At 41.4% G+C, this 57,671-nt stretch carries 58 protein-coding genes and 1 tRNA gene (2 of these 59 only partly in view); 36 read left to right on the top strand and 23 right to left on the bottom strand.

The annotated features are described in order from the left end of the window. The 3 genes from ubiD to NYF15_RS11775 all read left to right on the top strand — a co-directional run. Positions 1-1,154, top strand: partial view of a 4-hydroxy-3-polyprenylbenzoate decarboxylase gene (gene ubiD, locus NYF15_RS11785; RefSeq protein WP_130150343.1) — the 3' portion only. The gene continues 313 nt to the left of window position 1, outside the view; only the last 1,154 of its 1,467 coding nucleotides appear in the window; its start codon lies off the left edge, out of view; the stop codon is at positions 1,152-1,154. An 86-nt stretch (positions 1,155-1,240) separates the two neighbouring features. Continuing rightward, positions 1,241-1,954 (top strand): NAD(P)H-flavin reductase, encoded by a 714-nt coding sequence (gene fre / locus NYF15_RS11780; RefSeq protein ID WP_130150342.1) that lies wholly within the window; start codon positions 1,241-1,243, stop codon positions 1,952-1,954. A 167-nt stretch (positions 1,955-2,121) separates the two neighbouring features. Then, the gene (locus tag NYF15_RS11775; protein ID WP_130150340.1) at positions 2,122-2,538 is read left to right on the top strand and encodes a CBS domain-containing protein; all 417 of its coding nucleotides are present in this window, start codon (positions 2,122-2,124) and stop codon (positions 2,536-2,538) included. An 11-nt stretch (positions 2,539-2,549) separates the two neighbouring features. Here the strand turns inward: NYF15_RS11775 and add are convergent, their stop codons facing one another. From add to cyaY, 8 genes are all read right to left on the bottom strand, one after another. Further along, complete coding sequence (gene add / locus NYF15_RS11770; protein WP_371353663.1) at positions 2,550-3,551, bottom strand: adenosine deaminase; 1,002 nt, start codon at positions 3,549-3,551, stop codon at positions 2,550-2,552. Between the two features lie 111 nt (positions 3,552-3,662). Continuing rightward, entirely contained in the window at positions 3,663-6,353 is a 2,691-nt protein-coding gene (locus tag NYF15_RS11765; protein WP_237120440.1) for a CHASE domain-containing protein, read from the bottom strand. 33 nt (positions 6,354-6,386) lie between these two features. Then, positions 6,387-7,496 carry a heme biosynthesis HemY N-terminal domain-containing protein gene (locus NYF15_RS11760; RefSeq protein ID WP_130150334.1) on the bottom strand — a complete coding sequence of 370 codons (1,110 nt, stop codon included), beginning with the start codon at positions 7,494-7,496 and terminating at the stop codon, positions 6,387-6,389. Then, entirely contained in the window at positions 7,493-9,310 is a 1,818-nt protein-coding gene (locus NYF15_RS11755; RefSeq protein WP_371353662.1) for a uroporphyrinogen-III C-methyltransferase, read from the bottom strand. Before NYF15_RS11755 ends, NYF15_RS11760 begins: the two co-directional genes overlap by 4 nt. 1 nt (position 9,311) lies before the next feature. Continuing rightward, positions 9,312-10,250, bottom strand: a complete 939-nt coding sequence (gene hemC, locus NYF15_RS11750) for a hydroxymethylbilane synthase (protein ID WP_371353661.1) — start codon at positions 10,248-10,250, stop codon at positions 9,312-9,314. 29 nt (positions 10,251-10,279) lie between these two features. Continuing rightward, entirely contained in the window at positions 10,280-11,170 is an 891-nt protein-coding gene (locus NYF15_RS11745) for a DUF2914 domain-containing protein (RefSeq protein ID WP_371353660.1), read from the bottom strand. Between the two features lie 22 nt (positions 11,171-11,192). Continuing rightward, complete coding sequence (locus NYF15_RS11740; RefSeq protein ID WP_237120431.1) at positions 11,193-11,849, bottom strand: dienelactone hydrolase family protein; 657 nt, start codon at positions 11,847-11,849, stop codon at positions 11,193-11,195. Beyond that, a complete protein-coding gene (gene cyaY, locus NYF15_RS11735) occupies positions 11,846-12,169 on the bottom strand; it encodes an iron donor protein CyaY (RefSeq protein WP_062569480.1) in 324 nt (107 codons plus the stop codon). Before cyaY ends, NYF15_RS11740 begins: the two co-directional genes overlap by 4 nt. Before the next feature lie 149 nt (positions 12,170-12,318). Here cyaY and NYF15_RS11730 point away from each other — a divergent pair, with 149 nt between their 5' ends. The 8 genes from NYF15_RS11730 to NYF15_RS11695 all read left to right on the top strand — a co-directional run bounded on the left by NYF15_RS11730 (position 12,319) and on the right by NYF15_RS11695 (position 18,485). Beyond that, positions 12,319-12,492, top strand: coding sequence for a lipoprotein (locus NYF15_RS11730; RefSeq protein WP_371353659.1), 174 nt, complete (start codon positions 12,319-12,321; stop codon positions 12,490-12,492). 3 nt (positions 12,493-12,495) lie between these two features. Further along, a complete protein-coding gene (lysA, locus tag NYF15_RS11725) occupies positions 12,496-13,749 on the top strand; it encodes a diaminopimelate decarboxylase (RefSeq protein ID WP_371353658.1) in 1,254 nt (417 codons plus the stop codon). A 64-nt stretch (positions 13,750-13,813) separates the two neighbouring features. Continuing rightward, a complete protein-coding gene (dapF, locus tag NYF15_RS11720; protein ID WP_371353657.1) occupies positions 13,814-14,644 on the top strand; it encodes a diaminopimelate epimerase in 831 nt (276 codons plus the stop codon). Beyond that, positions 14,641-15,252 (top strand): DUF484 family protein, encoded by a 612-nt coding sequence (locus tag NYF15_RS11715; protein ID WP_371353656.1) that lies wholly within the window; start codon positions 14,641-14,643, stop codon positions 15,250-15,252. The genes dapF and NYF15_RS11715 overlap by 4 nt, the downstream gene beginning before the upstream one ends. Then, positions 15,249-16,202: a tyrosine recombinase XerC gene (locus tag NYF15_RS11710; RefSeq protein WP_371353655.1), complete on the top strand. Its 954-nt coding sequence runs from the start codon at positions 15,249-15,251 to the stop codon at positions 16,200-16,202. Before NYF15_RS11715 ends, NYF15_RS11710 begins: the two co-directional genes overlap by 4 nt. Positions 16,203-16,214: 12 nt before the next feature. Next, on the top strand, positions 16,215-16,925 hold the full coding sequence (locus NYF15_RS11705; protein ID WP_371353654.1) for an HAD-IA family hydrolase: 711 nt from the start codon (positions 16,215-16,217) through the stop codon (positions 16,923-16,925). A gap of 69 nt (positions 16,926-16,994) precedes the next feature. Next, a complete protein-coding gene (locus tag NYF15_RS11700) occupies positions 16,995-18,107 on the top strand; it encodes a retroviral-like aspartic protease family protein (RefSeq protein WP_371353653.1) in 1,113 nt (370 codons plus the stop codon). Between the two features lie 9 nt (positions 18,108-18,116). Beyond that, positions 18,117-18,485: a HopJ type III effector protein gene (locus tag NYF15_RS11695; protein ID WP_130150312.1), complete on the top strand. Its 369-nt coding sequence runs from the start codon at positions 18,117-18,119 to the stop codon at positions 18,483-18,485. Here NYF15_RS11695 and NYF15_RS11690 read toward each other — a convergent pair. Together NYF15_RS11690 and NYF15_RS11685 are read right to left on the bottom strand one after the other, a co-directional pair. Further along, positions 18,480-18,887: a GNAT family N-acetyltransferase gene (locus NYF15_RS11690; RefSeq protein WP_371353652.1), complete on the bottom strand. Its 408-nt coding sequence runs from the start codon at positions 18,885-18,887 to the stop codon at positions 18,480-18,482. The two genes, NYF15_RS11695 and NYF15_RS11690, sit on opposite strands and share 6 nt — an antisense overlap. Positions 18,888-18,933: 46 nt before the next feature. Continuing rightward, positions 18,934-19,239: a DUF6482 family protein gene (locus NYF15_RS11685; protein ID WP_063700650.1), complete on the bottom strand. Its 306-nt coding sequence runs from the start codon at positions 19,237-19,239 to the stop codon at positions 18,934-18,936. A 73-nt stretch (positions 19,240-19,312) separates the two neighbouring features. Between NYF15_RS11685 and NYF15_RS11680 the strand changes: the two genes are divergently transcribed. The 3 genes from NYF15_RS11680 to NYF15_RS11670 all read left to right on the top strand — a co-directional run bounded on the left by NYF15_RS11680 (position 19,313) and on the right by NYF15_RS11670 (position 21,657). Next, positions 19,313-19,999 (top strand): pseudouridine synthase, encoded by a 687-nt coding sequence (locus NYF15_RS11680; protein WP_371353669.1) that lies wholly within the window; start codon positions 19,313-19,315, stop codon positions 19,997-19,999. A 68-nt stretch (positions 20,000-20,067) separates the two neighbouring features. Next, on the top strand, positions 20,068-20,442 hold the full coding sequence (locus tag NYF15_RS11675) for a BlaI/MecI/CopY family transcriptional regulator (protein ID WP_130150308.1): 375 nt from the start codon (positions 20,068-20,070) through the stop codon (positions 20,440-20,442). A 9-nt stretch (positions 20,443-20,451) separates the two neighbouring features. Beyond that, positions 20,452-21,657 (top strand): TonB family protein, encoded by a 1,206-nt coding sequence (locus NYF15_RS11670; protein ID WP_371353651.1) that lies wholly within the window; start codon positions 20,452-20,454, stop codon positions 21,655-21,657. A 63-nt stretch (positions 21,658-21,720) separates the two neighbouring features. Here NYF15_RS11670 and NYF15_RS11665 read toward each other — a convergent pair whose 3' ends face one another. Then, positions 21,721-22,104, bottom strand: coding sequence for an MAPEG family protein (locus tag NYF15_RS11665; RefSeq protein ID WP_371353650.1), 384 nt, complete (start codon positions 22,102-22,104; stop codon positions 21,721-21,723). A 233-nt stretch (positions 22,105-22,337) separates the two neighbouring features. Here NYF15_RS11665 and NYF15_RS11660 point away from each other — a divergent pair, with 233 nt between their 5' ends. Further along, positions 22,338-23,216 carry a multidrug transporter gene (locus tag NYF15_RS11660; protein ID WP_371353649.1) on the top strand — a complete coding sequence of 293 codons (879 nt, stop codon included), beginning with the start codon at positions 22,338-22,340 and terminating at the stop codon, positions 23,214-23,216. A 40-nt stretch (positions 23,217-23,256) separates the two neighbouring features. On the opposite strand, the gene NYF15_RS11655 is transcribed toward NYF15_RS11660, so the two are convergent. Both NYF15_RS11655 and NYF15_RS11650 read right to left on the bottom strand, forming a co-directional pair. Then, positions 23,257-23,574: a multidrug efflux SMR transporter gene (locus NYF15_RS11655; RefSeq protein ID WP_371353648.1), complete on the bottom strand. Its 318-nt coding sequence runs from the start codon at positions 23,572-23,574 to the stop codon at positions 23,257-23,259. After that, complete coding sequence (locus NYF15_RS11650; protein ID WP_237120422.1) at positions 23,574-25,106, bottom strand: carbon-nitrogen hydrolase family protein; 1,533 nt, start codon at positions 25,104-25,106, stop codon at positions 23,574-23,576. Before NYF15_RS11650 ends, NYF15_RS11655 begins: the two co-directional genes overlap by 1 nt. Positions 25,107-25,361: 255 nt before the next feature. Here NYF15_RS11650 and NYF15_RS11645 point away from each other — a divergent pair, with 255 nt between their 5' ends. After that, a complete protein-coding gene (locus tag NYF15_RS11645; protein ID WP_371353647.1) occupies positions 25,362-26,462 on the top strand; it encodes a GGDEF domain-containing protein in 1,101 nt (366 codons plus the stop codon). Here the strand turns inward: NYF15_RS11645 and NYF15_RS11640 are convergent. Then, on the bottom strand, positions 26,455-28,737 hold the full coding sequence (locus NYF15_RS11640) for a penicillin acylase family protein (RefSeq protein WP_371353646.1): 2,283 nt from the start codon (positions 28,735-28,737) through the stop codon (positions 26,455-26,457). The two genes, NYF15_RS11645 and NYF15_RS11640, sit on opposite strands and share 8 nt — an antisense overlap. A 168-nt stretch (positions 28,738-28,905) precedes the next feature. Between NYF15_RS11640 and NYF15_RS11635 the strand changes: the two genes are divergently transcribed. The 6 genes from NYF15_RS11635 (at position 28,906) to folX (ending at position 35,730) form a co-directional block, all read left to right on the top strand. After that, positions 28,906-32,280 carry a response regulator gene (locus tag NYF15_RS11635; RefSeq protein WP_371353645.1) on the top strand — a complete coding sequence of 1,125 codons (3,375 nt, stop codon included), beginning with the start codon at positions 28,906-28,908 and terminating at the stop codon, positions 32,278-32,280. Between the two features lie 4 nt (positions 32,281-32,284). Further along, positions 32,285-32,911 (top strand): YceH family protein, encoded by a 627-nt coding sequence (locus tag NYF15_RS11630; protein WP_371353644.1) that lies wholly within the window; start codon positions 32,285-32,287, stop codon positions 32,909-32,911. Between the two features lie 67 nt (positions 32,912-32,978). After that, on the top strand, positions 32,979-33,815 hold the full coding sequence (gene nadE / locus NYF15_RS11625) for an ammonia-dependent NAD(+) synthetase (protein ID WP_371353643.1): 837 nt from the start codon (positions 32,979-32,981) through the stop codon (positions 33,813-33,815). Between the two features lie 260 nt (positions 33,816-34,075). Further along, on the top strand, positions 34,076-34,795 hold the full coding sequence (gene folM / locus NYF15_RS11620; protein ID WP_130150288.1) for a dihydromonapterin reductase: 720 nt from the start codon (positions 34,076-34,078) through the stop codon (positions 34,793-34,795). An 18-nt stretch (positions 34,796-34,813) separates the two neighbouring features. Further along, positions 34,814-35,368, top strand: coding sequence for a GTP cyclohydrolase I FolE (gene folE / locus NYF15_RS11615; RefSeq protein ID WP_062569460.1), 555 nt, complete (start codon positions 34,814-34,816; stop codon positions 35,366-35,368). A 2-nt stretch (positions 35,369-35,370) separates the two neighbouring features. After that, a complete protein-coding gene (folX, locus tag NYF15_RS11610) occupies positions 35,371-35,730 on the top strand; it encodes a dihydroneopterin triphosphate 2'-epimerase (protein WP_062569459.1) in 360 nt (119 codons plus the stop codon). On the opposite strand, the gene NYF15_RS11605 is transcribed toward folX, so the two are convergent. Together NYF15_RS11605 and NYF15_RS11600 are read right to left on the bottom strand one after the other, a co-directional pair. After that, positions 35,727-36,161 carry a YqaA family protein gene (locus tag NYF15_RS11605; protein WP_130150286.1) on the bottom strand — a complete coding sequence of 145 codons (435 nt, stop codon included), beginning with the start codon at positions 36,159-36,161 and terminating at the stop codon, positions 35,727-35,729. The two genes, folX and NYF15_RS11605, sit on opposite strands and share 4 nt — an antisense overlap. A gap of 67 nt (positions 36,162-36,228) precedes the next feature. Continuing rightward, complete coding sequence (locus NYF15_RS11600) at positions 36,229-36,600, bottom strand: DUF4870 domain-containing protein (RefSeq protein ID WP_062569457.1); 372 nt, start codon at positions 36,598-36,600, stop codon at positions 36,229-36,231. A 190-nt stretch (positions 36,601-36,790) separates the two neighbouring features. Here NYF15_RS11600 and NYF15_RS11595 point away from each other — a divergent pair, with 190 nt between their 5' ends. The 4 genes from NYF15_RS11595 to NYF15_RS11580 are packed head-to-tail and all read left to right on the top strand — an operon-like array spanning position 36,791 to position 40,490. After that, on the top strand, positions 36,791-37,492 hold the full coding sequence (locus NYF15_RS11595) for a spondin domain-containing protein (protein ID WP_371353642.1): 702 nt from the start codon (positions 36,791-36,793) through the stop codon (positions 37,490-37,492). A gap of 10 nt (positions 37,493-37,502) precedes the next feature. Beyond that, positions 37,503-38,228 carry a spondin domain-containing protein gene (locus NYF15_RS11590; RefSeq protein ID WP_130150283.1) on the top strand — a complete coding sequence of 242 codons (726 nt, stop codon included), beginning with the start codon at positions 37,503-37,505 and terminating at the stop codon, positions 38,226-38,228. A 58-nt stretch (positions 38,229-38,286) separates the two neighbouring features. Further along, positions 38,287-39,015: a response regulator transcription factor gene (locus NYF15_RS11585; protein ID WP_130150281.1), complete on the top strand. Its 729-nt coding sequence runs from the start codon at positions 38,287-38,289 to the stop codon at positions 39,013-39,015. 8 nt (positions 39,016-39,023) lie between these two features. After that, positions 39,024-40,490 (top strand): sensor histidine kinase, encoded by a 1,467-nt coding sequence (locus tag NYF15_RS11580; protein WP_371353641.1) that lies wholly within the window; start codon positions 39,024-39,026, stop codon positions 40,488-40,490. A 30-nt stretch (positions 40,491-40,520) separates the two neighbouring features. On the opposite strand, the gene NYF15_RS11575 is transcribed toward NYF15_RS11580, so the two are convergent. Together NYF15_RS11575 and NYF15_RS11570 are read right to left on the bottom strand one after the other, a co-directional pair. Then, positions 40,521-42,695 carry a S9 family peptidase gene (locus tag NYF15_RS11575; protein ID WP_371353640.1) on the bottom strand — a complete coding sequence of 725 codons (2,175 nt, stop codon included), beginning with the start codon at positions 42,693-42,695 and terminating at the stop codon, positions 40,521-40,523. 126 nt (positions 42,696-42,821) lie between these two features. Then, a complete protein-coding gene (locus NYF15_RS11570; protein WP_371353639.1) occupies positions 42,822-46,247 on the bottom strand; it encodes a S8 family serine peptidase in 3,426 nt (1,141 codons plus the stop codon). Positions 46,248-46,486: 239 nt separating this feature from the next. Here NYF15_RS11570 and NYF15_RS11565 point away from each other — a divergent pair, with 239 nt between their 5' ends. Together NYF15_RS11565 and NYF15_RS11560 are read left to right on the top strand one after the other, a co-directional pair. After that, positions 46,487-46,957: a DUF2721 domain-containing protein gene (locus tag NYF15_RS11565; protein WP_062569451.1), complete on the top strand. Its 471-nt coding sequence runs from the start codon at positions 46,487-46,489 to the stop codon at positions 46,955-46,957. Positions 46,958-47,060: 103 nt separating this feature from the next. After that, positions 47,061-47,513: a cytochrome c gene (locus NYF15_RS11560; RefSeq protein WP_062569450.1), complete on the top strand. Its 453-nt coding sequence runs from the start codon at positions 47,061-47,063 to the stop codon at positions 47,511-47,513. A gap of 59 nt (positions 47,514-47,572) precedes the next feature. Here the strand turns inward: NYF15_RS11560 and NYF15_RS11555 are convergent, their stop codons facing one another. Next, positions 47,573-48,223 carry a cytochrome b/b6 domain-containing protein gene (locus NYF15_RS11555; RefSeq protein WP_371353638.1) on the bottom strand — a complete coding sequence of 217 codons (651 nt, stop codon included), beginning with the start codon at positions 48,221-48,223 and terminating at the stop codon, positions 47,573-47,575. A gap of 107 nt (positions 48,224-48,330) precedes the next feature. Here NYF15_RS11555 and NYF15_RS11550 point away from each other — a divergent pair, with 107 nt between their 5' ends. Then, positions 48,331-49,038, top strand: coding sequence for an AzlC family ABC transporter permease (locus NYF15_RS11550; protein WP_237120402.1), 708 nt, complete (start codon positions 48,331-48,333; stop codon positions 49,036-49,038). Beyond that, a complete protein-coding gene (locus NYF15_RS11545; protein ID WP_063700605.1) occupies positions 49,035-49,334 on the top strand; it encodes an AzlD domain-containing protein in 300 nt (99 codons plus the stop codon). Before NYF15_RS11550 ends, NYF15_RS11545 begins: the two co-directional genes overlap by 4 nt. On the opposite strand, the gene NYF15_RS11540 is transcribed toward NYF15_RS11545, so the two are convergent. After that, a complete protein-coding gene (locus NYF15_RS11540) occupies positions 49,331-50,485 on the bottom strand; it encodes an iron-containing alcohol dehydrogenase (protein ID WP_237120401.1) in 1,155 nt (384 codons plus the stop codon). The two genes, NYF15_RS11545 and NYF15_RS11540, sit on opposite strands and share 4 nt — an antisense overlap. Before the next feature lie 160 nt (positions 50,486-50,645). Between NYF15_RS11540 and NYF15_RS11535 the strand changes: the two genes are divergently transcribed. Both NYF15_RS11535 and NYF15_RS11530 read left to right on the top strand, forming a co-directional pair. Next, positions 50,646-51,512 carry a LysR family transcriptional regulator gene (locus NYF15_RS11535; protein ID WP_371353637.1) on the top strand — a complete coding sequence of 289 codons (867 nt, stop codon included), beginning with the start codon at positions 50,646-50,648 and terminating at the stop codon, positions 51,510-51,512. 67 nt (positions 51,513-51,579) lie between these two features. Next, the gene (locus tag NYF15_RS11530; protein WP_130150266.1) at positions 51,580-52,062 is read left to right on the top strand and encodes a glutathione peroxidase; all 483 of its coding nucleotides are present in this window, start codon (positions 51,580-51,582) and stop codon (positions 52,060-52,062) included. A gap of 55 nt (positions 52,063-52,117) precedes the next feature. On the opposite strand, the gene NYF15_RS11525 is transcribed toward NYF15_RS11530, so the two are convergent. Continuing rightward, positions 52,118-52,306: a PA3496 family putative envelope integrity protein gene (locus NYF15_RS11525; protein ID WP_083515317.1), complete on the bottom strand. Its 189-nt coding sequence runs from the start codon at positions 52,304-52,306 to the stop codon at positions 52,118-52,120. A 390-nt stretch (positions 52,307-52,696) separates the two neighbouring features. Between NYF15_RS11525 and NYF15_RS11520 the strand changes: the two genes are divergently transcribed. Further along, positions 52,697-53,497: a YggN family protein gene (locus NYF15_RS11520; protein ID WP_371353636.1), complete on the top strand. Its 801-nt coding sequence runs from the start codon at positions 52,697-52,699 to the stop codon at positions 53,495-53,497. 52 nt (positions 53,498-53,549) lie between these two features. Here the strand turns inward: NYF15_RS11520 and NYF15_RS11515 are convergent, their stop codons facing one another. Beyond that, positions 53,550-54,992 carry a PLP-dependent aminotransferase family protein gene (locus tag NYF15_RS11515; RefSeq protein WP_130150262.1) on the bottom strand — a complete coding sequence of 481 codons (1,443 nt, stop codon included), beginning with the start codon at positions 54,990-54,992 and terminating at the stop codon, positions 53,550-53,552. A 101-nt stretch (positions 54,993-55,093) separates the two neighbouring features. Between NYF15_RS11515 and NYF15_RS11510 the strand changes: the two genes are divergently transcribed. Beyond that, entirely contained in the window at positions 55,094-56,023 is a 930-nt protein-coding gene (locus tag NYF15_RS11510; protein WP_130150260.1) for a DMT family transporter, read from the top strand. Positions 56,024-56,077: 54 nt separating this feature from the next. On the opposite strand, the gene NYF15_RS11505 is transcribed toward NYF15_RS11510, so the two are convergent. Continuing rightward, a complete protein-coding gene (locus NYF15_RS11505; protein WP_371353635.1) occupies positions 56,078-56,926 on the bottom strand; it encodes a diacylglycerol kinase family protein in 849 nt (282 codons plus the stop codon). Between the two features lie 323 nt (positions 56,927-57,249). Between NYF15_RS11505 and NYF15_RS11500 the strand changes: the two genes are divergently transcribed. Both NYF15_RS11500 and NYF15_RS11495 read left to right on the top strand, forming a co-directional pair. After that, the gene (locus NYF15_RS11500; protein WP_165381466.1) at positions 57,250-57,390 is read left to right on the top strand and encodes a hypothetical protein; all 141 of its coding nucleotides are present in this window, start codon (positions 57,250-57,252) and stop codon (positions 57,388-57,390) included. A 226-nt stretch (positions 57,391-57,616) separates the two neighbouring features. Then, positions 57,617-57,671: transfer RNA gene (locus NYF15_RS11495), tRNA-Ser, on the top strand; it runs 104 nt beyond the window's last position.

Genomic DNA, 57,671 nt, shown 5'->3' with positions numbered 1-57,671 from the left:
TTGGACAAATCCCAGTATTTAAGCAAGTGCTAAATATGCCAGCAAAAGAAGTAAAAAAAGCCCCTTGCCAACAAGTGATACTGGAAGGTGATGATGTTGATTTAACAAAGCTTCCAATTCAGCACTGCTGGCCAGGCGATGCAGCACCCTTAATCACATGGGGACTCACTGTCACTAAAGGGCCTTATAAAAAACGCCAAAACTTAGGTATTTACCGCCAGCAGCTACTTGGCAAAAATAAAATTATTATGCGCTGGTTATCTCACCGTGGTGGCGCACTCGACTTTAGAGAGTGGTGTAAAGAGCACCCTGGTGAGCCTTACCCTGTATCAATAGCACTTGGGGCTGATCCTGCCACCATATTGGGTGCTGTTACACCAGTACCTGACACCTTGAGTGAATACGCCTTTGCCGGCCTGTTACGTGGAAGTAAGACAGAGGTCGTTAAATCTATCTCAAATGATTTACAAGTACCTGCAACAGCTGAATTTATTCTTGAAGGCTATATTATGCCGGATGAAACGGCACCTGAAGGCCCCTATGGCGATCACACTGGTTACTATAACGAAGTTGATGAATTTCCAGTGATGACGGTTACCCATATCACACACCGTGAAAATCCAATTTATCATAGTACTTACACAGGTCGTCCACCTGATGAACCTGCCGTTTTAGGTGTAGCATTAAACGAAGTATTCGTGCCGATTCTACAGAAGCAATTTCCTGAAATTGTTGATTTTTACCTACCACCCGAAGGCTGCTCCTATCGTATGGCCGTGGTCACTATGAAGAAACAATATCCAGGACATGCTAAGCGAGTCATGATGGGGGTGTGGTCTTTCTTACGTCAGTTTATGTATACCAAATTCGTCATTGTTTGCGATGATGATGTAAATGCACGTGATTGGAATGATGTCATTTGGGCGATCACCACACGTATGGATCCTGCGCGTGATACCACACTGATCGAAAACACTCCTATCGATTATTTGGATTTTGCCTCGCCAGTATCTGGCCTTGGCTCAAAAATGGGTATGGATGCAACCAATAAATGGCCTGGAGAAACAGACCGTGAGTGGGGTGAACCCATTGTGATGAGCCCTGAAATCAAACAACGTGTTGATGAAATATGGGACAGCTTAGATATTCTCTAGCCTGTGTCTATGATAAACTGTTCAAAAATTAACGGTTGTATAAACCTACAACCGTAAAATGCGTTTCTGCTTATTAAAGGTAAACTATGCAAACATTACTCGCTGACGTTGTTGCGATCAGCCCGCTTACAGACCATGTACATAAGGTCATTTTGAAACCACAGCAGCCTGTGTCATTCGAGGCAGGCCAATATATGCAACTTGTATTAGGCGAAAAAGACAAGCGTGCCTTTTCAATTGCTAGCCGCCCTTCTCAGACTGATCAGGTTGAACTACATATTGGTGCATCTGGTGCAGACTCATATGCAATGCAAGCACTTGAGCATTTACGCCAAGCACATACAGAGCAGCAGCAAGTAAACGTGGAAGTGGGCTTAGGTGTATCGCAACTTCGTGCAGAAGGTGAGCGCCCAATCATTTTACTTGCTGGCGGAACAGGCTTCTCATACGCAAAGTCAATGGCTGATCACCTAGCAGAAATTGGTTGTGAACGCACTGTATTGTTTTACTGGGGTGTCCGCGAACAAGCAGCATTGTATGCTCATGATGAAATGCAAGCATGGGCTAACAGTAACCCACACTTTCAATATATCCCTGTCGTTGAAAATGCACCAGCAAGCTGGACAGGTAAAACTGGCTACGTTCACAAAGCTGTTATGGCAGATATCGTGTCACTCGAACCCTATGATATTTATATGGCAGGTCGTTTTGACATGATTGGTATTGTACGTGATGACTTTATTAATCATGGAGCAATCCGTGAGAATATGTATGCCGACGCATTCGCATTCATCAAATAAATAGTCAAAAAGCTCTCTAGGCATTCAATATAGAATGCCTTTTTTATTAATCTCTTCAACAAACTACTTTGTGCGATTAATGATCAATTAAATCCATACAAACGATTTCACAAACTGCATTTCCTTGACCATACTTTGTTTAGAATAACGAATGGGGAGAAACCCACATGCTAAACACTAAAGTACAAGATTTCATGCAACGTAAGTTACCGCATATTACACCAGAAACAGAAATGACTGCGGCCATCAGTGAATTACAAAAATTTAAACTTTTGGGTGCGCCTGTTTTTGATGACAAGCAATGTTTGGTCGGCTTTATTTCAGAGCAAGAATTGCTGCAACCTTTAATGCAAAATAGCTATTTCTGCGATGGTGTTGTAAAAGTTAAACAGCTCATGCGCACCGATGTGGTTACTGTCAGTAGTGATCAAAATATTATTGAGCTTGCTGATAACATGAAAACAGGAAAACCCAAAAACTATCCAGTTGTCGAGGGAACAAAAGTGGTCGGTATGATCAGTCGCGGGGATGTGCTCAAAGCATTATATGAAAATTACCTTTCATGCCAAGAGCACCAAGTATAAATAGCTCGCGATTATCGATTTGCAGCTAACTGCTGTAACGCTGCTTTATCAGTATCGCTTAGGTATGCTATTTCAAGCGCATTTGTTTGTGCTTTTTCCATATCAGCTTGACTTAAACCTGCGGCAGGAGCAGCAATTTGATATTCATGCGCAATTTCAATACCTTCCACAGCGGGATCATCGGTATTAATTGACGCTAGAATACCATGATCCAAAAAGGTTTTTAGTGGATGAGTAGCAAGTTCGGCTACCGTACTGGTTTGAATATTACTGGTTAAGCAAGACTCAATACCAATACGGTTGTCACGTAGGTAATCCATCAGCTTCGCATCCTCAATCGCTTTTACGCCATGACCAATACGGTTTGCACCCAACTCGTTAATTGCTTGCCAGATACTTTCGCTGCCACGTGCTTCACCGGCGTGAATAGTCGCTGCCAAGTAAGCATTATGCACTTGCTTAAAATGATCAACAAACAACTCTCCTGGGAAGCCCATTTCGTCTCCTGCCAGGTCAACAGCGACTAAGTCATTTTTAAATGCTAATAAGGCATCAAGCTCTTGCTGACAAATTTTAGTGCCATAGGTACGCGACATAATACCAATCAGATTCACCTTAATTGGAGCACCTTGGCAAGCACTTTTAATACCATCGACCACAGCCTCAACAACGCCTTCTGGGTGCAATCCTTGGCTCTGAGCCATATAGTAAGGACTAAAGCGTAGCTCTACATAATCAAGTTTTTGGGCTATGGCATCTTCAACATTTTCAATAGCAATACGGCGACATGCATCATAATCACCGAGTACCTTTACGCCCCAATCTAATTTTTGTAAAAAAGCCACTAAATTAGGTTCAGGGTCTATCACTTGGACATGTGGGATTAATGCTTCTACATTATCTGCTGGCAGCGCAAGGTTAAACTGACGACCAAGTTCTAAAATGGTTTGTGGACGAACATTTCCATCAAGGTGACGGTGAATATCAAGCAAAGGCAGTTTGTTATTGATCATAATTAGCACTCAGGTTCAGTAAATTTGCGCGGATCATACGTACCCACAACGATATTTCAAGTTTAGATGATTTTATTTACTTTTTTGAGGCCAAATGTCTGCCTCTGTCTATTAGCGTTGTTTTTGTATAAACCGCCAAATAGTTTTGAAAAGTTTTTCTGCATCAATCGGTTTGGTTAAATAACCATCCATGCCGCATGCAATGCCTTTTTTATAGTCATCATCATGGGCATTAGCAGACAAACCAATAATGGGAAGTTCTGTCATCATCAGCTCTTGGCGAATCACTTTAGTCGCTTGCAAGCCATCCATATTAGGCATTTGAATATCCATAAGCACAACATCATATTTATGTTCGCTGATCATCTTAATCGCTTCATACCCATCCTTAGCGACATCAGGCTTACAGCCTTTAGTTTCTAGAATAGCGCATGCCACATGTTGGTTTAATGGATTGTCTTCAACCAATAAAACAGCGAGTTCTGCAAATGAAACAGCGCTGATATCAATATCATTTAAATCGTCATTCGCATGTTTGATAGCTTCTAAAGGTGACACAACAGGCAAAGTAAACGTAAATTGTGCCCCTTGTCCTTCTGCGCTTGATAACGTTATATCACCGCCCATCATATCGATAAGCTTTTTACATATGCTTAATCCAAGCCCTGTGCCACCAAAGCGACGTGAGGTCGAGCTATCGGCTTGTGAAAATGGCTGAAACAGTGTTTCTTGCACCTCTTTTTTAATTCCTATACCAGTGTCGATAACACTAAAATATGTTGTATCGTTTTGCTGCCAAATTTTTAAGGTAATGGTTCCTTGCGGCGTAAATTTAACTGCGTTATTCAGCAGATTTAGTAATATTTGTTTCAGTCGAATGGCATCGGTATGAATCACCAGCGGCTGTGTATTATCGTAATCTACAACAAACTGCAATGAACGCGAATTCAGTTCAAATTGCAGTAAATTACTCATTTCACTGACCAAGTTACAGACATTAATTGGCTCTTGATGTAGGTCTAAGCGACCTGCTTCAATTTTTGAAAAATCGAGCACATCGTTCAACACGCGTAACAAAACATTAAGCGCACTATCAGCTTGCTCAATATAATTACGCGCTTGCTGCCAGTCTTGCTCTTGTAATGCCAAATAGTGAAGCCCTTTAATACCGTTAATAGGCGTGCGAATTTCATGGCTCATATTGGCTAAAAATTCACTTTTGATTTGGCTTGCTTTATCCGCTTTTAATTTTTCATTACGTAGGCTTTGGGTTTGTTTCGCAACCTGTTGGCGTATTTGTATATTTGTGCCCGTTACTGAAATTAAAAAAATAATCAATAACCAAACAAATAGCATGCCTACTATCTGTGCAAACCAATACATTAGCCAGGATGACTGCTCCACTGACTCCCATAACTTTATTTGCCACACCCGTTCGCTAATATGAAAATCAAAATGCGCAATTTGCTTAGTCCCAATGCGCCCAGAGTTTGAAATTTCAATGGGGTTTTGAGTATCACTTACATCATAAAAACTGGCTTCAATATCAGTCGTTTGATTGTAATTAAGCGTTTGTGCCAAAGCATCTAAATTAATGACCGCCACGACATACCCTTTGAAACCGACCTGCCGATGTAAATCAGCATAAACAGGGTTAAAAAATAACACCCCACGTTCATTACCATCGCCTTGCATTAAGCTAATGGGTTCACTAACAGATATATTTTTAGTTAAACGAGAGTTTGTCAGCGCTTCTCTTCGCACTTCACTTGAGGCTAAATCAAACCCTTGAGCTGACTCATTTCCTTGTAGTGGATGAATATATTGAACAGGGAAATAAATAGCTCGCTGAGAGACGCCTTGCCATTCGCCCGCCACATTCTTTTCTTTCACATAAAATGTTGGGCCCAGTTCTTCGCGTAGTGACTTTTCGTAATCAGGTAATTGTGACTGAATCACTTTTGGGGCCCACTCAAAGGCTGCAATTTCATTACTGTCTTGTAATTGTCGAGAAGTAAAGCGCTTGAACTCTTGAAAGTCGACATCATCACTACTGGCAAAAAATGTCGCAAGTAAAGCTAGGTGAGACTGTATTTCACTTACTTTGTGCTCTAGGTTGGCTTTAATCGCACTCACCTTCGCCTGTTGGCGCTGCTCATCTTTGTCCTTTTTCACACTTGCTGCACCATAAAAGCTAATACAAATGGTCAAATAGATAAGCAGTGAAGGAACAATAATCTGAGCCCGCTGTTGCATAAGGTTATAACTAAATGCCGCCAACACAAGTGGTGTGAAAATCAACACACCAATGCTGTCGCCTATCCACCAAGCAATAAAGTTATTCAGGGCCATGTAGCTAGGTATAACCTGATTTATTATTAATAGTGCTGTCCCTGTCAATGGAGCAATTAAACAACAGATAGGGCCACCTATAACAAGCCCTTGCACGCTGTTTTTAAGGGATGACAACTCAAGCGGTATTTTTATGATATGGGTGATAATGTAGTACGCAGCCCAAGCTTGGAAGGTAGACGCTGCAGTTACGCCAACAGCTTGGAGCATGATCTGCCAATGAAGAATATCAGAGACACGATCTAGGTGAATCAAATTAACTAAAAAAGCACCAAGAATAATCCCCGCTAAGGCTCGGTTGCGTTGTAGTAAAATACTCGCAAGGGCAATCCCTGCGGGTGGCCACGCTGCAACCGCATAACCATCAATAGCGAGTAACGAATTACTTAAATACCCTGTAAGAAAGTAAGCAAGCGCAATACTTATTGTCAGCGTAAACAAGTTCTTCAAGCCATTTAACTCCTTTTTTAGGCAAATGGGGCTCTATTGATATAACACCAGCGCTTTATCTGGTTGGGCACTTTTACTATAACTAAGCGCAGCCTGCTGAAGGTATTCATGGCGATTATTGGCATTCAGTGCTTTATCAAAAACACGCGCAGCTAAATCGTACTCACCATGGGCATTCGCAAGACAAGCTAAAGCTAAAAGCAACTGGGTATTGTCAGTGTCTTTTTTCAACACATCTTGCAAACTAGCCTGTAATTTTAATGCATCCCCTGCAGCACTGGTTTTCAAAATGTGTGCTAAGTCTTTATGTTGCTGCGGATTTTTAATCATTTTAATTAAGCTTAGCTCAATTTTATTTAAATCGCCTGCTTTCGCCATGGCAGTGAAGTAACTAACTTCAGCCAAGGGTTTCAAATTCTTTGCTAATTGTTCAAATCGTTCTGTTAATGTGCTGCTAGATTCTGCGTCAAAATAGCGATTGAATAATTGCTGCCATTCTTTGTCTGTGAGTGCTTTTTTACGAAGTAGACGCGGCATAAAGTCATTAAGTGCAGACCACTTTTTCTCTTGAACTAATACATGAGCATACATTTTCAGTTCAAGATTTGATGCTTTTTTATGCTCAGCTAATGCTTTCAAATCGGCAAAAATCGTGCTGGTTTCACCACTAGCAATCCATAGGTTTGCCACTTTCAGTTGCTTACTTTGACTAATTTTATCAAGGTAACTAATCGCTTTTTCGCTGTCATTTTCAGCCAGCGCAGCTTTTGCAAGTAAGGCATAACGGACATCAACCCACTGCTCAGCGACACTGTTATTATTCAGTGCTAATTCAACTTCAGTGTAATCATTGTTAATAAGACTCCACACACCTTGCTCAATAGCCGCTTGCTTTCGCTCTTCACTGCGCGCAAAAAAGCGATGACGTGTATGGCTGTACAAAGACCATAAATAACGCACCAATTTGTAGAGTAAAAACCCAGCACCAGATATCAAAACGATCAGTGCACAGACACCCCAAATAGTGCCCTCTACGGTCGTTTTATTAAATGAGATTAATACATAGCCTTTTTGATCGATGAAAAAAGGGGCGATCCCTAAACAGATTGCAACAGCAATTATTAATAGTAAAAAGCGGATCATTGTGCCCACTCCTTCACCTGCTCAGTACTTTTCAGCGATATATTAGGGTTAAAATCAAGTTGCTCTTTTGAAAGCTCAAGCAAGCTCTTCAGAGCAGCTTTAGTAACCGTGTCATCTTGCTTGAAATAGTCCTGTACTAAGTCATGCGCAGCATCAATGGCAGTAAAATAAACGCTACTTTGTTTCGATAACACAGCATCTTGTGCTTGAGCTAGATACAAGCTCAAACGCTGCTTCACTAAATGACGTTCTTGCTCACTTAAAAATGGCGCAACAACCATGTCTTCACGGGTACGCACGGTAACAAAGAAGTCTTTAAACTGTTGCCATGACTTAGCTAGGTTTTGACGCCACTCACTAACATTTTCACTCAGTTTACTAGGGTCTTCTTGGCTCACTTCTTCAGGTAAAGAAATCGCGTTAAAAACAAGTTCATCAATATGCTGCGCAACACCATGCAATTTTAGATAGATAGCTTCAACTGCAACAGGCTCAATAGCATTTAATGTTTGTAAATCTTGATGAATAGCCTGACGTATGTTCCCTGTACCTGGGTGTTCAGCTAACAAAGAGTCTAAACGTGTTAACACAGCAGCCGCACCTTGATAGTCATGCTCTGCCCAAACCTTAAACTCAGCCATACGCTGTAAACTGGTAACTTCTTGTGGGTTTAACGTATACGTCTGCTGCTCAGCACGTTTTAATGCAGCGTCTAACTGTTGTTGAGTTTGCTGCACATTTTCGCTCAATGCAGCCGCTACTTTTTGCTCACTGTTGTACAGTGAATGCTGTAATGTTTGCTGCGCACTTTTAACAGCATCAAGTTGTTGTTGTAAGCGTTGATTTTCGGTTGTCAATTCAGTCAATACACGCGAAGATTGCTGATCACTATTAAGTTTTTGATAAAACTCATAGCCAACTGCAGAAGCAACTATTACAGAGATAAGTAGAGCTAAGCTACCGGTTTTACTAATCCCTTTTTTGTGATGAACCGTTTGCCCTGAAGCAGCCTTACCTGCTTGCGCCTTTTTCGTGGACTCGGCTACTGGTTTAGTTGACTGTTTTAAATCTGATTCACTCATTTTGCTACCTTGCTCATTGATACAGGCGAACATCGCATTATCGCTTGCCCCCGCAGCAATATGTATATGTGTTCTTGTTACATTTTTTTGCTGTAAATAATCAGCAATACGTTCACTTGCAACATAAAACTGACGCTTAATTAACCACGCTAACTGTGACCCATTTTGACCATTAAAAATGGCGTCCACAGCGGCATTACTTGTAATGACTATACCTTCAACATCAATTGTTTGCCAGTGGTCCATCCACTTACCAGGTTCACTTTCGATGGCGCTACGCTTATACACAACCAGTTGATTTAATAATGCACCACGTTGCTTCAATGTTTTAGCTATGGTGGTGCGCCCACCTTCGCCTTTCACTAAAACAATATTACTCAGTTCAACATCTTGTAGTGTTTTTAGCTCAAGCAACCCTTCAGAATCGTGCTGCTTTGGCACCGCAGCACGACGACCAAAGGCCTCATAAATGGCATCCGCAGTTTGTTGTCCAACGGCGTATAGCTGAGCAGCTTTATTTATAACAGGAGTGAGGTGAAGTAATGCATGAACCGCATCTTGCGATATAAAAATAATTTTATCTGCATTTTCCAGTGGCGCGAGTTCTTCACTACCCGGAGTTAAGTAGTCAAGGGTCAATACTGGGCAGTGGGTTGTTTGATAACCCGCCTGCTGAAGCTGAAGAGCAAGCTCAGTGCCTTTACCTTCTGGACGAGTTATCAAAATATGCATATTACGCGTCTCTGTATACGTCAGCTAAGATTTTATCAGCGCCTTGAGCAAGTAACTTTTCGGCAAGTTCAATGCCTAGTTTCTCCGCATCAGCGACTGGGCCTGTTACTTCGTCACGGAGCATTTGACTACCATCAACCGCGCCAACTAGACCACGTAAATGGACCTGCTCACCATCAACGAGTGCAAATGCACCAATAGGTACCTGACAACCACCTTCTAAACGTCGATTCATCGCACGTTCGGCATTTACACGAATGCGTGTTTCACTATGCTCAAGAGGTGCTAACAGGGCTTTAGTCACGTCATCGTCGATACGACATTCTATGCCTACTGCGCCTTGGCCGTTTGCTGGCAGAGATACTTCTGGCTCAATAAATGCGGCGATGCGCTCCTGCATTTCAAGTCGAATTAGACCCGCAGCAGCGAGAATAATTGCATCATATTGGCCGTTATCGAGCTTTGCCAAACGCGTATTAACGTTACCGCGTAAATCATGAATAACAAGGTCTGGGCGGGCTTCGCGAATTTGACACTGACGTCGAAGACTTGATGTGCCCACAATCGCGCCTTGTGGCAACTCATCTAAGCTTTTGTAGTTATTTGATACAAACGCATCACGTGGATCTTCGCGCTCACAAATAGTATTAAGTTCTAAACCATTCGGAAACTCAACCGGCACATCTTTCATTGAGTGAACAGCAATATCCGCTCGCCCATCTAACATAGCTTGCTCAAGTTCTTTAACAAATAAACCTTTACCACCAATCTTGGCAAGTGGTGTATCAAGAATGATATCGCCCTGCGTTGACATGGGAACAAGTTCAACGGTGACATCATCATGAAAGTGCTCAAGCTGAGCTTTTACAAATTCAGCTTGCCATAAAGCGAGTGCGCTTTTACGTGTCGCAATTCGAACGTATTTTGTTGTCTGAGTCATGAAAAATCCAATTATTTACTAAGCTGACGCTAGTCAGCTAAAATTCTAAATTCTTTTTGTGCAAGCAAGTTGCCGTCGGTATCAATAACCTCAACACGCCAATCACCTACTTGCTCAGGCATAATATTTTTAGTCGAGTAAGTGCGAAAACGCGGACTGCTTATCGCTAACTCAATCGAAGCCAGTTGCTGATTTTGGTAATACCATACATGACGTACAGTTTGCCCCTGCATATTCTTAAGCTCACTGAAAAAGCTAAGGCTTTGGCTAATATCAAGCAATTTTACATCGCTTTTTAGAACATTGACTGGTTCTCGATCAACAACATCTGTCGTTAATACCGCTCGACTCACTTTATCCGTATCTATTTTAGCGCCAATTGCCACACTCGCGATATGGGCTGTTTGAGCAAACTGCTGTTTGTTTTGAACAACTTCAGGCTGCGCTTCGTCTTTTGGCTCACTAATTTCAGGGGGCGTTTCATCAACGCTTGCTAACACGTCGTCGTTTTGATCTGACTCTACCTCAACAGCTTGTGCTGTCACTTGCGGTGAGTCGCTTTGTTGCTGCAAATCAGTTTGCGCTTGAGTATTAATTAACGAACTAGGTTCATCTTGCAAACTTATTGTTGCAGGGGCTTTGGCCTGCTCCGTGTTATGCTCCAAGCGCGGCAGCTCGTCAAGTTCGCGACTTAAATCTGTTTCAGTGGCCAATGATGCTTCTTGCTGAGTTTGCTGTTCTGATTGCTCTGCATTTACAGCGCCTAAAAAGCTATACGCCACAATAGCAAGTGCGATTAACAACACACTACCAACTAAAACTATGCGCCGCCAATGCCATTGATATGTTACTGAAGAAGGTGCAGCACTGATTGATTCGGCACTTCCCATATTTGCTGTTATTACCAGTTTTTTTGTCATATTGGCCTCTTTACAAGCTATGTTAGCTCAAGCGAGCAATTAACCACTCTCTGATTGCCATCAGTTCTTCACCACACACCTGATGCGCCATCGGGTAGTCTTGCCAGCTTACTTCCATGTTATTCGCACACAATACGTCAAACGCTTGCCTACCCGCACTATGCGGTACTACATCATCAAGACGACCATGCGCCATAAATATATTTAAATTTCTTTGTTTCGCTTCGTCAGCAAGCTTATCAGGTACGCACATATAAGTTGATAGCGCCATCACCCCCGCTAGCTTTTGCTCTAAGCGAGGTGCTAAATGCAGTGATACAACACCGCCTTGTGAAAACCCAGCAAGGACAATCTTATTGGCAGGAATACCTTTCGCTATTTCTACTTCAATAAGCTCGGCGACTTTTGCTGCGGAGTCTCTGACACCTTGCTCGTCAGCACGCTTATCTAAATCCATCGACTTTATGTCGTACCAAGAGCGCATTGCCATTCCACCATTAATGGTGACCGGTTGCACAGGCGCATGTGGAAATACAAAGCGTATTCCCAGCTCTTTTGGTAAAGCTAACTGCGGAGCAACAGGGGCAAACCCATCACCTGAGTCGCCCAGACCATGCAGCCAAATAACACTTGCTTTATGCTCCCCTTGAGCAGGGTACTCTACGAACGCTAAACTCATAGTTCAGAGCGCCACTCAATAGGCTGTCCTGCTTGACGAGTCGCAGCATCACACATAAATTGCCAAAATTCAGCACCTGAACGGTTATCAATCCACTTATCGTCACGTAATTCAAAGTGATGACCATTAAATTTAGTCGCAACCCACACCTGATGCAGTGGTGCTTGTTTATTGATCACAATTTTACTGCGATCTGCAAAGATGATTTCTAAAATACCTGATGCAGACTCGTAGTCTAAATCAGCATCACAATCATCGATTTGCTCTTCAATCGTTAGCATTAATGCATCGGCTAATGTGTGGTATTCATGATCAGTCATTTTTATGTCCTTTAACTGGCTTATAAGCCTAGATCTGGGGGCAGATTATGTACATCAAGTGTAACAGGAATAAATTCATCCGCGAATAGCTGCATTTTTTAAATATTCTGTTACTCTGCGATTATAAAGCCAGCAACCGTATTAATCTAATGAAAGAGACTCATAGCCAAAAATTAAAGATCATTTTACCCTTTGCCCTTCTGCTCACCTTAGTCGGCTGCGGACAAAGTGGTGCTCTTTACCTACCAGATGATACGCCGCAGTCAACAGAATCTCAGCCTGAGGCTACTCCATCCGAACAACCAGAACAAAAACAGGACTAATAGATGGACTTTTTTAATTACAAAGATAATCAGCTGTTCGCTGAAGACATCGCTGTCAAAGAGCTTGCCGAACAATATGGTACGCCTTGTTATATCTACTCACGAAAAACCTTTGAACGTCATTACTTGGCTTTTGCCGAAGCCGCAAAATCACATAAAAGCTTGGTGTGCTATGCCGTAAAAGCGAATTCAAATATTGCTGTACTCAACATCTTAGCGCGCCTTGGTTCTGGTTTCGATATTGTTTCAAAAGGGGAGCTTGCTCGTGTAATTCAAGCCGGTGGTGATGCATCTAAAGTGGTCTTTTCAGGGGTTGCCAAAACAGCTGATGAAATCGCCTATGCACTTGAATTGGGGATCAAGTGCTTTAATGTTGAATCAGTGGCGGAACTTGAGCGTATCTCAGAGGTCGCCACTTCACTAAATCGCATTGCACCCATTTCGATTCGTGTAAACCCTGATATCGATGCAAAAACCCATCCGTATATCTCTACCGGTTTAAAAGAGAATAAATTTGGTATTGATATTCAAACCGCTGTTGCTGTTTATCAGCATGCTGCATCTTTACCGAGCTTAAAAATAACAGGTGTTGATTGCCACATAGGTTCACAGTTAACAGAAATAAAACCCTTCTTAGCAGCGCTTGAAAAAGTGCTTACTTTAATTGAACAACTAAAAGCCGTTGGCATCAAACTAACTCACCTTGATATTGGCGGTGGCCTTGGCGTGCCTTATAACGGCGAAACCCCACCTCACCCAAGCGAGTATGTTGACAAAATCACGGCCCGATTAGCTGATTATCAAGATCTAGAGCTTATTTTCGAGCCAGGCCGTGCTATTGCAGCCAACGCGGGTATATTAGTCACCAAGGTTGAGTTTATTAAACAAAATCGAGACAAATACTTTGCCATTGTTGATGCTGGCATGAACGATATGCTTCGCCCATCACTTTACCAAGCGTGGCAAAGTATTGTTCCTGTTATCCCACGCGCAGACGATACTAAAAGCCACAACTACGATATTGTGGGTCCTGTGTGTGAAACTGGTGATTTTTTAGGTAAGGATCGTCAACTCGCTCTTCAAGCAGGCGATTTACTCGCACAGCGCAGTGCGGGGGCTTATGGCTTTACGATGAGTTCAAACTATAACTCACGCCCTCGTGTTGCAGAGATAATGGTTGATGGAGAACAAAGTTATTTAATCCGTCAACGTGAAACTCTTGAAAGCCTTTGGCAAGGTGAGAAAATTTTACCATAAACGTTTTTATAACCGCCCTGCTCTGTGGCATGATTAGCTCAGAGCAAACCCGAATTAGAGCGTTATGTTAGTTAATTTCTCAAAAATGCACGGCCTAGGTAATGACTTTGTTGTTATTGATAACATTACTCAAAATGTTTTCTTATCGCGAGATCAAATTAAAAAGCTGGCAGATCGCCACTTCGGCATAGGCTTTGACCAATTACTCATGGTAGAGGCACCCTATTCTCCGGACCTAGATTTTCACTACCGTATTTTTAATGCTGATGGTAATGAAGTCGAGCAATGTGGTAATGGTGCCCGCTGCTTTGCTCGGTTTGTGCGTATGAAAGGCTTAACAAACAAGCACAAAATCACCGTATCAACCAAATCGGGAAATTTGACTTTATATATTGAGAAAGACGGCCAAGTAACGGTCAATATGGGCCACCCGGCTTTTGAACCAAATAAAATTCCACTTAAAGCCAGTAAACGAGAGCTCACTTATATTCTTCGCACTGAAGAACACACCATCTTTAGCGGTGCAGTCTCAATGGGTAACCCACACTGCGTATTAGAAGTCGATGATATTCAAACAGCTGATGTTGACACTTTAGGGCCACTGCTTGAAAACCATGAACGTTTTCCACAACGAGCCAATGTGGGCTTTATGCAGGTAATTTCGCAAGATCATATTAAACTAAGGGTGTGGGAACGCGGTGTTAGTGAAACCCTTGCTTGTGGAACAGGCGCATGTGCAGCAGTAGTGATTGGTCAAGCCCAAAGCAAGCTAGCAAACACAGTACAGGTCGATTTACCAGGCGGCAGCCTGCAAATTCGCTGGCAAGGTGAAGGCCACCCCGTAAGAATGACCGGTCCTGCGGAGCATGTTTTTGATGGGCAAGTAGCATTATGAGCAAACAAACAGAACAACAAATTGCAGAATACTTAAAGGCACACCCTGATTTTCTAGTTAATAACCCTGATGTGCTTGCAGGGCTTGAACTGCATCAACAAACAGAGGCGGCAACGTCGTTAGTACATATCCAGCAACGCCAACTGCGAGAGCACAACACCTTGCTGAGAAACAAAATTGCGACGTTAATTGAGCAAGCAAAAGAAAATGAGCTCATTTATCGCTTATTTAGTGAATGCCATCGTCAGCTTTGGACCAATTACGACTTTACAACACTGGCAAGTAACCTGCGCAATATAATTTGTACTAACCCCTCAATAAATGAGTGCCACCTTGTTAAGTATGATAAAAAGTTTGATGATTTAATCGCGCATCGCTTACAAGATACTGGCACTTATTTAGGTCGTGTAAATCAACAAGAGCGCGACTTACTGTTTTCTGATTCAACGCAATCTACCGCATTATATCTAATTGGTAACACTAAACATCCAGTGGCCATTTTGGCGTTTGGCAGCGATGATGTGAATCATTTTGAACCTGCTAAAGATAGCTTCTTCGTACTCGATTTTGTGCGCTCATTACAGCTACGCTTACTGGAACTTGCATGAGTGAGGAAATTGCGCCAAATACAGACGAGTTAAGCGATGGTTGGCGCACGCCTATCCAACTTTTTGCAGACTACTTGCGCTATGAAAAACAATATTCAGCGCACACCATAAGCCAATACACCAGCCAACTAGGCTTTGCTGCTTTGTACTTTAGTAAGCTTTGTGAAAGCTGGTTTGATGTACAAGGTGAGCATATTCGTCGTTACAGTATGCAATTGCGAAGTAAACAATTAAGTGGCCGCACGATTAGTTTAAAACTGAGCTGTATTCGTAGCTTGTATAAATTTTTAAAAGCCAAAAACATTGCAAACCAAACACATTACCACAACCCTGCCGAAGCCATTAAAGGACCTAAATTTTCTAAGCCATTACCCAAAAATTTAGACGTTGATCAAATGGCAAAGCTATTAGAACTCCCTGATGATGAACCATTGGCTATTCGCGACAAAGCAATGATGGAATTAATGTACTCTTCTGGTCTGCGCATTAGCGAGTTAGTTGGCGCTAACATACAAGATATTAACCCCACAGAAGGGGAAATGTTAGTACGCGGTAAGGGTAACAAAGAGCGCTTACTCCCTGTTGGAAGTAAAGCCCTCAATGCTTTAAAAGCATGGCTAAAAATTCGCCCACAATTTGCACACCCAGATGAGAGCGCAGTCTTTGTTAGTAGCCAAAAAAAACGTATTTCAGTACGCCAAGTGCGCCTGCGCATGCAAGAATGGGGCATTAAACAAGGCATAAGCTCGCAAGTACATCCGCATAAGTTACGCCACTCATTTGCCTCACATATTCTAGAATCATCCGGTGATTTACGTGCTGTGCAAGAGTTATTAGGGCACAGCAGTTTATCGGCAACACAAGTTTATACACACCTTGATTTTCAGCATTTAGCCAAAGTCTATGACAACACCCATCCACGCGCTAAAAAGCGCTCAACACCAGAGTAACCCGTTGTAATTATGATCCGATTTAATCGTGCCTTATCGCCAGTATCTGTGTTAAGTTTTGATTTAGATGACACGCTATACAATAACCATCCAATCATAAAATCAGCTTTGCAAGCGCAAGCCGATTACCTCGCTAAAATAGAGCAATGGCCAACCGATAGCACGACTTATTGGCTAAAGTGTCGCGATAATGTCTTAAAACAAGATACAACATTAATCGATGATGTAACTCGTTGGCGACAAGCCGCCTTGTTGTATGCCATGACAGACTTGGGGTTTGATAAAGAAGCCGCTCAGCAGCATGCACATCAAGCCTATCAAGCTTTTGCCAATGCCCGCAGCCAAGTAACCGTTGCTAATGATGTACTTAATTTACTTGCTAACCTTAATAAACAGTACCGTTTAATTGCCATCACCAATGGGAATGTTGAGGTAGAAAAATTTAATCTCAACGGTGTTTTTGAGCTTGTTTTACAAGCAGGCCCGCACGGCAAAGCAAAACCACACAGCGCCTTATTTGATAGTGCAGCTGCCAAGCTAAACGTCCCTCATAATGAGATTTTGCATATTGGTGATAGCCTAGACACGGATGTACAAGGGGCTAATAACGCAGGCTGCCAAAGCGTTTGGCTGAATAACCAAGAAGCTCAATACCAATATAAAGGCCTAGCAGATATCGAAATCAGTAACATTCTAGCCCTTCGTTACTTAGTTAAAAGCTAACTATTTTTTAATTTGTTTTATGCTGATAAAGTAACCAAGTTAAGAGAAGTCTTTTTACAGGCAAGATAGATGAATACTCTACTTAAATTAATATTGGTGTGTTCTCTTTGTTTAAATACTTATTTTATATGGCAAATAAACTCTCAATACGCCCCTGAAGTAACGCCAGAGCAAGCCACTACTAAGACGCTAGAAAAAACCACTGTTTTGCCCAGTGAGTTTGAACAAGCTATTGTATTTTTTAACAACCAACAATTTGATAAAGCAATTGAGTTTTATACACAACTTCTTGCAAACGACCCTCACCAAGCCAAACAATTAAAACAAGCTTGGCAACAAGAGGTTGAAGCTTGGCTCTCAGGTCACGATGAAGATTTAAGCGAGCTGTTTCTAAGCACATTTTTAAAACGTCATCCTTATGACATTACAATGCTAAAACTTGATGCTAAACGACTTATCAATCAAGGCCATCTTCAGCAAGGGATCGTGAGCTTAATGGCATTAGCAAATAGATTGGATAGCAATCAACAAGGCTCTTTAGCTAAACAGATTGAGGAATTAGTCACTTTACAGATCAATGCCCTCACTCAGGCACAACAATGGCAACAACTACTAGAGCACAGCTTACAGTGGCTAGACTATGCGCCACATAACCCACACTACTTATATACTTATGCAATGGCTTATTATCAGCTAGGAGACTATGTTGCCAGTCAAGTAGCCCTTGAGCAACTACCTGAAAATCATGCATTTATAAACCAAGCCAATGAGTTACGTCATAAATTACAGCAAGCATTAACTGGCGTGGATATCATTGAACTCACCCCTCGTGGCGCGCACTATTTGGTTAACAGTGTTATTAATGACACTCTGCACATTAAATTAATGATAGATACGGGGGCTAGCTTCACCGTGATAAACCAAGCGCAGCTGGATAACCTCACAGAGCCAGCCATTTTTATAGGTACGCTACAAGTCAATACTGCAAATGGCATCGTTACAGCTAAGCGTTATAGACTACGCTCTTTTCAAATTGGTCAACAATATATAGATAATTTTGATGTATTAGTGATAGATAATCACTCTGGCGTTGGATTACTAGGTATGAACTTTCTCGGAAATTATAAGTTTAATATCAATCAACAACAGGATGAGTTAGAGTTAATAAAAAGTAACAATTAAGGATGAAGCATGACACTCAATGAATTTTTAGCAAAACTAGCAGATACACCCACATTGATTGAATTCACTGATACCATGGCCGTTATCGAGCAAAACTACCATTTCACTCCCAGTGGGTTTAATAACCATGGGCTTATTAGCTCAGCAAATGAAAATAATGGCTCATGTAAGATCTTTGCCTTTGCCAAACTGAACCAATTGAGTAAACAAAACACATTAGATTGTTTCGGTGCTTTTTACCGTGACGATGTGCTTAAGCATCCTGATGCACATGATCACATGAATATTCGTACATTTATGCTCGCACCAGAAGCCACGCCCTTTTTGGGAGTAACATTCACGGAAGAAAATGTTCTAACGGCCAAATTTGAGCTATAGGCTTTTTTCCATAAAGTAGCGGCAACCATCAAGTGGGTAATTGGCCATTTGGTATTTCACTTGGTAACCGTTTTTCTCATAAAAAGGCTTTGCTTGGAAGTCGAGTGTATCAAGTTGAGCTATATTTGCGCCAAGCGCAGTAGCTTTACTTTCAAGCTCATTCAACAGTCGCGAGGCAAGGCCTCTACCTCTAACAGAGTCATCACACCATAGCCAATTTATTAATAACCAATTGCCAAATACTTGGCCACTAATACCTGCAACCATTACTCGCTTTTTATCAACAAACTTAAAGCCTAATGGAATACGTTCTGCGTTAAAATACTGCTTGTTATAAGTAACAATATGCGCTCTTAGCTCATCACTTAACTCTACTGAATCATCACTTTTTAATTGATACATAGCATACCTATAAAATGTTATGACTCAGTATACGCTTTAAAATCAATCAGTATAGATGATTCTTGCCATAAGGGACCTCAAGCATATTGCTGGCGAGCTTCTCTGGCTGCCCACACATTTCATCATAAGCACTGGTGTGGCGTAAAACCATATCACCATAACTTAAGTGATCGAGGCGCTTTTGAATGTGCAACGGACTGATGTCGCGAATAAACTCACCTTGCTCATCAGTGACATAATATTCAACGTTATTGATCACCACAGACACCTGATACAGTGCCATTTCCAACGAATGAAGGATAACCTTTTGCAGTGGTTGGTGCGCTGCAAGTTCAGATAACTTAATTGCCATGTCGAACCCCCTTTTTTCTTCTTATACGCGGGTTTGATATACTGTGATCAAATTAACTGTACAAAAATCACCCATGTCAGAAAAAGTACGACTTGCTAAATTTATTGCCCATGCAGGTGTTTGTTCTCGAAAGCAAGCATCGCGCTTGATAGATCAAGGTGAGGTAACAGTAAATGGCCGTGCTGCAAATCACATAGATCACGTAGATGAGCACGATGATGTGATGGTATTTGGCGAAAAAATTTCAGCAAAAGCACCACTTACCTACTTTGCGTATCACAAGCCTGTTGGTATAGATTGCAAATTAAATGCTGACGACCCAACAAGCCTTATTCATAGCCTGCCTAAAACCACTCGCGTTTACCCAATTGGCCGGCTCGACAAAGACTCCCGAGGTTTGTTGATTTTGACCAATGACGGTGAGTTTTGTAATCAACTGATCCACCCTGATTACCACCAACCTAAACGCTATTTAGTCACCGTTGATAAACCACTTGATAGTGATTTTTGTAAAAAAATGGCGGGCGGTGTGCCTGTAGATAAACAAATAACCCTTCCTTGTGAGGTGACTCAAGTCGGCGAAACGCAGTTTTGCACCGTCTTAAAACAAGGTCTAAATCGGCAAATACGTAAAATGGCTCGTTTTTGTGGCTACAAAGTCATCGACCTTTACCGCACAGATATCGCAAAGCTTTCACTCACCACGCTGAATTTGCCTGAAGGACAGATAGTCAGTATCAAAAAAAGTGACATTATCTAACAAAAAAGTTTGCATTAATTGATTACGCGTGTAATCTTAAATCAAAGATTACATCTGTAGGCATAAAAATGATTGAACTTTCTAAGGCTGAATTCGAAGTATTAGATGCTGTGTGGATTAACTACCCTGCCACGGCAAGTGAAGTAATTGCGCGTTTAAGTGACGATAAAGAATGGCACGAAAAAACCATCAAAACGCTACTAAGTCGTTTAGTTAAAAAAGGCGCACTAAGCTTCGAAAAACAAGGTCGTCAATATAACTACACTCCCTGCATTGCCCGTGAAGAATACACATTAAAAGAAAGCCAAAGCTTTATTGAACGCTTTTTTAACGGCCGTATTGCACCATTAGTGAGTGGTTTTGCTAAGTCAGAGCAACTCTCACAACATGATATTGATGAGCTAAAAAAGGTCATTGATGATTGGGAAAAACAGCAAAAGTAAGGCGTTGTTATGTTAGATGCATTTTTTAATTGGCTGTTAGATCAACAGCTTTTGATCTCATCTGCAATTTTGTTTTTATTGCTGCTAGAGCGAAAGCTACTAAGCCAACTGTCGGCACGCTTAGTTTATACACTGTGGGCGCTATTACCAATTAGTTTATTGTTAGCGAACTTACCTGATCACTTAAAGCCAATTCAAAACGACTTTATCAGTAAGCTGACTATCACGCCAAACACAGAAGTAATGCCGCAATTTACGCTAACTTGGTTTGCTATTTATGGTTTTATTAGTGCAGCACTGCTGATCACTGCCGTGTATTTTCATTACCGCTTTTTAGCAAAACTGCAATTAGCACCAATTACGGTTGATCATCACAGCAACCAAAACATGCGTTTATACCAAAGTAAACAAGTGAGCTCACCGATGGTTGTAGGAGTTATAAATACTAAGCTAGTGCTGCCAACAAACTACCAAAGCCACTACGATAGCCATGCTTTAGCGCTAATTTTAGAGCATGAATCAGTGCACATTAAACGCAAAGATAACCTAATTAATGCCATCGCTTTAAGTGCCACTATTTTGCTGTGGTTTAACCCTGTCGCTTGGCTTGGTTATGCAAGTCTTCGCCGTATTCAAGAGCTTTCATGTGATGAGCAAGTACTCAAAAATAAATCAACTGAACAACGAATTTTATACAGTAAGGCATTAGTGCACTGTGCAAGCTTTAGCAGAGCAGGCTTAATGGCTTATTCACAATACGGAGATAAAAACACCATGTTACAACGTCTAAATCAAATAAAGCAGATCGACAACAGCTCATTTATCGCAAAAACAGCGTTAGTTATTTTTACAACAGGCATGCTTAGCAGCTTTGCCATTGCAAAACAGCCGATGTCAGTTGAAAAGACAAAAGACTATCAAGCGGTTATGCGCGTAGAGCCGATATACCCCATTCAAGCTGCGGAGCAAGGCATTAGCGGTTCAGTCGTTTTGAAATACGATATTTTACCAAGTGGCGCCACCAGCAATGTCAGTGTGGTAAGCGCAGAACCTGAAGCTGTTTTCAATCGAGAAGCGAAAAGAGCCTTAAAAAAATGGCAGTATGCGCCATCTGAATCTGGCTATAAAAACGCCTTAGTACAACTCGATTTCGCCTTAGACGAAAACTATCAAGCAAAGGATTTAATTGAGAAAATTAAAGTTAGCTCTAAGTAAGAGTAACCACTTAAGACCCTAAAGCAAGCGCCTTATTTAAGCCGCTTGCTTTGTGGTTTTTGACTAGAGGCAAAGAGCAATCATTGCCACAGCACTTACATAGCCAACAAGCCAAACTAACGAGCGCAAAATATCTTGGTTTATATAGTAAAAAATACAATATAGTACACGAGCAATTATATGCACAACAGCTAACATTTCAGTGGCTTGATAAACATTGTTGGTCGCAATTACCACCGCTAAAGCAACAGCAAAAACGGTTAATGACTCAAAACTGTTTTGATGAGCAGCCAGCGCCCTCGCCCCAAAACCTGTCAACTTACTTTGTTGATCTCTTGGGTGTTTATTGTCATATCCTTCAAGCTTATTTTGTGCAAAAGCCACTGGCGCTTTGGCTAAATAGGGTATGAGCACTGCGATGAGTGCGCAGATAATAAGTGTGGTCATGATATTTCCTTATTTTGTTTGTAACATTACCCTATCGCAAACAAAAAAAAGCCGCTACTTATAACAGCAGCGGCCAGCAATAGCATCATTGTCACTATAGCCTAATGACCGCATAAAAGCCCTGCGGCATATTGTCACAGCTGAGTTTTCCTCAAGTTGGTCGATAAGCTGATGCCCTAATACTTTGGTTTTGTTACTCTATACCCAAGCCCCCTCATTAATTTATTTTCAGTATGACTTGGATTTTCTTAACTATTTTTGCGGCATTTATGCAGTCGTGGCGCAACGCTCTGCAAAGTCAACTCAGTGCAACAGTGAGTGTTGCTGGGGTAACGCTTGCTCGCTTTATCGTTGCCAGCCCAATTGCTGCCCTGTATTTATTTGCACTTTATCAGTATCAAGACGCCGCACTTCCTGACTTTAATCTGGCTTTTATTGGCTACATTATTGGCGCCAGTATCGTCCAAATTGTTGCCACAGGTTTAATGGTTAAACTGTTTAAAATGAATAACTTTGCAGTCGGTGCAGGGCTTGCTAAAAGTGAAGCACTGATGGCGGCGATTTTAGGTGTTATGTTCTTTGGCTCAGTACTGTCATTGCTAGGTTGGGTTGGGGTATTTATTGGTGCAATTGCGGTATTGCTATTAAGTGGCATTGCGAATGTAAAACACTTTAATTTGGGCACTGCACTCCTTGGGCTTGCTTGTGGTACTTCATTCGCCCTTTCATCGTCATGGATCCGTGAGGCAAGTTTAAATTCAGGACTGACTTTCCCGCACTCTGCAGCTTGGGTACTGGTACTGATAATCAGTTTACAAACGCTGATGCTGTGCGCTTATATTGCACTCAAAGAGCGCGATACATTTAAGAAAATGTGGCAACACAAAGGCACCACTACCGCTGTCAGTGTTTGTAGCTGTTTAGGTTCCATTGGTTGGTTTAGCGCCATGAGCTTGCAGCATGTTGCTTATGTAAAAACACTGGGGCAAATAGAGGTATTCTTTACCATTTTGGTATCGATTCTTTGGTTAAAACAGCCGTTAAAGCGCCAAGACACAGCGGGGCTTGTGTTAATTGCGCTGGCAGCCATTCTGGTAATGCTACCCAACTAGATGCGTTTCTAGTCATTAAAAAAGCGGCTATGCCGCTTTTTTAATGACTAATTTTTAGCGTTATCACACCACTGATTATCAGCAGTACTCCGGCAATGCGGCCAAATGTGGCAGCATCACTATAAAATAAAATACCGACCAAGAAAGTGCCCGCAGCGCCGATGCCTGTCCATACTGCATAGGATGTCCCCATCGGAATATCCTTTTGCGCCAACCACAACATAAAGCCACTAGCGACCATAAAGGCGACGGCTATCGCAATGCCTAACCAGCGACTCTCTGATTCTTGAGACATTTTAAGACCGACTGGCCAGCCTATTTCTAACAACCCTGCGACAATTAAATACAACCACGCCATTATTGATCTCGCTTTTTCAGGATCACGTCATATAAATCTTCACGGCGATCTTTTAAGTTTCTTACCGTGCCTTCACTGTGAAGAATTTTCAGTTTATCCATATCTAAATCACTGAATAACAGCATTTCGGTATTCGGTGTTGCTTCGTTCAAGGTCGCATCATGCGGGAATGAGAAATCAGAAGGGGTAAGCACTGCCGATTGCGAGTACTGTACGTCTAAGCTCTCTACCTCAGGTAGGTTACCAACCGAGCCTGCAATCACAACATAACACTCATTTTCGATTGCACGTGCTTGCGCACAATGACGAACACGTAAGTAGCTATTTTTAGTATCCGTCCAAAATGGTACAAATAAGATATCTAGCCCTTGCTTAGCGAGAATACGCGACAGTTCAGGGAACTCAACATCGTAACAAATTTGAATACCGACACGGCCAGCATCCGTTTCAAATACGGCAATTTTGTCACCCCCTTGGATTACCCAGTCATTTTGCTCATGGGGCGTGATATGTATTTTGCGCTGCTCATCAATTTTACCGCTACGGTGGCACAAATAGCTGACATTATAAATCTTGTCATCTTCAGCGAGCGGCATTGAGCCGGTAATAATATTGGCATTGTATTCAACTGCCATGCGCGACATCGCATCACGGAACGTTTCAGTGTATTCGGCTAAATAACGAATGGCTTCCGTTTGATTGCACTGCTCGGTTAAGCCCATTAACGGCGCATTGAAAAATTCCGGAAATAAAATAAAGTCGCTTTTATAGTCAGACACCGTATCAACAAAATACTCAACTTGCTTAAGTAACTCCTCAACTGAGTCGACGCAGCGCATTTGCCACTGTACAGCACCAACACGCACTATAGATTTAGTTGATTCAAGTACCGTATCTGTGGGTTCAAACATAATGTTATTCCACTCTAGTAAAGTGGCATAACCCACTGACTCCTGATCTTCTGGTAGGTATTTTTTAAGTAAGCGCTTTACTTGGAAATCGTTAGAAAGTTGAAAACTTAGAATTGGATCATAAAGCTCTTTATGATCAACCTTTTCGATGTACTCCATGGGTGACATTTCAGAGCTATGATTGTAATAACGTGGAATACGCCCACCCGCTAAAATAGCGCGTAAGTTATACTGACGGCATAATTCTTTACGCGCATCGTATAAGCGTCGGCCAAGTCTCATACCCCGGTGAGTTGATGATATAACCACATCTAAACCATAAAGTGCATCGCCTTCTGGGTCGCTAAAAACACGGTCGTGACCATCAACAATATCTTCGTAGGTATGCGGGTTAGAAAAACGTGCGTAATCTACTTGCACACTCAAAGCGATACCCACAAGCACACCGTCATCAACAATGCCGATTTGACCTTCAGGGAACTGATCGATTAAACGAAAAATGGTGTGGCTTGGCCACGCTCCACCTAGGCCTGGGTACGCTTGATCCATCAGAACTTTGATTTGTGGATACTGCTCTTTGGTTAAATTACAAATCTCTAGATGCGTTTTTTCAGCCGACATACATACTCCTTTAGGGCATAACAGGAAACACAAAGCAAACTATACGGTAACACCTTTAAAATAGCTCTTTTAGAGTGGCATCAATTACACACTATGCCAAGTATCAGCATAATAAACATCGTATGAATATGCGTTTAATTAAATCCACTCACAATAAACTTATCAATGATTCAAGGTGATATTGGTGATTTATTCATCAGCAAGGCTATTTTCATCTATACTTTGTGTTTAAACGCCTGCTTGTATGAGGTTCATTTGATAAAACATTTACTAAAACAATCAAAGCAGTCAGGTTTAGAAGAAATAGAACAAGTAAAGTTTTTAATCATTTCTAAAATCGCATATTTCGCACTGGTAGTGCATGCGTTGCTCATTCCACTTTTTGCCCATGTGGGCGCTATTACTTTAGCTTTAGTCAATATTCTTAGCGTCGTTGCTTGGGGCAGCGGTATCTTTCTAATAAAACAAGGCTTGACCTCTTTAGCATTGAGGGTATTTTGTTTGGAAGTGCTTATCCATGCTGTAGTGGTATGCGCCACATTAGGGCTCGATTTAGGGTTTCAATTTTATTTGTGGACTATCTCCTGTATTTTGATGATTGACTACCAATTATCACTAAAACGCGCTGCACTATACAGCTTATTGATGATCACTACCTTTGCTCTTCTATACATCTTTTTCAACGATGTACCTTATCAATATACCTACCCGCAGCTTATTCCTTATGTACATTTAACAAATATTATCATTGCTGGTTTGCCTATGGTTTACGCTATTGGGCTGATCAGAGAAATTACGCTTTCACAACGTATTGAATTAACCGAAATGGCATCACGAGATCCTCTCACCAAACTTTATAATCGCCGCTTTGCTAAAAAATTAATTTTAGCAACCTACAGAAAAAGCATCGAAGCGGAGCAAAGTTTGTGCCTTGTCATGGCTGATATCGATCACTTTAAACAAATCAATGATACCTATGGTCATGACAAAGGCGATGCGATTTTAGTTAATATTGCACAAGCAATATGTGAATTCTTAAATGAAACAGATATAGCTGTACGCTGGGGCGGTGAGGAGTTTTTGCTCTTACTCGATAATACCGATGAGCATCACGGGTTACAAAAAATAGAGGCCTTGCGTGAATATATTGCGACACTAGACGCTCACCAAGAGCTGCCAAACTTATCGGTGACAATGAGTTTTGGTTTAATTGAATGGCAACCGCTTGCATCTTTAGAGAGCATGTTGCAGCAAGCTGATGCAGCGCTATATGACAGTAAAGATGCAGGAAGAAATACTACCACGGTTGTAAAAGCATTCTGTTTACAACTGGATGATACTGATGCGGTTAATTAACCGCATCTATCGTAATACTATGCATAATGCTCTGTGGCATAAGAGGGGTGAGACCTTCACTAACATAGTCATCAAATCCCGCACGATAAAACTCAGACAGTGGATGCCCAGACTGACCGCCAGGAATTGCCATTATAGCCTTATCTAAGTGCCCAGGCTGTACAATAAATCGTTGTGAGGCACCAAAACTACGCCCCTGTACTGCTGGCATAAAGGTATCACCAAACCCTGGAGCCGCTGGCATGTTGAGCAACTTTTTGAGTACGGGAATTTGTTTTGCAAATGGGTGCTCAATAACGAGCTCATTCACGCTTCCCCACTGCCAATTTTGCATATTCTGTCCATATTGAGTGGTCAGCTTATCAAGGGTACGATCAAACGCTGCTCGCATTTGCTCAGACCAATCAGCATAATCAGGATTTAACCAACCTTTCGGTTGAGTATTTATTAGTTGCCAAACAGCAGGTTCAAGATCTCGCTTCACGTGCTTTAAGCTGCCATCAAACGTTTGCAGTTCGTTTTCCAGCGGGCTGAAGAGGCCATTAATCACTTCATCACGGTAGTACTTCACTAATGTATAACCAATTGAATCTGCACATGCACATGCTTGCCAATTGTTTAACTCTGATAGATAAGCTTTATACTCATCGGGTCTACTTTCAAGTTGCTTTACAAGTAGGTTATGCCATTTTGTTAAAAAGCGAGCTTCATTATCATGCTGCAACTGATAAAAATCACTCTCTGTGAATTGCTGCTTTTCAAATAAACGGTCGCGGATCTGAGCTGAACGTGCGCCCATCGCATAAGCACCATTACCAAAGCGTTTATTATCTTCAGCCGAAACAACACGTGAGTTCCCAGTCCAAAGTCGACCACTTGCAGGGTTTTTAACATAGGGCCGCTCAGTTTCATTTTCGTGCCACCCTACAGGGTAATTTTGCTCCGAGACAGCAAGTTCACTAGGGACTTTGCGTGCAGGAATCGCCCCCATGTTCTTCCAAGCAGCATTCCCACGATCATCTACAACCATTAGATTTTGTACAGGAATACCAACATCAGCTGCAAGCGCTAACGCATCATCAACATTGTCTGCTTGCTCAAGCTTTATTAGGTCCATATTAACCGCATAATCATGATGTGCCACCCAACTTAGCGCATAAGGCTTACCGTTAATATTTTTTACTGGACCATACTCACTCATGGTCAGTGCATAGTTTTCACTACTACCATCATTAAGTAAAATCGCTTCATCTATCTGCCATGTTTTGTCGTGCCCGTCGAGTGCAATCCAATCTGCTGTATCCAAGTAGCCATTGGTAAAACCCCAAGCGACTTTATTGTTCGTGCCAACCACAATTGCAGGGGCACCAGGTAGCGAAACGCCTGTTATTTGTTGCATCTGGCCATTTAAAGGATAATTCAACTGCGCCCTATACCAAATAATCGGCACCGCAAACGACAAATGCATATCATCAGATAACATCCCAGCACCTGTTTGCGTTAAATCCCCCGTAACAGCCCAATTATTACTGCCTAACTCCTTCGTATCTTCAATATGCGTGATCATACTCAAAGGTGCTGATAAGGAAGGGATCGAGTGATTGTAAGGAGCTAGCTGACTATTATCGAGAGCAGCCTGATACAGGCTAGGTTGCGTAATAAAAGCAACCATCTCTTTACCAAATATTTGCTCTATTTGAATCAGGGTTTTATCTCGTTCAAAAGTCGCTGTTTGCAAATCTAAATACATACTAAAAATAGTCAGTAAGCTGTCTTCACTTTGCCATGGTTTCGCTGTAGCAGCTGTTAGTAAATATTCAAAACTATCAAAGCCCGTTTGCGCGTGTCCCTCATTCACACCTTTCGCATATGTCGCCAATAGTACTCGATCTGACGAAGGTAATTGCTCGAGTAAAATTTGGCTTCGTTTTCTCAACTGATGAAAGCGCATTGTTTTATCAAGTTCCAGCGCGGCTTTGCCAAATAGTTCACTTAACTCTCCAGCTGCATTTCGACGCAATAAATCCATTTGGAAAAAGCGATCTTGTCCATGAGCAAAGCCAAGCGCATATGCCGCATCTAAACGACTTTGTGCATGAATCACAGCTTGACCAAGCACATCTCGTTCGATCTTAACGGACTGTTCAATTGCTGTACTTTTTCCTTTGCCATCCAGCGCTGGCAAGCTTAAGTTCAACGCGCCATAAATAAGGCCCGTAGCCAATAACGCAACGACGAGTAGACTCATCAACAACCATTTAATTATTTTAAACATACTAAATACGCTTCCGCAGGAGTTATAGGCCTATAGTAACCAGTGTTTTATGAAAAAATAGTGTTTCGATACAAATAATTAAATTTAGTTTTACGATTGTGTGCTTCATTTTTATTTACGACAGAAATTGTCTATAGTAGGTAGATAGTATAAAAACCGATACCTCTCATGCCACTAGCTACTGAAAATGATAATAAAAAGCTAAAAAAACTAAAGCTCACCTTCTGGCTTTCTTTAGGTTTGATTATCCTAATCGGTCTAGTCATTGACCATATCAATTATACGCGAGAGAAAGACGCCTACCGTTCACAAGAACTTGCGAAAATAAGTACTTATCGCGCTGAGTTAGAATCAACGCTGGTGTCAAATATTCAACTCGTACGGGGTCTTGCTGTTGCTGTTGCTGCAGAGCCGAATCTTAACCAAGCCCGCTTTTCACAAATAGCAGCACCACTATTTGAAACCTCCTCTGAGCTCAGAAACATCGGCGGTGCACCCGATATGATAATAAGAATGACCCATCCCCTTGGGGGAAATGAAAAAGCAATTGGGTTAAATTTTTTAAAAAATAAAGCCCAACGCTCAGATGCCATAAAAGCACGGGATGAGAATAAAATTGTTATGGCGGGTCCCCTAGAGCTGGTACAAGGCGGCCAAGCACTCATTGCTAGAGTGCCCGTATTTACCCAGCCAAACAATCAATTTTGGGGTCTGTTATCGGTCGTTTTAGATATAAATAAAGTGTATAAAAACGCTGGACTCACGTCGCTTAGTAATGAGTATGAACTTGCACTGCAAGGACGAAATGGCAAAGGGCTGGATGGCGAGTTCTTTTATGGTGATGAACAAATTCTAGAGACTAACCCACTTAGCTTTAGCATTTCATTCTCAGGCGGTCAGTGGCAAATGTACGCCACACCTAAAAAAGGCTGGCAGCCTGCTAATTCTTCTATTTGGCCATTACGGCTGGCGATTATTCTAATTTGTGCTTTATTCGCAGGTGCATCTGTTTTTTTACTGAAAATGCTTGAACGCCAATACAGAAACGAGCGCATGCTCGAAACCATGAGCGGTTTAGCAAAAATAGGGGCTTGGTCCTTTAATCTCGAAACTAAAACAGTGTATTGGTCAGAAATGACTAAATTGATTTTTAAACTACCACTTTCAAGCCAGCCAGAATGGCCCAGTAATTTTAATTACTTCAAACCTGGCTACAGCAGAGACAAAATTCGTCATCTAACAGAGAAAGCGATTAAAAATGGCGAGAGCTTTGAAACACAAGTACAAATATTAACGAATGAGGGCAATCCTGTTTGGGTTCTTGTCAATGGCGAAGCCGAACATCACAACAAACGATGCGTGAAACTGTTTGGCTCTTTACAAGATATAGATGCCCGTAAACGTGTTGAACTTGAAAACAGCAAAATAGCCCTCCACAACGAAATTTTAGCCTCTTTAACTGTTAATGATGCGGTTTTAACAGGTAACCTCAACCTATCAAAACATATTATTGTGCAAGCAATTTGCCATGCGCTTGGTGTTGACCGTGCAGGAATCTGGCTCTTCAGTGATGATAGACAATCACTTAATACGTTTGCGATACACGACCAAAGCAACCCCCAATTCAGCGAATCTATTGCTCTACAGCAAATCGACTTCCCTAATTATTTTGACGCCATAAATAATCATGCTGTGATAAGCGCAAGTGATGCACAATGTGATGCTCTTACAAAAGACTTATCTGTTGATTACCTAGAACACTTTGATATTCGTTCGATGCTAACTGTTATCATTCCCACAGGTAGCAAAACGATGGGGGTGGTTTGCGCAGAAATGTGTCACAACCGACGTAAGTGGAGCAAAAATGAGGAAAGCTTTTTAATTGCGGTGGCGGCACTCATTGGCAGTTTACACGCCAGTCAACGACGAATTGAAACCGAACAGCAGCTTGTCCAAGCAAAAGAAGCGGCAGAGCAAGCGGTAAAAGCCAAAAGCGAATTTTTAGCCAGTATGAGCCATGAAATCCGAACCCCAATGAATGGCGTGATTGGCATGCTTAATATAATTAAACAAAGCAAGCTTGATGTTCAACAAAGTCATCACATTGCACTTGCTCAGTCATCGGCTGAATCTTTGCTGCATATCATTAATGATATTTTAGATTTCTCAAAAATCGAAGCCGGCAAACTAGACATAGAGAATGTATCGTTCAATGTATCGAAACTACTGGGAGATACCATTGAGTCCTTTGCAATCAAAGCAGAACAAAACAACACCAAGCTGATTCTTGATGCCACTCATATCAAACATGAATTTATCATTAGTGACCCAAATCGAATTCGTCAAATTATCAATAACCTACTAGGAAATGCCGTCAAGTTTACTAACGACGGTGAAATAATCGTCATAGCCAGCTACGAAGAAGCAGACAACGACAGCTTCTTGTGTTGTTCCATCATTGATTCAGGGGTTGGGATCAAAGCAGATAAACAAGCCACATTGTTCGACTCTTTTACTCAAGCTGATGCATCAACAACTCGTCAGTATGGCGGTACAGGACTTGGGCTTGCAATTGTGAAGCAGCTCTGTCAACTAATGGAGGGAGATGTTGGGGTAGTAAGTGCGCTAGGTGAAGGCAGCACCTTTAATTTTACTGTGAAAGTAAAGCTAGACCATGCACAACAACAACCCGAGCCGAGTCATATTATCGACAAGAAATTGATCCTCATTGCTGACAACTGCAAGCTAAGCAGCGGTATTGCTAAAAAACAATTGCAGCTATGGGGTGCTAAAGTAGAAATAATTAATAATATTGACGACTTACTTGCCCGTGCACAACAACCAACTGGCTGTCATTTTGATGCTATTTTTATCGACTACTCGCTATTCGCTAAAGCCTCTAAAGTTCAACAAAAAGCGTTTCAAACCCACTTTAATGCAAGCCGTTGTAAACGTATTTTAATGGCACCGATGAGTTTAACGGAGAAGCAAACGAGACATGTGTTAAAAGTAGAGAGTATTATTTTTAAACCCCTCACCCCTTCGGACTTATTTAACTCGCTTGCTAATGAAAAATACATTGAGCAACAGCACACAAACAAAGAACCGGTAAACGCAAAAATAGCAGAAGTTAACACTGACACTGAGTCGCAAGTGCTTTTAGTAGAAGATAATAAAGTAAATCAAATGGTGGCAAGTGCCCTGTTGAGACAAGCCGGAGTGAGCTTTGATATTGCAGAAAATGGCCTTGAAGCAATCTCATATTTGAGCAAGCGAGAAGACACTCCTTACGAGCTTGTATTAATGGACTGCCAAATGCCTGAAATGGACGGTTATCAAGCAACACGCTCAATTAGAGCTTCAGAAGCGGGTGTGGCTCATCAAGACGTTAATATCGTGGCCTTAACCGCGAATGCAATGCAAGGCGATAAAGAACGCTGTCTCAGTGCTGGTATGAATGACTATTTAACCAAACCACTTAACTTCGATGCTTTAAATAAAAAATTACAAATGTGGCTAAGCCCGTATAAACACAGAGAGTAAAACAATGCACTTATCATCAAACCAACAACGCGTTATTGGCTGCTTACTTGAAAAGCAAATCACAACCCCTGAGCACTACCCTCTCTCTTTAAATGCATTAACGAACGCTTGCAATCAAAAGTCAAACCGTGAACCGGTTTTATCGCTGAGCGAGTCTGATGTACAAAACATCATAGATGAACTGACCAATTTACGTTTAGTCACTGTTGATGAAGGCCTTTCAGGCCGAGTGAATAAATACGCGCATCGCTTTTGCAATACTCAGTTTGGCAGCTTACAGTTTACTGAGCAACAGCGTGCGATTATTTGCTTATTATTGCTAAGAGGGCCGCAGACCCCAGGCGAGTTACGCACCCGTAGTAATCGCCTCGCCGAGTTCTCTAATGTGAGTGAAGTTGAAATCGCCCTTGATGCCCTGATCGAACAAGAACATGTTGCTCGTTTAGCCCGTGAACCAGGTAAACGAGAAAGCCGTTATATGCACTTATTTGTTGACTCAGATAGCTTAGCAAAAGATATAGTTGATCATGAGTCTGAACAGGCCAGCGACAGCGAAGTTCAACAATTACGTGCCGAAATCGAAGAACTTAAGCAACAAATTAACGCGATAAAAGCGCATTTAGGTCTTTAATAAAAGCGTTGCTCGTAACATAATGTACAAGACGCTGAACAACCACAACGAAAATAGGAGCTCAACCATGCGTGCCGATATTCTGGCAGAAATGAAAGTCCAACCCACGATTGATGTGAAGGCGGAAATTACGCGCCGCGTCAACTTTCTAAAAAGCCGACTTCTAGCTGCGCATTCACGTTCGCTTGTATTAGGTATTAGTGGTGGTGTTGACTCATCAACATGTGGTCGTTTATGCCAATTAGCCATTGATGAATTAAACCAAGAACACAACACCAACGAATACCAATTCATCGCGGTGCGCCTACCTTACGGTGTACAAGCAGATGAAGACGAAGCACAAATGGCCGTTGATTTTATTAAACCCAGTAAGCGCATGACCGTAAACATCAAAGCAGCGGTTGACGGGATGCACGAACAAGCGATGGCGGCTGTGGTCGGTGGCGGCGTTGAGCTTCCTGATCAAGCAAAAATTGACTTTATTAAAGGCAATGTGAAAGCACGTCAGCGAATGGTAGCACAGTACGAAATTGCTGGTTTTAGCCAAGGTTTAGTTGTGGGCACTGACCACAGTGCTGAAAATATTACGGGGTTTTATACTAAATTTGGTGATGGCGCATGTGATTTAGCCCCTTTATTTGGTCTTTCGAAGCGTCAAGTAAGAGCCCTTGCCGAGCAGTTAGGAGCACCCGCTTTACTGGTCAATAAAGCACCAACAGCTGATTTAGAGTGCGATCGCCCAGGTTTAACAGATGAAGAGGCGCTAGGCCTAACGTACGAACAAATTGATGACTTTTTAGAAGGCAAAGATGTGACAAGCGAAGTAGAAGATAAACTAACCGCTATTTACTTACGTACCCAACATAAGCGCCAAGCTATACCCACTATTTATGACGAGCTTTAAGCTCAAAATATCGAAGGGCGATTTATAGCAATCAGCAAATAAATTGCCCTCCTTTCCTCGCTACACTGATGTTCCTTCCCTAGCATTACCGGCGTTTTCTCAATATGATAAATGATCGGTGTGAAAACTTTGCCCGTAAAAAGTTTTGCAACATGATTGCAGTAAAGATGAAATCGTTCTGTAATTTGGTTTATAGTGGCTAGAGTACAAACTAAATAGAAAGCTTAACACACAGACATCTAAGGATTTATACATAGTTTATGTCATCGCCTATTTTAATTACTGGCGCAGGCCAACGTATTGGACTCGCTTTGGCCGAGCATTTTTTAGCGCAAGGACAAGCAATCATAGTCACATACCGCACTCGCCACGATGCTATTGATATCCTCGCAGGTAAAGGAGCGACGTGTATTCATGCTGACTTTGATAGTGATGCAGCAATTACACATTTTATTGAACAACTAAAAAGCCATACTAATCAGCTAAAAGCAATTATTCATAACGCGTCGAGTTGGGACTGTGAAGCCAATAACCAAGATTATGCGACGCTGTTCGATAATATGATGCGCATTCATGCTAAAACCCCTTACTTAATCAATCTAGCAGCAGCTGATCTATTGCTTCATTATCAACAGAATACAGGTCAAGCTGCCGATATCATCCACATGACAGATTACGTGGTGGAAAAAGGCAGCCCTAAACATCTAGCCTACGCAGCAAGTAAAGCAGCACTCGATAACTTAACTAAATCATTTTCAGCGAAATTTTCACCGGCAATTAAAGTGAACGCAATTGCACCATCACTCATTATTTTTAATGATCATGACAGTGAAGAATACCGAGCCAAAACCATCAAAAAGTCTTTAATGGAAATTGAACCTGGCTGCACAGAAATTATTAATAGCGTCGAGCTACTACTTAACAGCCACTACATCACAGGACGTTCATTACCTGTAGATGGTGGCAGACATTTAAAATAACGTATTACTGAGAAATCTATGCACGATGATTTAAAAAAGAGCTATCAAGACATAATTAGCGCAGTAGGCGAAGACCCTCAACGAGAGGGCTTACTTGATACACCGAAACGCGCAGCAAAAGCGATGGAATACCTAACTAAAGGTTATCGCCAAACTCTTGATGAAATTACCAATAACGCCGTCTTCACCTCTGATGCTGACGACATGGTATTAATTCAAGATATTGAGCTTTACTCTATGTGCGAACACCACTTACTGCCATTTGTTGGTCGTTGTCACATTGCTTACATTCCAGATGGTAAAGTACTCGGTTTATCTAAATTTGCTCGTATTGTCGATATGTTTGCACGACGCTTCCAAATTCAGGAACAGCTTACTCATCAAATTGCAAAAGCTGTTGAAGAGGTCACAGGTGCAAAAGGTGTTGGTGTTATTGTTGAAGCAAAACATATGTGTATGATGATGCGCGGTGTTGAAAAACAAAATTCAAGCATGCGCACCTCAGTTATGCTTGGCAGCTTTAGAGCCGATCCAAAAACCCGTAATGAGTTTTTGCAGTTAGTTAGAGGGTAATCATGGCCAATGCAATTATCAATGTAACTAACCTCAGGCTAAGAACCTTTATTGGCTTTAACCCTGAAGAGCGTGAAAAAAAGCAAGATGTCGTGATTAACCTTGAAATTCACTACCCTGCTGAGCAAGCTTGTGAAACTGACGCTGTTGATAAAGCACTTAACTACAAGACCATTACTAAAGAAGTTATCGCTTTAGTCGAAGAAGGTCACTTCTTACTGCTAGAAAAGCTCGTTGCCGAGATTTTAGCTATTTGCCACCAGCATAAAAGTGTTCATTACGCCAAAGTCCGTGTTGATAAGCCACATGCGCTGCGTTTTGCGGACTCAGTATCGCTGACTCTCGATTGGCAGAAAAACTAAAAAAACTTTTCAAGCCCAACAGCAAAGGCAAGCACAGCTAAATAACGTGCTCCTTTGCCAAGGGCGACAAGTACCAGAAAAGTTAAGAACTTAACGCGAAAAATTCCACCGACCACAGTAAGTGGATCGCCCACCACTGGCAGCCAAGCAAACAATAGACTGTAAATACCGTATTTATTGAATTGTTTTTCAGCTTTTTCAATGGACTTTTTAGAGACCGGAAACCATTTACGGTCTTTAAAACGCATGACCTGTGTGCCAAGCCAATAATTAACACAACTACCAAGCACATTACCGAGTGTTGCACTAAGCCATAGCAACCAAAGAGAGTAGCTCCCTTTGGCAATCATTGCCGTCATTACCAACTCTGATGAACTAGGTAACAAAGTTGCTGAAATAAATGCAGTAAAAAAAAGCGAAAGATAAGCCATACATACCCAAAAAAAGAAAAGCTCAGCAACACTGCTGAGCTTTTCTAGTATATCTAATTTCTCAGTTTCATTTTATAAATTCAATGCTCAGCGGATAATCCACTTCTTTACCATCATTGGCTTTGATTGCCGATACAACAACCATAATAAACGCGAAAATTGCGATGACAGGTAATAAAATGACGCCGATGACAACAAACATCAACAAGAAACTAATGATATATGCAATCATCATCGTTAGCTGAAAATTTAATGACTTACGGCCATGTTCAGCCACTAACGGCATTTCATCCTTTTTGGCAAGCCACACAATGAGCGGCCCGATGACAGATCCGAAAGGAATTAATAATCCAGCAAATGAGCTTAAATGACATAGCATTGCCCACGTTCGGTGGTCCTTATTATCCGTTATAACTTCAACCTTTTGATTATCGTCCATTATGACTCCTTGTTATTTTTTCTCATCTTCACTATAGCGTTATATTTGCCTAGTTAATATACCATGAGTTGATTTAACCCGCTGTTTTCACCCCACCTCGTTACTGTGATAAAAAAGTGATAACTTCGTGAGGCTTTTATGATATTGCTATTTGATACTGTTTTTGAACAGTCAAAAACAGGAACAAATAATGAAAACTTTATCTTTAACTTTGCTAGCTGCTACAGCAATTTCTAGCTTCACGAGCCAAGCTGCTGAGCTAGATATCAAACTAACAAACCTCACTCAAGGTGTGCATTTTACACCTATTCTGATTACAGCCCACAGCAGTGATACATCACTTTTTGAAGTCGCAACACCAGCATCTACAGCGTTACAAACAATGGCTGAAGGTGGCAACATTGCACCTCTTGTTGATGAAGCAACAGCCGCAAATAGCGATATAGTTGCCAACCCAGCTGAAGGGTTACTTGCTCCGGCCGCATCGACAATGGCAAGCCTAACAACAACTGAAGGTAACGACTACTTATCTCTAACAGCCATGTTGTTGCCAACAAATGATGGTTTTGTCGGCTTGAATAGCTGGAAAATACCTACCGAAGCAGGTACTTACACTATTTACCTAAATGGCTATGATGCAGGCACTGAAGCTAATGATGAACGCGTTGTTGAAGGCTCAGGGGCTTTGGGCGTTCTCGGTATTCCTGCCGCACCAGGCGGAAATGCAGGCACTGGCGGTAGTGGTGTCACAAGCAGTGAAAGCAATACAATGGTACATATTCATCCTGGTAACTTAGGTGATGATGATCTTGAAGCAGGCATTAGTGACCTTGATAACACAGTACACAGATGGTTAAACCCAGTTGCTAAATTGACAGTAACGGTTAAGTAGGAGAGCTATTATGCTTCGTTTAACAAAAAGCTTGATCATCATTGCTTTTGGCGCCAGCCTCGCGGCCTGTGGTGACTCAAATAATAATCGCTCAGAGACTCCGCCTGAAGTCGTGTCACCTCCCGTTGTTAGTCCAGTCGTTACATACGAATTTACAATACAAGTAAGTAACTTAACTGCTGCACAACCATTATCACCAATTGCTGTGATTTCTCATACCGAAAACATGCTTTGGGAAATAGGTAGCCCTGCATCGACAGCACTTGAGGTAATGGCTGAAGGAGGAAACAACAGCGACCTATTAGCGGTTGATTTTGCAACCGCAGTTGCATCTGCCGATGCACCTCTTCCGCCAGGAAGTCAGGTAACATTATCACTCTCAACAGAGCAACTAGATTCATTAAAAATAAGCTTAGCAACCATGCTGGTGAATACAAATGATGCATTTACCGGTCTTAATGCAATAGATGTGTCTTCGTTAGCTGTAGATGAAGCGCTTACTTTTACTACATTTGCTTATGATGCTGGAACAGAGGCTAATTCAGAAGCCGCGGGGACAATCCCTGGACCAGCTGATTCAGGCGAAGGGTTTAATGAAGAGCGTGATGATGTTAACTATGTGGCTATGCACCCAGGTGTCGTTAGTCAACATGATGGTCTAAGTAGCTCTGTACTTAGCAGTCAACATAAGTTTGATAACCCATTGACTCAAGTTGTCATTACGCGGACGCAATAACATAGCACTCACTTGCGCTAAGGGCATAAGGAAGTGCCTTAGCGATTTGGACAAGACTATGCGCCCAGAAAAACTTTTAATTGTTGAAGATGACCGTGCTATACGTCAACTTGTAATAACTCAACTTAGCAACCTAAATTTACATATTGATGAAGCCGATTCTGCTGAATCAGCATTAAAAAAACTAGCAAGCAATGATTATGGGCTGGTTATATTAGATATAAACTTACCGCAAATGGATGGTTTAAGTTTATGCCGCAAGATTAAAGAACACTACCCCACGGTATCAGTTATTTTACTTACCGCTTTGAGCAGTGACATGGATAGAGTTATTGGTTTAGAAATGGGTGCAGATGACTATATATGTAAACCATTCTTTGCAAGAGAATTACAAGCGAGAGTAAAAACTCAATTGCGCCACCGAGAGCAACTACTTATAGCTCAATCTTCCATAAAAAAGAAACCCGATGAAGCACAACTTCAACTCGGAGCCTTACACATAGAGTTTTCGAGTCATCAAGCTTACTTAGCAAATCAAGCCGTCAACTTAACCGCGACAGAGTTTGATTTACTGGTACACTTTGCAAAGCACCCTAACCATGTTTTCAGTCGCCAGCAGCTACTTGATCAAGTTTGGGGGTACCAACATAGTGGTTACGAGCATACCGTTAACTCCCATATTAATCGCCTTCGCAGTAAGTTTGAACAGCACCACCGTGCTCTATTTATAGAAACAGTTTGGGGTGTCGGTTATAGATTAAATCCAGGGCAGTTAAATATACAATGATGTTTTCGATGACCCTTTACCAAAAACTAGCTTGGTCACTAGTTATTATTTTTAGCCTGCTGTGTGCGCTTATATTTAATTGGAGCAAAAAGCTTGAACAACACTCTCAGCACCAAGCACAACAGCAATTACACATACACCTCGCTGAGCACCTTGTAAACGACAATCCATTAATAAAGCAAGGTGTATATGACTATAAGGCGCTGGAAAATTTATTTCATACCTTAATGGTGCTGGGACCTGCTTTCGAATATTACTTTGTAGACCCTGAAGGTAATTTGCTGACCTATTCAGCCAAACCAGGCAAGGTAGTGAGGCAAAAAATAAATCTAAGCCCAATAAAAAAATTAATTTCACAACCAAGCTCTACACCTATTTACGGTGATGACCCCCGCAACGTTGAGGGTCAAAAAATATTTTCTGCTGCCCCTGTTTATAATCAACAAAAACTACAAGGTTACTTGTATATGATTATTGGTGGTCAAGCCTTTGATGCAACGCTAAACGAGGTAAAACGTGATAATCCAGTTTGGCTAGGGGCAATGTGGTTTGTAGCTGCTATGGTCGCGCTATTTATCACTATGTTACTGTTATTTCGCTTTTTCACCTCACCACTTAAACAATTAAATAAAGAGGTCAGTCGAATAAAAGCTGCCAACTACAGCCTCACAGAAATGACGCTTAGCCCGAGCTATATGGGGAATAACGAAATTGGCAACTTAAGTAAAGGGATTTATGGCATGCTATCCCGTATTGATGAGCAGTTTAAATCTTTGCAGCAAATAGATAAACAGCGCCGAGAATTACTTACTCATTTATCACACGACTTAAGAACGCCACTTGCTTCATTACATGGTTTTCTTGAGGTTATGAAAAAACCATATTCTCAGCTCAGTCATCAAGAGCAACAACGTTACCTGACCTTGGCAATGGATAATTGCCAACAATTGAAGCTGTTAATTGAACAAATTTTTGAACTGGCTAATTTAGAGTGTGGGCAAGTAAAGATAAAAACTGAAACGTTTAATCTTGGCGAATTAATTTACGACTGTGTCGCCAAACTAGCATTAAACGCTGAAGCAGCAGGGGTAACAATAAAAGTCACTCCCAAAATTTGCGACTTTCCAGTTACAGCAGACATTGCCAAACTAGAGCGTGTACTTACTAACCTTATAGAAAATGCGATACGCCATACCCCCTCTAAAGGATTAATCACTGTAGAAGTGTCTCAACTCAACGAACAAGTTTTTGTCTCAGTCTCTGACACGGGTGTAGGCATTCACGCTGATGAGTTAACGGCAATCTTCGAACCTCATTACCAAGCACGTAATAGCATTAAACGGGGTCAAGGTGGACTAGGCTTAGCTATTTGCAAACAGTTACTTAAACTAATGAATAGTGATATTGAAGTACAAAGTACCCTGGGTAAGGGGACCCAATTTCGCTTTAACTTAACGAAGCATGCACCAGTTTAAGGTCGAATCACCCACTAGTGCGTATATTGATTATTGTTTGATACCTGCCAAATCAAGCATAAAAGCATAATACAGTGCGGTATCTTCTAAACTTTTGAATCGCCCTGACGCACCACCGTGTCCTGCTTCCATATCGGTTTTAAAGAGCAATACATTATTGTCAGTTTTCAGCTCACGCAATTTTGCCACCCACTTTGCAGGTTCAAAATATTGTACTTGTGAGTCATGTAGCCCCGTTGTGATCAACATATTTGGATAGGCTTGTTTTTTCACTTGATCATAAGGTGAATATGACAACATATAATCATAATACTTTTTATCATTTGGGTTGCCCCATTCATCATATTCATTGGTAGTAAGCGGTAAGCTTGTATCAAGCATCGTTGTTACAACATCAACAAAAGGAACGGCTGCAATCACCCCTTTATAAAGTTCTGGCGCTTGGTTTACTATTGCCCCCATTAGCAAGCCACCTGCACTGCCCCCTATTGCAAAAATAGTGTTTTTGTCACCATACTTTTGTGCAACTAAAGATTCTGTTACATCTATAAAATCGTTAAATGTGTTTTTCTTATGAAGCAACTTGCCATCTTCGTACCATGGGCGCCCTAGCATTTGTGAGCCGCGGATATGCGCAATTGCAAATACGAACCCGCGATCAAGTAAGCTTAATCGCGAACTCGAAAAACTTGGATCCATCGTCGCACCATACGAACCATAGCCATACTGTAATAACGGATTAGTACCGTTTTTATCAAACTTATCTTTACGATAAACGAGGCTCACAGGTACATCGACACCATCTCGCGTTGTCACATACACCCGCTCAGATGCATAATTATCTGGGTTAAAGCCACCTAACACTTTACGCTGCTTGAGAAGCGTTTTTTCACCGTTTTCTAAATTAATATCGTAACTTGTACTTGGCGTGGTCATACTTGAATAGTAAACACGTAAGTTAGGGTTATCTAGCTCATAGTTGTCATAGCTAGAAACTGTATATGTCGGGTCCTTGAAGGCAATCACTTGTTCTTGCTGATCACGTAAATCATGAATTGTTAAATAGGTTTGCCCCATTTTTCGCTCTTCGTATACGAGGTGATTACTAAATAACTCAATACTTTCCAGCTTGATGTTTTCGCGCCCAGCAACCAGCGTTTGCCAATTTGCTTTATCGTGAGCTTGTTCACGACGCACCTTCATTAATTGAAAATTTACGGCGTTTAAATTAGTGACTATGTAGTACCAATCACCTAATTTCTTAATGTCATACTCAAGTCCAGTTTCACGTGCAATTAAACGTTTTGGCATGGCACTGATATCGTTTGCATCAATAACCGATACCCCAGAGGCACTCGTGCTACTATGCTTGATATAAATTTCTTGGTGATCTTTACTCTTCTCAATACTGGTATAATAGCTAGTGTCATGCTCTTCGTACACCAACTCATCATCCGCTTGAGACGTGCCTAACCTGTGCCGAAAAACTTGGTATCCCAGTAAGGTTTGTGGGTCTTTTTTAATATAATAAAAGGTTTTATTATCATTCGCCCAAACAACATCACCTTCGCTGCCTTCAATTGTATCCGGCAGTAATTGATTAGTTGTCAAATCCTTAACTTTTACCGTGTATATACGCCGACTTAAGGTATCTTCACCATAGGCCAATAAAGCGCCATTTGGGCTTACATCAAGCCCTGTTACTGCAAAATAATCATGATTCTGCGCAAGCTTATTTACGTCTAAAATAACCTGCTGATGCAGTCCTTGCTTATCAGTACTTCGTATATAAACCGGATATTCATTATCACCATGAGTTTGTGAAAAATAATAATGGCTTCCCTTTTTTACAGGTACTGATTCATCATCTTTTTCAATACGCCCTTTCAGCTCTTCAAATAACTTATTTTGTAAAGCATCTGTATGAGCCATCATTTTTTCTACATAACTATTTTCAGCTGCTAAATGGGCAAGAACTTGTGGGTCAGTGCGACTATCGTCACGCATCCAATAATAGTTATCAACTCTGGTATCACCATGAAGAGTCATCTCATAAGGTACTTTGTTAGCCACAGGTGCCAACGTGTTCACTTTTTCTACAGCAGAAAATGCGCTGGATTCATGTACAGAATTAGGAATTTTGTTACACGCTGCAACAATGGCGAGTGGTACAGCCAATAAACAAAGAGAGTGACTAATTTTCATGGGGTTCCTGAGTTATTTTTTTATCCCGACATTAATATAAGTAAAGTTAAGTCACGATATAAGTAGGCTTTGTGAAGCAATGTAAAAAGGGAGCTACAGCTCCCTTTATTCAAACGTATTGATTATCTACTTTTGCTTACGGCGACGCACAAATGCAAACGGCGCAGCTAAAAGAGTTAACCATGCAAGTGAACCCGATGAACGCGATCTATTTGCTGTAGGAGCAGGTTCTGCTGGCATCTCAGATGCTTCATCTGCAAGGTTATTAACAAGCACAGTTACCATTGCGGGATCCGAGATATTACCTGACTTATCACTGACAACAACTTCAAGTTCAATGGCTGTCATTCCTGCATCATAATCCAAAATATCTTGTTGCATTACCACAACATCACCTTCGGAAGTGACTGAAACAGCTGTAGAAGTCGAGCTGATAACAATAAACTCAGAAATAGGGTTGGCAAGGTCTGCACCAAAACTAGCTTCTAAGGTGCCAATTACCGTGCCATTTTCTGCATTTTCATCCACTGAGAACTCAGCATCCGCTAAAACAGGCGAGGTGTTAGCATCACTTTGCGGAGTAGCAACATATGCTTTCGAACCTGAATCAGATAAAATTAAGAAATCAGCACCAGCATTAAGCATAGTTGCAGACTCTCCAGGTGCTAATGAGCTGACAGCATTCCCAGCATCATCAATTAAGGCCGCGTAGACATTTTCAGATGCATCACTGAACGTATAAGTTCCCATTGCAACATCACCTAGGTTTGTCGCCAGTGGTGTCCACAACTCTTCCTCTGTTCTAAAACGAACATTTGCAGTTACATTGTCTAGGTCATCCGCCGTTAAGCCAAACGCCTCCAAACAACTTTGTAAGGTCAAATGATTATTACCTATAATTTGAAAGATATTATCAAGTTGTCCAGAAGCGCTGCCATAACCATGAGTGAAGGTGATTGCTGTGCCCGGCTCAATATCTTCAAAAAACCATTCAAGCTTACCATTTTGTACTGTTACATCGTATGTACCATCTTGATCAAGGTCAAAGTCAGCCATTAAGCCCGCAACGTATGAGTGAGTAATACCCTCATTTAGAATAACGGTTGTTAAAGTCACATAACCGCTTTCACAGATATCCGCCGTAACTGGGAATGTTTCAATCGATGCTCCCGCTAGATCAAAGCGATGCGCTTCATCAATATCATCAGTCATCACTGTTGGTGCAAAAACAGGGTTTAGCGTTGTCGCGCCTGTATTAGTCAACTGATGCGCTACACCACTTTCAGTTTCAACTGGTGTAAAGCTCATGGCAGCATTCGCTTTTGGTAACACGTGATAGACCAAGTGGAAAGCTGGCTCATCGCCATCAGAGAAAACTAACGCACCATCTAACTCCAAGTTAGTTAGATCTGCTGTTGTCGCTTGCGAACCAATATTATCGTCTGTCAATGTCCATTCAGGCAACGTAGCAGGGTCAATTGTTGCCGTCACATCAAATGACATTGTTTGACCAGCAGGCACGGTGATGGTTTGTGGGTACTCTAATGAGAATGAACCGCGCTCTATGTCATTTTGATAACGCTGCTCAAGTGATAACGAATATACTTTCACTTCGTTCGAGAAGTTTTTAACTTGAATAGTCTTTGTTAATTCAACAGTCTCAGAAGCGTTAACTAGGCCAAATGAAAGTGCCGCCTGCTTAGTATCAGCAGCCCATGCAGCAACAGGTAAGTTAGCAGCTTTATTAACATCAACTAAGCCTGCGCCGATATAGCTAATTGGAGCAAGTTCAGCATCTGGGTTTATTGCACGAGGCTCCATGGTGACATCTAAATTTGCTGTATTCATTAGTGTCGCTTTAAGCTCTAACGCATTACGCTCTGGTTGTGCCTCTTTTAAGAGGCTCACAGCACCTGCGGTAATAGGCCCAGAGAAAGATGTACCCGATACGCCAGTTAACCCATCACCGAGTCCTGGGTGTGCAGTCATAATGTTTACCCCAGGGGCTGTAATCTCAGGCTTAAGCAAGCCACCCATTGATGGACCACGAGAAGTAAATCCTGCGATAGCACCTGAAAGCACAACTTTATCTAACTGAAAACGATATACTGGCTGCTCTCCAGCCGATAACTGTTCTTTTAATTGCCGACCGACTTCTTGAGTTACAGATAGTACACGAATAGTTACTTGATCTGCCTCAGGGCCCGCTGACATGCCAGGTGCGCCTCCTTCTGCATTATTCGCAATAATGACATAAGCAGCCCCGCGTTGCTGTGCTCGCAATGCCTTAGCAGAAAAACCACATTCACCACGATCGATAATGACACCTTTACCGGTAAAATCGACATCTTCGGCAAAGTCCACACATGCCGTAGCGTTATCACTTGGGTAAACTAACTCATGGTCTTCGCTGGTCAAGACAAACGCATCTGTATTTCCGAATGAAGCTAGACCTGTTTCGATTTCTTCGCCATTTACTTCATTACTAAACACATTACTAGGTTCAGTGGGATGAGTCATAGCACCTACAGAAAGTGCATTTTCTGTTGTACTTGGGTCACCAACAATAAAGGGGTATGCACCATCATTACCGGCAGAGATAACAACATTCGTACCTAACTTAACAGCTTCATTTATAAATAAGCCCACAGCATCATTGGCAATATCCCCGTAATCACCACCTAAAGACATATTAATTACATCTACACGGTCAGAGATATCACCATCGCCATTCGGGTCCATTGCGTTTTCTAATGCCAGTAATTGCGCTAAGCCAGGACAATTAGCCGCACAAACAGAGTAAACAAATAAGTCCACATTAGGCGCAATCCCATTCACTGAATGGGATACATGGGTACCATGATCAGTTGTTACATCAATCGGATCAGCATCATCATTTATATAATCATAGCCGCCTAATACTTTTCCTTGCGGCCAATCAACCGTTGTTGGATCGGCCGTCGCTGCCGCATAGGCTGCATCTGTGCCTTCGCCGCCAAATGCCGTATGGGTGTAGTCAATACCTGTATCAAGTACAGCTACGCGTACCCCTTGACCTGTTGCTAAGCCATTTGAGACAAGTGGGGTTGCTTCAATATAATCCGCACTACCAGCAACATGTAGCTCATAGTCATAGACAGGATATATCTCTTCAACTTGAGGATTCGATAAAAGCATTGCGACATTTTGCTTGCTACCATTTACAACAACTGAGCTAACAAGTGTTGATGTTTTAGCAATAACTTGCACAGGTAAATCCATACTCTCAATAGTTTGTTCTACTGATGCTTGTGCCGTCTTAGCAACCGCTTGTACTGAGGCAATATCAGCACCCATGGTTGTTGCGTTAACTGTTGCAGGTGCTTTGAGTTTAACCAGCCAGCTTGTTGCTTCACCTTTTACATTTTTTTCTTGTTTAGTAACAGCGACTGGCTTAATTAGTTTTTTACCCGCTAGGTTATACTTTGAAAAATCATTTGCCTGAGCACTTGCACACATTGCACTTGCAACAGCGAGTGCGACTGTTGTTCTTTTTATTAGATTATTAGACATAGAGTCCCCTAGGATATGTTATGTTATCGTTTTGACAGTGATTGAAACTGAGTTTCGCCGTCAATATAAAACGGGACCACAAATAGGAACAACAAAATAATTACATTATGATTACAATAACCACAAAAATAGACACAACATCGTTTCAAACCCATTGTTTTTAAAATAATTTATAAAAAACAGTGGGTTGTAAATGTTTGTAAACGAATATTGTATTTTTTAACGTAAAGCGAGACGAAATGAACTCAGACGTCATTAACATTTTAACGATGGCAAAGGTAATCCAAACAGCCGTAGCCCCCGTTTTCTTAATTACTGGTATTGCTGCAACACTGGGGGTTTTATCTAATCGTCTTGCACGCATTACTGACCGTGCAAGACAGCTTGAGCGAAAGCTAAAAGTAAGTACCGACGAAGATTTTAATCTATCATTAACGACCGAATTAAGAGCCTTGCTCAAACGCTCGCGCTGTATCCATATTGCATTTAGCTTAAGCGTACTTAGTGCTCTACTTGTCTGTGCTGTGGTCATGTGTCTGTTTTTATCACACATTCAATCTATTAATTTAAGTGTGACGATTGCCAGCTGCTTTGTTGCAGCAATGGCATTACTCATTTTTGCCTTTTTATCACTACTTGGTGAAGTTTTCTTAGCAACACGAAGTATGCGCCGTGGTATGATCTTCGCAGACATAGACATAAATGATTAAATTAAACTTAAGTTAAGATTAACCGCATTACACTTGAATAATCTATTTAGCTGAGATAAAACTCGGTTAATTTATCTTTATGACATATTAAGGGGCAAAAGGAATGAAATTAAAACAATTAGTATTAGGTACGATACTGTCGACTATGGCACTTAGCGCATCGGCAGACTCTGTATTTGAAGAGCCAAGTGACGCTATCGAATACCGCCAAGCGGCATTTTCAATGATTCGCGTACAAATTGGTGACATGGGCGATATGCTAAAAGGAAAAGTACCTTTTGATGCAGAACGTTTTCAGATGCGTGCAAACAATGCAGCAGCACTATCAAAAATGCCTTGGGAAGCTTTCGTAGCGGGTTCTGATAAGGGCGATACATCTGCACTTGCAGCTGTATGGAGCGACAACGAAACCTTTATGAAAAAAGCCGTTGCTTTCCAACAGTATGCTGATGAACTAGCAGTTGCAGCACAAAGTGGCGACCAAAAAGTTATTGGTAAAGCATTTGGCGCATGGGCTAAAGGTTGTAAAGATTGCCATAAGTCATTCAAAGACTAGCAAAAAACGTTGACCAAAAAAGGCGCTTATCAGCGCCTTTTTTAATGTTTTGAAGCACCTTAGCCAAACAAGTAATTTAAAGGCTCTGCTCCCCAAGTCGTAAATAATACCACTAAGCACACGGCAAAAATAACGAATGCCATAACGGGTGATTTAGTCACAGGCTCCGTGACTGAGATTTGATCACTACTGCCCGTAAGCATAGGCTTTACCAAGTTCTTACCCTTTATACGATAAATAACAATCGCCAAAACATGCAACACAATGGCATACAACAAAATATCAAAATTAAGATGATGCAACCAACCTGCAAACTCCACGGTATCTGAGGATACATGCGCCACCAGCGGGCCATCCGTTAATATATCGTCACTCGTCATTAAGCCAGAGCTTAATTGCACGATGAGCAAAGCAAAAAAGGCTATCACCATATAGCTACCAGCCGCACCATGTCCCGCTTTGTGTTCACTACTCGTGAACGACTTAATTACAGCAACAGGAGAGTGAATTAGTGCTGAGAGCCTCGCAGTTTTACTACCAATAAGACCCCAGATAAGACGAGTAACTAGCAATGCAAGGGTGAAATACCCTGCTGCAAAGTGCAGCTCAAGCATGCCCTCTTCGGCACTAAAATAAAGTGTCGCGATAGCCGCAACCAACAACCAATGGAAACTTCTTATAAAGCCATCCCATACTTTAACTTTAGACATTGTAACCCTCCCTAAGAAATGTATATTATTGCAAACTTCGACGATTTTGACACACTCCAATAATAGGTGTTTTGATCTGAGCCATAACAACAAACAAGAGCGATAAGATGCAAAAACCCATTCTAAAAGCCTTACTTAAAGGTTTTTTTGACATGCTTCCTTTATGTCTTGCGGTACTACCTTGGGGTATTTTATGTGGCTCTTTAGCAATTCAAAATGGGTTTAGCGCATTTGAAACACAAGCGATGTCGTTACTGGTATTTGCAGGGTCTGCGCAGTTGGTCGCCATAGAATTAATGGCTGGCAATACGCCGCTTTTAACTATTTTGTTTACCACACTCATTATTAGCTCGCGGCACTTTTTATATGGCTTGGCAGTACGCCACAAGGTCATCGATCAGCCTTTTCGTTGGCGGCTTCCCGTTAGTTTTGTTCTCACTGATGAATTATTTGCTTTCTCGCACCATCGTAAAGCTTATCGAACAAAAGTACGCCTTATTTATGCTTTAAGTGCTGGGTTTAGTTTTTATATTGCGTGGAATATTTGGACCCTGCTAGGCATAGTCGCGGGAAGCTTGCTCCCCGATTTAACAAATCTTGGCCTTGATTTTGCCATTGCAGCCACTTTTATTGCTTTAGTTATTCCTGGCGTAAAGAACCTTGCTACCTTGGCGACCGTGATCACCGCAGGTGCAGTTGCAACGCTATTGAAAAGCCAAGGCTTTCAACTGTGGCTAGTCACAGCGGCCCTTATCGCTATGACGGTGGGTTATGTAATTAGTCGCTGGCGAGCAAAAGAGGAGCACGTACAATGATGACAACTATTTTATTGATGGCGTGTATCACCTTCTTCACCCGTTACTTATTTTTACACCGTGCGCTACCGTTTAAAGTCGGTCCGAAAATGCAGCAATTTTTAAGTTTTAGTGCCCCTGCAGTACTTACCGCAATTTGGGTACCCATTGTGTTTATTAATGACGAAGGGATAAATCTAGATTGGCAAAATCCCTACCTAAGTGCTGCAATCGTATCCGTTATTGTGGCTTATAAAACACACAATATTTACTACACAACACTGGCAGGGATGGGATTATTTATAATCTTAAGTTAGACACTTGCAAGTAAAATCGCGCGACTTTTCTCAAGCGTAACTTGCTCGCGCTCACCAAGAGCCGTCATACCATGACGCTCAAGCTGAGCCACAAGTTTATCGGCAACACTGTCATCCAACTCGTAATCGCTTAAGCGAGTTGGCATTTTAACACTGTGGAAAAATGCTTCTGTTGCAGCTATCGCGTTATCAATTGCCGTATCTTCATCGCTAATATCAAGGCCTAATACTCGCTCAGCATATTGCAATAACTTGCCACGCTTAGTGTCTTTTTGCTCTGCCATCATACGTGGTAATACAATCGCTAATGTTTGAGCGTGATCCAAGCCATACACAGCAGTCATTTCATGACCAATCATGTGAGTTGCCCAGTCTTGCGGAACGCCAGCACCAATTAGACCATTGAGTGCCATAGTCGCTGACCACATAATATTAGCACGCACTTGATAGTTATCGGGTTCAGAGAATGCTTTAGGACCTTCTTCGATAAGCGTCATTAAAATCCCTTCAGCAAAGCGATCTTGTAATTTGGCACCCACATCATAAGTTAGGTACTGTTCCATCGTATGCACAAACGCATCAACAATACCATTCGTTACCTGACGCTCAGGTAATGAGAATGTCACAGCAGGGTCTAGCACAGCAAAACGAGGACGCACAAACTCACTAGCAAACGGCAGTTTATCTTGTGTCTCTAAGTTTGATACCACGCTGAAGGTATTCGATTCAGACCCTGTTGCAGGTAAGGTTAAAACAACACCCAATGCGACTGCTGACTTTACTTCAGCGCCTTTTGCTAAAATATCCCATGGTTCGCCAGCAAACTCAGCTGCAGCTGCGATGAATTTGCTACCATCAACTACAGAACCACCACCAACCGCGAGGATGTAGTCAATTTGCTGCTCTTTAACTAGTTCGACTGCTTTCATACACGTTTGGTAGCTAGGGTTTGGTTCAATACCAGCAAACTCAAACCAAGTATGCTCGCTTAATGCGGTTTTAACTTGATCATACACACCATTTTTCTTAATGCTGCCGCCACCATAAGTAACCAGTACCTTGGCATTTTTTGGGATCTCATTTTGAATTTCTTTAATTTGTTGTTCACCAAAATGAATTTTGGTTGGATTCTCAAAGCTAAAATTTAACATGCTTACTCTCTCATATTTGTGAGTATTAATCAGTGACCCGGCTATTGTAGTTATTTTTATATAGGGATAAAGGATGGAAATAAATAATCACTTTTGCAGACATGCAACAATAATCATCATAAACTAGTCGTAATTAAATGCAGCATCCTAAGGGTCGAAAATGTGGCAAGGCTTAGAAGAGTTCTTATATGTCGTTGAGCATGGTAGCTTTACGCATGCAGCCAAGGCTATGGAAGTATCCACCTCACACATAAGTCGGCAAGTACAACAGCTGGAGAACCGTTTAGGTTCCGTATTATTTCAACGCACCACACGAAAAATTAGCCTCACTGATGCAGGGCGTGAATACGCCGTTAAATTAAAAGCGATACGCCAAGAGTTGATTGATGCAAACAATCAATTACAGGGCGAGCAACGCCAACCAAAAGGCCTAATACGTATTACAGGTGCTGGCGAATTTGTAGCAAACCAAATCGCCCCCAAAGTCGCAGAGTTTGTCAAACGCTACCCTGAGGTTGAAGTCGACCTCGACTTTAATAGTCGTAACGTTAACTTAGTTGAAGAAGGTTTTGACTTAGCTATTCGCTTTGGCAGAATGCAAGACTCTAATTTAATTGCACGACCACTCTGTAAACGCGTAATGACACTCGTAGCAAGCCCAGAGTATTTAGCTAATCACCCAACTCTTAATACGCCTTTTGATCTCACTGAGCATAACTGTCTAATTACCATGCGAAAACGCTGGCGATTTAATATTGATAATCAAGTTAAAGAGGTTCGCATTGATGGTAATTGGCGTAGCAACCATCCACAAGCTATTTTAAATGCTGCTGTTGCGGGTGTTGGTATTGCACACCTTGCTCTGGATATTGTTGAACCTTATTTAAATAATGGCCAATTAGAGAGTGTACTTGATGAGTTTCAAGTCAGCGATAATGCATCTTGGTTAGTATACCCTCGCAAAGATCTATTACCGTTTCGCGTACGTTTGCTGATAGAACATTTAACCGATGCATTCGCTGATTAAAATTTACGCTTTTAGAAAAATCTCAAGCAAGTTAGAATCAGTGTAACAATAATAAAAAGTTATCATTATGAGCGAATTTTACCAACTTTCTGCTACTAGCCTTCAAGGCCAAACTATCGACTTTTCCGACTTTGAAAATAAGGTTGTGCTCGTGGTAAACACAGCCAGTGAATGCGGTTTTACGCCACAGTATGAAGGACTCCAAAAGCTACATGAAAAATACCATGATAAGGGCTTAGTAATTATAGGTTTTCCCTGTAATCAATTTGGTAAGCAAGAACCCGGTGACGCTAAAGAAATAAAAGAGGGCTGTCTAATCAACTATGGTGTCAGCTTTTTAATGATGAGCAAAGTTGATGTAAACGGCGAACACGCACACCCCGTTTTTCGACATCTAAAGTCCGAATTGCCAGGCTTTATCACCCGCAAAATAAAATGGAACTTTACCAAGTTTTTAATTGGCAAAGATGGTAAAGCCATTAAACGCTTTGCACCACTAACCAAACCAGAACAAATAGAATCAACCATTGTAGCGGCATTACACAAATAAAGCGTACGTCAAAAAGCAATAAAGAGGCGCGGCGCCTCTTTATCTAAATTTATACTTAGTCGTTCAAATAATCATCAAAATCATCTTCACCTAAGTTTCTTCGCAAGCGTTTTTGTTCAAGATAGTCTTCCAACTTCTTCTTAACGCGTTGCTTTTTCTTGTCGTGTTGATTACGCCCGACCATTTCGTACTCGTCTTCAACAAAATCGTCATCTAGCGCGTCATAACTAAATGTCTTACCCACAACCCACTCCATAAAGTGTTTGAGACCAATTCAACGGTTTTAAATTTATTCCATGAATTGGCAAAGTTTAAAAAGCTCAGTAGTAATTTAGTACCTAAAAACTACCAAAATAAAGCCATACCCCCATGCTAAATAGGTGATATGTCAATATTGTGAATAAATAGCGCTAAATTCGATTTCTGAAAAGTGAGAGTTTTTTATCGTTTCGATAAAACTCATTTATGTATATGGATTTTTTGGTTAATTTGACCAAAAAATGGTTAAAAATTAATTTTTATTTCTTATCCACAAATGAATAAAAACAAACAAGCTTTTGATATTAAATAACTTTAAAAGCTTGGCACTCTATTTGATTACTAAATTTTGTCATTTCAAACAGGAAAGAAAAAAATGAAAAAGTTATTGTTAGCAAGTTCTTTATTTATCGCCACAAGTGCTATGGCTCATAACGATAATGATACAAATATTTCATTCAGTGGTGAGCAATGTGATGTTGAATTTAAAAATGATGTTCGTATTACGCCAAGCGAGCTAGAAGTTTACACAGCCGATAATCGTACTATGAAAATCATCAACCAAAATAATCTATATATTGATGGTCAAAACGTATCCCTCAATTCTTCGCAGCAAGAGGCTATTGCCGCTTATTCCGACAGCTTACGCAGCCAACTCCCTGAGGTGGCAAACATCGCGCTTGATGGGGTAAAAATCGCAGGTGTAACAATCGAAGAAGTTGCTAATGCTTTTAACATTGACGGCCTAAACGACATATCTGAATTAATGGATGACATTAGCGTAGAAGTGCAGAACGCTTTCTATCAACAAGGTGCATTCACTATGGGTCAGCAAAATTTCGAAAAGTTTGGCCAAAACTTTGAGAATCAGTTTGATGAGCAAATCGAATCCGCGGTTGAGTCAGCCATGATGCAATCAATGGGCAGTATTTTAGTTGCTCTTGGTTCTGAATTAATCGGCTCAGGTGGTGATATGGATGCTTTTGAAAAGCGCATGGAAAACATGGGTGAACAAATCGAAGCACGCGTAGAAACCCAAGCCGCACAACTAGAAGAGCGTGCCGATGCACTCTGTGGCAGTTTTGCAGATATTGCCCATAAAGAGCAAGAGCTAGTCGCTTTAGTACCTGAATTAAAAGAATACCAGCTGTTCACATTTAAACAGCATGCTGAGTAAGATATCCCTGAACCAACGCACTTGGTTTTGCGCAGAGCTTGCTCTGCGCTTTTTATTTTTTGGCTAATACTGTGAGCTGTGACAAGGTTTTAATTGCTTGTTCTAAATGCTCAGACCAAGGTAAACCATAGCTTAAGCGAAAACAGCTGCGGTATTTTTTACCCGCTGAAAATATTAACCCTGGAGTAATGCTAATCCCCGCCTCTAACGCTAAATGGAATAACTTTACCGCATCATACTGCCCTCCAAGATCAATCCAAATCACACAGCCACCCTGCGGATTACTAATGCGCGCGCAACTTGGCATATATTGCTGTAAGCACCAAATCATACGTTCTTTATTTGTACTCAAGCGCTGCCTCAACAAACGCAGATTACGATCGTACTCACCACTGGCGATAAACTCATACAAAGTCCATTGATTAATAAGTGGCGCGGAGCAACTCAGAGCACGTTTATAACGCCTTGCTTGCTCTGCAAACTTGCCCGCAATGATCCAACCAATACGATAGCTTGGTGCAGCTGTTTTTGAAAACGACGCACAGGTGATCACTAAGCCTTTTTTTGAATAAGCTTGCGCTGGCGTAGCACGTTTAGCAGTAAAATGTAGATCGCCATAAACATCGTCTTCTATGAGCACAACGTTACGCTCTTCTAAAAGAGTCACTAACTGCTCGCGTTTAGTCTCTGGCATAAAACTACCAACGGGGTTATTTAACGACGTTGAAAAAACACACGCTTTGATATCATGCTCATCGAGGGCTTGAGCCAAATCATCTAGCCAAATTCCTTCATCAGGACACAGAGGGATTTCCAGCGCCTTTAAGCCTAAGCTTTCAATTAATTCAATAATGCCAAAATAACAAGGCGATTCGATGGCGATGATATCGCCAGGTTTAGCGACACATTTAAGTGCTATTGCCAATGCCTCTTGTGCGCCATTAGTGATCACCAATTCATCACTATCAACACCAATGCCAAAATCTAAATAGCGGTGGATCAATTGCTTTTTCAATGGTGCAAAACCATCCATTGGGCCGTAGTTGATTGCCGATGCACCAGCCAGTGTCATTACACGTCGCATTGTTCGTGCTAGCGCTTTATCTGTCGGTGCTGCTGCAATAGGGTTTGCAATACCGAATGGCACAACATTGGCTTTATGTATGGCACTATAAACTTGCTCAATCAAGCCTTGCTTATTCACCATCATTGGTTCGCGACTTAGCTTCACTCGTTTCGGCCGCGATTGATTTAATTGAGACGACTTTAAAAAGTATCCTGACTTTTCTCTGGCTTCTATCAACCCTTGCCCTTCTAAAAGTTGATAAGCTTGTTTCACTGTTGGGATACTTACGTTTAACTTATCAGCCATTTTTCTTAGCGACGGTAACTTCTCTCCAGGCAATAACGACCCTTGAGAGCAAAGATCTCTTATTAGCTGAATCACCTGTTGATATAAAAACTCACTATTACTGCGACTGATTACTTGTGACATCGGACACCAAACTGTATAGGTTATATTTTTAGTTTTCTGTATATGTTAAGTATACAGAAGAGGCCTAAAATGAACATACTTTAAACTTTTGAGTACTAACTATGAAAAGTGCCGCTCTTTACCTCGTCACGGTACTAATTTGGGGGTCAACTTGGCTAGCGATTGAGTTTCAATTAGGCAATGTTGCCGTTGAAATCTCCTTGTTTTATCGCTTTGCTATTGCAGCCGTTTTAATGTGGACTTTCGTGCTGATAAAAAAGCTACCTATGCAATATTCACTACGTGACCATGGCTTTTTCGCTTTGCTGGCATTGTTCAACTTTGGTTTAAACTATCTTGTTTTATATTGGGCACAAAATTACCTCACTTCAGCCATGGCATCGATTGCTTTTTCCATGCTGTTATTGATGAATATCATCAATACACGGTTATTTTTTGCCAAACCTATCGCCAAGCGAATTTACTTTGGTGCACTTCTTGGCGTGATGGGGATTGCTAGCTTGTTTTGGCCACAAATTCAGCAATTCAACTTGAGTAATGGTGCGTTGGTCGGGTTACTACTTGCGCTATCAGGAACCTTTGTGGCTTCATTGGGAAATATGGTCAGTGTTCGAAACTCTCAGCGTAACATTGGTGTACTACAAGGCAACGCGTGGGGTATGTTATATAGCGCTTTAGGCTTGGCTGCTTATGTTTTAGTAAGCGATGTAGAGCTTACCTTGAATGCGCCAACAAGTTATTGGGTGTCGCTACTCTATTTGGCTGTGTTCGGTACAGTAATCGCATTTGCTTGTTATTTTGCACTACTAAAAAATATCGGTCCAGAACGGGCAAGTTATGTGATCGTATTATTCCCACTGGTTGCAGTGGTACTAAGTACCTTATTTGAAGGGTTCGAATGGCAAGCGAACACCTTTATCGGATTTAGCTTAGTTTTATTTGGCAATGCTATTGTGCTAACACCGACAAAACAAATTAAAGCTTTTTTTGCTGCCCGCAGTATTCAGCAAAAAGGCTCCGTCCCCAGTTAGAAGTGACTATGTCGCCTCTAACACCAAGCGCTGGCAAATTTTGCCGGCGCTTTTTTATGGCATATGAAAACGAAGTGCTTGCGGGTGAATACTAACCTTCGCAGGCGTATAACCTACCAGCTCACCATCGGCCTCAATAAGCTGTCCAGTGGTGGTTACTTCTGCACTGACTAGCTGTGAATATTCTAGCCTTTTCAAACTATGATGCTTTACCAGTAGTAAATACACAAAACTGAGCAGGTTTTTCAGCAAACCACCTGCGGGCATGCAGTAACAGTCAAGCTGACCATCATTTAGCTGTGCTTTTGGGGCAATCTTTAAGCCACCACCAAAGTAATGATGATTGGCAAAGATCGTCGCTAAGTTACTGTAGTTGAGTGCTTTACCATTAAACTCACCCTGAAGTGACCGTGCCTGAAATAAAAATAGCTGCTTAATACCCTGCCAAGTGTAGCCAAACGAGCTAAAAGTTCCGGCTTTGTTTAGTTGAGCCACCACTTCAGCGTCAAAGCCTATACCCGCAACATTGATAAAATACCGCTGGTTTATTTGTCCAACATCGATTAACTCTGTACGGCTATTAAAAACGGCTTCATACCAAGCCTGTTGTTTACACGCAAAGCCACGAGCAAAATCATTACCTGTGCCAGCAGGAATTAACGCAATTGAACAATCACTCTCTATGACTGCATTAACAGCTAAGTGTAAAGTTCCATCACCACCAATCACCACGATTTGAGTTTGGTTCTTAGCCAAAAGCGCAATATCAGCGCAATCATTCTCAAACTTACCTGTGGTTAAATACAATTCAGGCTCAATCTGTCTTTTTTTACATTCTTTTAGTAGCCAATCAACACTGTTTTTATGATTTTTTTTGTCGCTTGGCTTTATTATTATCAACATCAACGATTACTTCTTTTCAAGCAGGGCAAAAACAGTCACTCATTCAAATTATATTAATCTGAATATTTAGTCACTTTATAAATTTAAAAACGCATAAACAAAACAACATAAAACAAAAACTCTTTATATACCTGACGTTAATAAAAAAGCACCTTGCATAACCATGCAAACCATAGCAAAACAGAAAGCTTAACCCATTGTTAATAAATCAAATTCGGATTAAAAAAAGTTATCCGATAGACTCAATTTTTATCGTTTTATTTTTGCCCAGTTTGGTTGCAAAATACCCATGTTTTCAACCAAACACAACCTGGAGCAAAGTAATGAACCCGATTAATACACTAAATCAAAGTGCAGCAACTCATGTTGCCGTAAAACCAACTAACAGAAAAGCAAAAATGCTTGCTAAGTTAAACCGTTACGGAAAAAAACTGGCACTTGGTGGCGCAGTACAACACAAGTAATCCCCAACCATGGTTACTTTATCGGTGCAGTAAACACCCAACCACTAATGAAGATCCTTCTTTAGCTCCTCCGTTTACTGCTCCAACCCCTTCTTTTAAGTTAAAAACAGCAAATAATTAAATCTTTTTACAAAAAACCCTCTCTTTACGCTCAAAAAACAAGCAAACAAACTTTTTCCTATTTACACAGCCGATTCAGCTAAGTATTATTCTCGCATCACGATGTGGAGAGATGGCAGAGTGGTCGAATGCACCGGTCTTGAAAACCGGCAGGGGTTTGT

The organism is Pseudoalteromonas sp. 68 DY56-GL68 (assembly GCF_041414825.1).
Lineage (GTDB): Bacteria > Pseudomonadota > Gammaproteobacteria > Enterobacterales > Alteromonadaceae > Pseudoalteromonas.
Note: the sequence above shows the minus strand (reverse complement) of the source record. Positions and strands in the feature narration are given on the sequence as shown.

Excerpts from the sequence above, each read along its gene's own strand:
- NYF15_RS11565 (WP_062569451.1), top strand. The coding sequence starts at position 46,487 with ATGAACTCAGACGTCATTAACATTTTAACGATGGCAAAGGTAATCCAA.
- nadE (WP_371353643.1), top strand. The coding sequence starts at position 32,979 with ATGCGTGCCGATATTCTGGCAGAAATGAAAGTCCAACCCACGATTGAT.
- NYF15_RS11675 (WP_130150308.1), top strand. The coding sequence starts at position 20,068 with ATGATTGAACTTTCTAAGGCTGAATTCGAAGTATTAGATGCTGTGTGG.
- NYF15_RS11570 (WP_371353639.1), bottom strand. The coding sequence starts at position 46,247 with ATGTCTAATAATCTAATAAAAAGAACAACAGTCGCACTCGCTGTTGCA.
- NYF15_RS11600 (WP_062569457.1), bottom strand. The coding sequence starts at position 36,600 with ATGGACGATAATCAAAAGGTTGAAGTTATAACGGATAATAAGGACCAC.
- NYF15_RS11775 (WP_130150340.1), top strand. The coding sequence starts at position 2,122 with ATGCTAAACACTAAAGTACAAGATTTCATGCAACGTAAGTTACCGCAT.
- NYF15_RS11590 (WP_130150283.1), top strand. The coding sequence starts at position 37,503 with ATGCTTCGTTTAACAAAAAGCTTGATCATCATTGCTTTTGGCGCCAGC.
- folE (WP_062569460.1), top strand. The coding sequence starts at position 34,814 with ATGCACGATGATTTAAAAAAGAGCTATCAAGACATAATTAGCGCAGTA.
- cyaY (WP_062569480.1), bottom strand. The coding sequence starts at position 12,169 with ATGACTGATCATGAATACCACACATTAGCCGATGCATTAATGCTAACG.
- NYF15_RS11715 (WP_371353656.1), top strand. The coding sequence starts at position 14,641 with ATGAGCAAACAAACAGAACAACAAATTGCAGAATACTTAAAGGCACAC.
- folM (WP_130150288.1), top strand. The coding sequence starts at position 34,076 with ATGTCATCGCCTATTTTAATTACTGGCGCAGGCCAACGTATTGGACTC.
- NYF15_RS11505 (WP_371353635.1), bottom strand. The coding sequence starts at position 56,926 with ATGTTGATAATAATAAAGCCAAGCGACAAAAAAAATCATAAAAACAGT.
- lysA (WP_371353658.1), top strand. The coding sequence starts at position 12,496 with ATGGACTTTTTTAATTACAAAGATAATCAGCTGTTCGCTGAAGACATC.
- NYF15_RS11545 (WP_063700605.1), top strand. The coding sequence starts at position 49,035 with ATGATGACAACTATTTTATTGATGGCGTGTATCACCTTCTTCACCCGT.
- NYF15_RS11515 (WP_130150262.1), bottom strand. The coding sequence starts at position 54,992 with ATGTCACAAGTAATCAGTCGCAGTAATAGTGAGTTTTTATATCAACAG.
- NYF15_RS11755 (WP_371353662.1), bottom strand. The coding sequence starts at position 9,310 with ATGCATATTTTGATAACTCGTCCAGAAGGTAAAGGCACTGAGCTTGCT.
- hemC (WP_371353661.1), bottom strand. The coding sequence starts at position 10,250 with ATGACTCAGACAACAAAATACGTTCGAATTGCGACACGTAAAAGCGCA.
- NYF15_RS11730 (WP_371353659.1), top strand. The coding sequence starts at position 12,319 with ATGAAAGAGACTCATAGCCAAAAATTAAAGATCATTTTACCCTTTGCC.
- NYF15_RS11530 (WP_130150266.1), top strand. The coding sequence starts at position 51,580 with ATGAGCGAATTTTACCAACTTTCTGCTACTAGCCTTCAAGGCCAAACT.
- add (WP_371353663.1), bottom strand. The coding sequence starts at position 3,551 with ATGATCAATAACAAACTGCCTTTGCTTGATATTCACCGTCACCTTGAT.
- NYF15_RS11500 (WP_165381466.1), top strand. The coding sequence starts at position 57,250 with ATGAACCCGATTAATACACTAAATCAAAGTGCAGCAACTCATGTTGCC.
- NYF15_RS11550 (WP_237120402.1), top strand. The coding sequence starts at position 48,331 with ATGCAAAAACCCATTCTAAAAGCCTTACTTAAAGGTTTTTTTGACATG.
- NYF15_RS11595 (WP_371353642.1), top strand. The coding sequence starts at position 36,791 with ATGAAAACTTTATCTTTAACTTTGCTAGCTGCTACAGCAATTTCTAGC.
- NYF15_RS11665 (WP_371353650.1), bottom strand. The coding sequence starts at position 22,104 with ATGACCACACTTATTATCTGCGCACTCATCGCAGTGCTCATACCCTAT.
- NYF15_RS11580 (WP_371353641.1), top strand. The coding sequence starts at position 39,024 with ATGACCCTTTACCAAAAACTAGCTTGGTCACTAGTTATTATTTTTAGC.
- NYF15_RS11685 (WP_063700650.1), bottom strand. The coding sequence starts at position 19,239 with ATGGCAATTAAGTTATCTGAACTTGCAGCGCACCAACCACTGCAAAAG.
- NYF15_RS11520 (WP_371353636.1), top strand. The coding sequence starts at position 52,697 with ATGAAAAAGTTATTGTTAGCAAGTTCTTTATTTATCGCCACAAGTGCT.
- NYF15_RS11690 (WP_371353652.1), bottom strand. The coding sequence starts at position 18,887 with ATGTATCAATTAAAAAGTGATGATTCAGTAGAGTTAAGTGATGAGCTA.
- NYF15_RS11585 (WP_130150281.1), top strand. The coding sequence starts at position 38,287 with ATGCGCCCAGAAAAACTTTTAATTGTTGAAGATGACCGTGCTATACGT.
- NYF15_RS11695 (WP_130150312.1), top strand. The coding sequence starts at position 18,117 with ATGACACTCAATGAATTTTTAGCAAAACTAGCAGATACACCCACATTG.
- NYF15_RS11510 (WP_130150260.1), top strand. The coding sequence starts at position 55,094 with ATGAAAAGTGCCGCTCTTTACCTCGTCACGGTACTAATTTGGGGGTCA.
- dapF (WP_371353657.1), top strand. The coding sequence starts at position 13,814 with ATGTTAGTTAATTTCTCAAAAATGCACGGCCTAGGTAATGACTTTGTT.
- NYF15_RS11660 (WP_371353649.1), top strand. The coding sequence starts at position 22,338 with ATGACTTGGATTTTCTTAACTATTTTTGCGGCATTTATGCAGTCGTGG.
- NYF15_RS11650 (WP_237120422.1), bottom strand. The coding sequence starts at position 25,106 with ATGTCGGCTGAAAAAACGCATCTAGAGATTTGTAATTTAACCAAAGAG.
- NYF15_RS11555 (WP_371353638.1), bottom strand. The coding sequence starts at position 48,223 with ATGTCTAAAGTTAAAGTATGGGATGGCTTTATAAGAAGTTTCCATTGG.
- NYF15_RS11740 (WP_237120431.1), bottom strand. The coding sequence starts at position 11,849 with ATGAGTTTAGCGTTCGTAGAGTACCCTGCTCAAGGGGAGCATAAAGCA.
- NYF15_RS11705 (WP_371353654.1), top strand. The coding sequence starts at position 16,215 with ATGATCCGATTTAATCGTGCCTTATCGCCAGTATCTGTGTTAAGTTTT.
- NYF15_RS11535 (WP_371353637.1), top strand. The coding sequence starts at position 50,646 with ATGTGGCAAGGCTTAGAAGAGTTCTTATATGTCGTTGAGCATGGTAGC.
- NYF15_RS11630 (WP_371353644.1), top strand. The coding sequence starts at position 32,285 with ATGCACTTATCATCAAACCAACAACGCGTTATTGGCTGCTTACTTGAA.
- NYF15_RS11680 (WP_371353669.1), top strand. The coding sequence starts at position 19,313 with ATGTCAGAAAAAGTACGACTTGCTAAATTTATTGCCCATGCAGGTGTT.
- NYF15_RS11575 (WP_371353640.1), bottom strand. The coding sequence starts at position 42,695 with ATGAAAATTAGTCACTCTCTTTGTTTATTGGCTGTACCACTCGCCATT.
- NYF15_RS11635 (WP_371353645.1), top strand. The coding sequence starts at position 28,906 with ATGCCACTAGCTACTGAAAATGATAATAAAAAGCTAAAAAAACTAAAG.
- NYF15_RS11670 (WP_371353651.1), top strand. The coding sequence starts at position 20,452 with ATGTTAGATGCATTTTTTAATTGGCTGTTAGATCAACAGCTTTTGATC.
- NYF15_RS11605 (WP_130150286.1), bottom strand. The coding sequence starts at position 36,161 with ATGGCTTATCTTTCGCTTTTTTTTACTGCATTTATTTCAGCAACTTTG.
- folX (WP_062569459.1), top strand. The coding sequence starts at position 35,371 with ATGGCCAATGCAATTATCAATGTAACTAACCTCAGGCTAAGAACCTTT.
- NYF15_RS11540 (WP_237120401.1), bottom strand. The coding sequence starts at position 50,485 with ATGTTAAATTTTAGCTTTGAGAATCCAACCAAAATTCATTTTGGTGAA.
- NYF15_RS11710 (WP_371353655.1), top strand. The coding sequence starts at position 15,249 with ATGAGTGAGGAAATTGCGCCAAATACAGACGAGTTAAGCGATGGTTGG.
- NYF15_RS11560 (WP_062569450.1), top strand. The coding sequence starts at position 47,061 with ATGAAATTAAAACAATTAGTATTAGGTACGATACTGTCGACTATGGCA.
- NYF15_RS11640 (WP_371353646.1), bottom strand. The coding sequence starts at position 28,737 with ATGTTTAAAATAATTAAATGGTTGTTGATGAGTCTACTCGTCGTTGCG.
- NYF15_RS11700 (WP_371353653.1), top strand. The coding sequence starts at position 16,995 with ATGAATACTCTACTTAAATTAATATTGGTGTGTTCTCTTTGTTTAAAT.
- fre (WP_130150342.1), top strand. The coding sequence starts at position 1,241 with ATGCAAACATTACTCGCTGACGTTGTTGCGATCAGCCCGCTTACAGAC.
- NYF15_RS11745 (WP_371353660.1), bottom strand. The coding sequence starts at position 11,170 with ATGACAAAAAAACTGGTAATAACAGCAAATATGGGAAGTGCCGAATCA.
- NYF15_RS11655 (WP_371353648.1), bottom strand. The coding sequence starts at position 23,574 with ATGGCGTGGTTGTATTTAATTGTCGCAGGGTTGTTAGAAATAGGCTGG.
- NYF15_RS11760 (WP_130150334.1), bottom strand. The coding sequence starts at position 7,496 with ATGATCCGCTTTTTACTATTAATAATTGCTGTTGCAATCTGTTTAGGG.